We start from the raw sequence: 57,671 nt of genomic DNA on the forward strand, positions 1-57,671 counted from the left end.
AGCGGAAGGGGCTGCGGCCGGGCGCCCGGCCGCTCGCCCGGCACCACGGGTGGCGTCCCGGTCGGCGTGCTGCTGGTCGGCGGCACGGTGGCAGCGCCCTGCTCGCCCCGAGCGGCTGCACGCACGTCGGCCGCTGCCACGGCCCGGACGGCGCCGGTGGGCGGTCGTCCGCTGCGGCTCTGGAGCTCCCGGAGCTGTCGACGCGTCAGGACGGCGCCGGCCGCGACGGGCACCACCTCCGGAACCGCGCCCGTCTCCACCGAGGTCCAGCCGTCGTGCCCGGAGCGGGTCCGCCACCAGTCCCGAGCCAGCAGACCGGCGCCGGCGAGCACGAGCAGGCCCCCGAGCACCAGGCCGGGAACGAGCCACGGCGACGAGACGACCCGCGGCCACGACATCTCCAGCGTGGGGTTCACGGCGGAGCCGTCGGCGCCGATGCCGGCGACGAGGAGGCTCCATCGTCCGTCCTGGGCGTGCCACGTGAGCTGTGCCGACCCCGTCCCCGTCGCCTGCGCCACCCACATGTCCGAACCTGACGGGTCCGCAGCCGGCCTCGCGGCCGTGCCCGGTGCGGCGGAGGCGCTCGCGCTCGGGGCCGCCGACGCGTCGGCCGCCGTCGCCGACGGGCTCGAGCCAGCGGCGCTCCCCGACGGCAAGGCGGACGGCGACGTCGAGCCCGCAGGCGACGGCGCAGCGGACGACGCCGGGGCGGCGAGCCGCAGCGTCCGCCAGCCGGACAACCCCGACACCCGCTGGTGGGGGTCGCTGCCCACCCAGCCGGCGACGTCGGTGTCCCGACCGACGGCGAGCACGACGTGGGCCCCCGCCGGAACCTGCGCCCGCACCGTGACCGGGTCTCCGCCGAGCTCGAGCACACCGGGATCCGTGACGACGAGACCGGTGGTCGCCGTGGCCCGCGCGACCAGCACGTCGTCCGCGCGCCAGAGCGTCGCGGAGGCGACTGCCAGGGCGATGACGACGAGCCCCAGCAGGCCGATGCCGGACTCGATCAGTCGCTTGCGCACACACAGATCCTCTCGGACGGGACACCCAGGATAGGCGGGCCGCCCGGGACGGCCCGCTGAACGGGGTGTCCGCAGCCCGTTCGGCCCATGGGCTGCTTCACCCGTTCCGCGTATCCTGGCGCCGGGTCGCCGGCCTCGACACGTGGTCGACCGCGCCGTCGCGCGCCCATGCCCCCTGGAGGATCACGCCCGTGTCCGATGCCCGGCCCACCTTCCCCGTCGTCAACTTCCGCGGGTACGACCGCGACGCCGTCGACGCGCGGATCGCCGCTCTCGAGAAGGCCGTGGACGACGCCCGTTCGCAGGTCCAGGCTGCGGACGCCAAGGCGCTCCAGGTCGCCGGTGAGCTCTCCGAGGCGCACCGGCAGCTGCGGGAGGCGGAGCGGCCCACGTACTCCGGCCTCGGCTCGCGGATCGAGCAGCTGCTGCGCTCCGCCGAGGAGCAGTCGTCCGACGTCGTGACCCAGGCCAACGCCCAGGCGGCGGACTCGCTCGCGCGGGCCAAGCTCGCAGCCGGCCAGCTCCGCGCGCGCGCGGAGAACGAGGTCGCGGAGCTGCTGGCGACCGCGCGCCGCGAGGCCGAGGAGGTCCGGACGTCGGCGGCCACGGAGGCGGAGAGCCAGCTGACCGCCGCGCAGCGGAGGGCCGAGGAGCTGGTCGGCTCCGCCGAGCGCGAGGCGGCTCGGATCGCCAGTGCGATCGCCACCGAGGAGAGCGAGCGGCGCACCACCCTCGAGCGCGAGCTCGGCACGCTGCGGGCGACGGTCGAGCACGAGGCGACCCAGCTTCGGGTCGCGACGGAGCGCACCGCGAGCGAGCTGCGGGCACGCACGGAAGCGGAGACCGAGGCGCTGCGGGCCGAGGCCGAGCGCTACGACCAGGACCTGCGCCGCGCGGCCGACGTCGAGACGACGGAGCTGCGTCAGCGCGTGGAGTCCGAGCTGGCCGCCCGGACCTCCGAGGTGGACCGGTACGCGGCACGGGTGCGCGCCGAGGCGGACGACGAGGCCGCCGCCCTGCGCCAGCACGTGGCGGACGAGGTCACGACCCTGCGCGCGTCGGCCCAGGAGTACGCCGACCAGGTGCGTTCCGCGGCGGAGCGGGACGCGGCGGCGCTGCAGCAGCGGGTCGCCGCCGAGGTGGCGGCGCTGCGGACCGAGGCCGAGCAGTACGCGTCCTTCGTGCGGGCCAGCGCGGAGCGGGAGACCGGGGAGCTGCGGGCGACGACGGCGGACGAGCTGGCGGCCGCCCGCACCGAGGCGGAGCAGGCCGTCGCGGCGCTCCGTGCGGAGGCGGCGCAGTACGCGGCGGACCTGCGGGCCCGCGCCGAGCGAGAGACGACGGAGCTGCGGGAGCGGACGCAGGTCGAGACGGCGCACCTCACCCAGGTCACCGAGCGGGAGACCACCCAGCTGCGGGAGACCACCGAGAGGGAGGCCGCCGAGCTGCGGGCGACCGCCGCACGCGAGACCGCGGAGCTGCGCGAGACCACGCGCCTGGAGGTCGAGCGGCTGCAGACCGAGGCGCGGCGGTCGATCGCCGACCTGACCGCGAACGCCAAGGCGCACGCGGACACGCTGGTGCGGGACGCCGAGCAGCGGCTGGCGGACGCCGAGCTGGAGATCGCCTCGAAGCGGGAGGCGGCGGAGCGTGCGGACTCCGAGCGCCACGAGCGCGCTCGTGCCGAGACGGAGCGCCTGGTCGCGGACGCGGAGGCGCACGCCGCCGAGGCCGAGCAGCGGGTGGCCAAGGCTCTGGCGCAGGCCGAGAAGGTGCGGACCGACGCGGAGGCGCACGCCCGGGATCTCGTCTCGAACGCTCGCAAGAACGCCGACCGCGTCGTCTCCGAGGCCCGGGAGCACGCGGAGAAGCAGATCTCGGACGCGATGATCGAGTCCGAGCGCGAGCGCACGTCCGCCCAGCGCCAGGTGGAGGACCTGAACCGGCAGCGGGAGTCGATCACCGGCTACCTCGACGAGCTGCGCAACCTCCTCGGGAGCAACCCGGACCGGTCGGCGTTGGAGAAGGCCGGTCGCGTGGAGGCGGAGTTCGAGAAGAACCGTCAGGCCGCGGTGGAGCGTCCGGCTCGGAGCAGCCGGCCGGCGGCACGGGGCGCCAAGGGACGACCGGCACCGGTGTCCGCGGCTGCGACGGCGCCGGCGAGCCCGGCGGCCGACGACGAGGCCCCGGTGGCTGCCGAGGCGGCTGCCGACGGCATCCCGGAGGGCGCGACGCCGGCCCGCGAGGCCGAGGCCGAGGGGCAGCCCGAGCCGACCTCCGAGGCGGCCGGTGCCGAGTCCGTGGGTGACGAGGCGGTGCGCGACGAGTCGGAGGCGTCGGTGGAGTCGACCGACGCCGCATCCGCTCGCGGCTGAGCGCCGTGAACGCGCAGGGCCGGTCGCGCGACGCTCGGCACGCCGGGAGCGACGACCAGCCGCGGGGCGACGGCGCCGGTCGGACCTCCGAGGCATCGGCGTGGCGGGCGGAGCGTCGGGCCGCGGCCGCCGCCCACGCCGACGCGCTGCACCGACGTCAGAAGGCGGAGTCCGACCGCGCGCGGGCGATGCTCGCCGACCTCGTGGCACGCGCGACCGCGCACGGTCCGGCGCCGGTGCCGCTGCGGGCGCGCAGCTTCGACGGACGGCACCGGTACCGGACCCGGCTGGCGGGCTGGTACCTGCGGCAGGACGAGTCGCTCGCGGTCTCCACCGCAGGTGACTTCTACGTCCTGCGCGCGCCGGTGAGCCTCGCGTCCCTGTGGCGGGGCGTCGAGCTGACGCCGCAGGACCCCCCGCTGGTGCTCGGCGCCGGCGGCAAGGACGGTGAGTCGCTGGACCTCGACGTGGCGATCTCCCGCGTGCTCGGCGGCGCCTGACCGAACGCCTGACCGGGCCGGCTCAGCCGCGCTGCGCCCGTGCCACCAGCTCCCCCAGGGCCGTTGCGACGGCGGCCGGGTCCTCGACGGCAGACAGGTGCCCGACGCGCGGCACGACGACGAGCGCCGCGTCGCCGACCACCGCCATGGCACGCGCCTGCTCCACAGGCGACACCGTGTCCTCGTCGCCCACCACCACCGTGACGGGCCCGGAGAACGTCCGCAGCACCTCGGTCCGATCGGGCCGTACCGCCATCGCCCGCTGCGACCAGGCCAGCCCGCTCGGCGCCTGCTCACGCACCCAGCCGAGCACCTGCTCGCGAACCTGCGGCCGCGCGGTCCGGGTCGTCTCGCCCAGCAACCCGTCGACCGTGGGCAGCACGGTGTCGAGCGACCGGCTGGACTCGAGCTCGTCGGCCGCCGCGAGGCGCTTGGCCGCGGCCTCCGGGGTGTCGGCGACCGCCTTGGTGTCCACGAGGCCGAGCCCGGCCAGCAGGTCCGGGTGCCGCTCGGCCATCGCCAGAGCGACGTAGCCGCCCATCGACAGGCCCACGACGACCGCGCGGCCGACACCCGCGGCCGACAGCAGACGGGCCACCTCGTCGGCGGAGGCCTCGAGCGACGGCTCAGGCAGGTCGGCGACGTACCGCGGCGTGCCCGGCAGGTCGACCAGGTGCACGGCCGCGGGGCCGGCGACGAGCTGCGCGGCCGCGGTCCACATCCGCGAGTCGAGCGGCATCCCGTGCAGCAGGACGAGGGGCAGCGCCCCGGCGTCGGACCGAACTGTGGTCAGCCCTGCGATCGGTGTCACGAGTCCTCCCCCGTCAGGTCGACGGCCGACTCCGCCTGGCTGCTCGGCCCCGCCCACGTCCGCGGCAGCGGGACAGGGACCTCCGGCGCGACGTGCGCGACGATCTCGTCCAGCACGCGGCGCACCTGGGACTCCCCCACCCACAGGTGCTTCGCCCCGTCGACGGCCACCAGATCGGCCTGCGGCACCCGGGCGAAGCGCTCACGCGCCTCCGGCGGGCGCAGGTAGTCGTCGTGCTCGGGCACCAGCACGACGAGCGGCCGGCCGAAGGACGCCCAGGCGTCGAGGTCCTGGTCGCCCGCTCTGCTCAGGGGTGGCGACAGCAGGACGGCTCCCTCCACCACGGGGTCACGCCCGTACCGCAGCGCCAGCTCGGTGCCGAACGACCACCCCACCAGCCAGACGTGCGGCAGGTCCCGGAACTCGGCGAGCTCGAGTGCAGCCGCGACGTCGAAGCGTTCGGCCACGCCCCCGTCGAACGCGCCCTGGCTGGTGCCGCGGGGGCTCGACGTGCCGCGCGTGTTGAACCGCAGCACGGCGAAGCCGGCCAGGGCGGGCAGCCTCCACGCCGCCTTGCGCAGCACGTGCGAGTCCATGTAGCCGCCGTGCGTCGGCAACGGGTGCAGCGTGACCAGGGTGGCGCGAGGCGTCGTCGGACGGCCCTCGGCGTCCACCGGCAGGGCGAGCTCGCCCACCAGCGTCAGGCCGTCCGCCGTGTGCAGCTCGACGTCCTCCCGGTGCGCGGGCAGGACGGTCAGGGAGCGGATCGGGGCGCCGTGGGCGGTGGCGGCGGAGGTCTCGGACATCGTCTCGAGCCTAACCGGCGGCCGCGGCGGGCACGCAGGCACCCGTCGGCCTCGGCGTCGTCGGGTGCGGCGCCGTCAGGCCCGGCGGGTGGGACGACGGCGACCGCGCGCCTGCCAGCACGCCGTGTGCCAGTGCCGGCGGCCCTCCACACCGTCTCCGAGCAGGTCGTCCGTCCGCCACGCGACCACGTGCGGCGTGCCCGGGGCGACCACCTGGTCGCAGCCTGGGCACCGGTACTCGCGGGGCGAGCCGGCCACGGACTGGACCGTCCACTCACCGTCCGGCGCGCTCTCGGCCGTGCGCCCGCCCGTGGCGCGCATCAGGTCCAGCTCCGGGTGGGCGGTCCCGTACGGCCGTCTCGACGATCGACGGCTGCTCGGCATGCGCCCATCCTGTCCGATGCCGGCGGTTCCTCGCCCAGCGATCGGGTCCTCAGAGCGCGGCGGCGGCCTCCGCCGGGGGCACGGTGCCGGTGCGGACCAGCTCGGCGTACCAGCGTCCCGAGTCCTTGACCGTGCGCTCGAGCGTGTCGTAGTCGACGCGGACCACGCCGAAGCGGCGGTCGAAGCCGTACGCCCACTCGAAGTTGTCGAGCAGCGACCAGACGAAGTAGCCGCGCACGTCGGCACCGGCGTCCATCGCGGCACCCATCGCGTCGATGTGGTCGTGCAGGTACGCCACCCGGTCGGAGTCGTGCACCCGGCCGTCCGCCGAGACCTCGTCCACGAACGCCGCACCGTTCTCGGTGATGGCCAGCGGCTGGTCCGGGAACCGGTCACGGAGCTCGAGCAGCAGGTCGATCAGCCCCTGCGGGTCGATGTTCCAACCCATCGCGGTGTAGGGCCCGGGCACCGGCAGCCACTCGACCTGGTCGGCACCGACCCACGGGCTGTGCTCGGCGGCGCGGTGGCCGTCCGGTCCGGGCTCCCCCGGCGTGACGGCAGCCGGCGCCCCGGCACGCACGAGGCCGGTGGCGTAGTAGTTCACGCCGAGCAGCGTGAGCGGGACACGGATCAGGTCCAGGTCCCCGTCCTGCACGAAGGACCAGTCGCTGATCGAGGCGGTGTCGGCGAACACCTGCTGCGGGTACGCACCGAGCAGCATCGGGCCCAGGAACACCTCGTTGGCGACCGTGTCGATGCGGCGCTTGGCCGCGACGTCCGCCGGCTCGTGGGAGGCAGCCCGCGTGACGTGCAGGTTCAGCGTCACCGAGACCGGCGTGTCCTCACCGAGGACGGCGCGCACGGAACGGGCCGCGAGACCGTGGCCGAGGTTGAGGTGGTGGACGGCGGCCAGCGCCTTGGCGTCGTCCGTCACCCCGGGGGCGTGCGCGCCGGACGCGTACCCGAGGAAGGCGGAGCACCACGGCTCGTTCAACGTGGTCCACAGGCGCACCCGGTCCCCGAGCACCTCGGCCATCCGGCGGGCGTAGTCGGCGAACCGGTAGGCGGTCTGACGGTTCGCCCAGCCGCCCTCGTCCTCCAGCGCCTGCGGCAGGTCCCAGTGGTACAGGGTCGCGACGGGCTGGATCCCCGCCTCGACCAGCCGGTCCACCAGGTCGGAGTAGAAGTCGAGGCCCGCCTGGTTGAACTCGCCGGAACCGGTCGGCTGCACCCGGGACCACGCGATCGAGAAGCGGTACGCCTGGAGACCGAGCTCGCGCATGATGGCCACGTCCTGCGGCACCCGGTGGAAGTGGTCCACGGCGACGTCACCGGTGTCGCCGTTGAGCACCCGACCCGGTGTGTGGCTGAAGGTGTCCCAGATCGACGGGCCGCGCCCACCCTCGTGCACGCCCCCCTCGATCTGGTACGAGGCCGTCGCGGACCCCCAGAGGAAGTCGGTGGGGAACTGCCGGCCGGACGGGCGCGTGGTCGCCATGGGAATCCTCGGTCGATCGCGGGAGGGGAAGGGCCGGTCGTCGGCGACCGGGGTCGAATCGATACGATACACCGCTCTCCGCGAGCTGCGGGAGCGCTTCCAACCGAGAGTCAGGAGGCCGCGACCCCTGGGACCTCCCGACCGCGAGGGGTGCCGTGCGGCAGCAGCGCGACGGCGGTGTCGAGCAGCACCGCGACGCCGTCGTCCGCGTTGGACGGCAGCACCGCGTCGACGCTCCGCAGCACGGTCGGATGGGCGTTCGCGACCGCGAAGGAACGACCGGCCCACGCCAGCATCGGCAGGTCGTTCGGAGCGTCGCCCACCGCCCAGACGTCGCTCGCCCCGACCCCCTCCTCCGCCGCCCAGGTGGCCAGCGTGCTCGCCTTGGTCACGGCCGACGGCGACACCTCGGCCAGACCGGTCGCACCCGAGTGGGACACCACGCCCGCCTCGCCGACCGCCGCGGACAACGACCCGACGAAGGCGTCCAGGTCGACCGACGGCGCCGCGCGCACCAGCACCTTGATCGTCCGGCCGTCCAGCGCCTCGGTGATGTCCGTGACCAGCGGACTGCCCTCGGGCACCGGATGGCTCGAGCGGAACCCCACCTCCGCGGCGAAGCCCGTGGTGCGTTCCAGCGCGAAGCTCACCGCCGGGTCGGCACGGCGCACCCGGGCGACCACGTCGCGCACCACCTGGTCGTCGAACGTGTAGGCGTTCCGGATCGCCAACGTCGCCAGCTCGACGACAGCGGCACCGTTGGCGCAGATGGCGACGCCGCACGCACCGAGCGCGGGCGCCAGGTCCGCCAGCCACCGCGGCGGCCGCGCCGTGACGGCGACCACCCGGACACCGGCGCGGTCGCTGCGGGACAGGGCGTCCCGGGTCCTGGCCGACAGGCCGCCGTCGGGGCCGAGCAGCGTGCCGTCCAGATCGGTGGCGACCACCCGCGGCGCGCCCGTTCCGGGCGGGACGACGCCCCCGCTCGGCGCGCTGCCCAGGGGTGCGGCCATCAGAACAGCCGCGAGTCCACGTCGTCGACGCCCCGCAGGGCCGCGTAGTCCAGCACCAGGCAGCCGATGCCGCGGTCGGTGGCGAGCACCCGCGCCTGGGGGCGGATCTCCTGTGCCGCGAACACCCCGCGGACGGGGGCGAGCAGCGGGTCGCGGTTGAGCAGCTCGAGGTACCGCGTCAGCTGCTCGACACCGTCGATGTCGCCGCGACGCTTGATCTCCACGGCGACGGTCCCCCCGGCCGGGTCCCGCGCCAGGATGTCCACCGGTCCGATCGCGGTCGGGTACTCGCGCCGCACCAGCTGGTGCCCCGGCCCGAGCAGCGTGATCTGCTCCGCGAGCAGCTGCTGCAGGTGCGCCTCGACGCCGTCCTTCACCAGGCCCGGGTCCACACCCAGCTCGTGCGCCGAGTCGTGGTGCACCTCGAACAGCTCCACGACCAGGCGGTCGTCGGACTTCGCGTGCTGGACGGTCCACACCTCCTGGACGCCGAGCGCGGCGCGCTCGTCGTCGGGCACGGAGACCGTCAGCGTGCACGGCGGGCTCATCCAGTTCAGGGGCTTGTAGGACCCGCCGTCGGCGTGCACCAGCACCGACCCGTCCGCCTTCACCACCAGCAGGCGGGTCGCCTGCGGCAGGTGCGCGTCGAGCCGTCCGCTGTACGTGGCCGTGCACGAGGCCACCACCAACCGCACCAGGACCTCCGGGGCTTCTAGATGACCGAGGCGGAGCGCGTCGGCGTCGCCTCGATCCACGACGTCAGCCCGGCGTACGCCTCGGGCGACATCTGCAGGTACACCTCGATCGGCGACGAGGTCTCGCCGGCCACACGGCAGCGCAGCTCCACGATGCGCGTGTGCCCGTCAGGCGACGGGACCGTCGTCCGGGAGAGCACCGCGATCCGGGGGCGGCTCCAGACGTGCCGAGCCCTGGGCAGGATCGACGCGAGCCGCCACCAGTACAGGCGGTGCACGCCGTACTGCGCGATGCCACGCGCCCACGGCCCCTCCGGCCGGCGCGCGAGGGAGCAGGAGAAGGAGCCGAGCCGGTGCGAGAGCGTCCGTGTCCGGGACAGCCAGAGACCGGACACCAGCACGGCGAGCAGCAGGAGGGCGGCCAGCGCCAGGAGCGTGTCCGCCTCCAGCCCGCCCATCCCTGCTCGCCCTCAGTTCCCGGCGGTGGTGGGCTCGGCGTTGTCGACGACGAGCGTCACCTGGTCCGAGTCGACGGACAGGAAGCCCCCGTCGACGTGCCACGCGAGCGCAGCGCCGCCACGCTCCTCGCGCACCCGCACCTCACCGGCGCGCAGCAGCGACAGCACGGGCGTGTGACCCGGCAGGATGCCGATCTCGCCGTCCGCCGCCGGCGCGGTGACCTGGTGGGCCTGTCCGGACCACACCTTGCCCTCCGCGTCGACCAGGTCGACCTCGAGCTGTGCCACCGTGCCTCCCCTCAGACCCCGTAGTCCTTCTGGATCCGCGCCCAGTTCCGCTCGAGGTCCTCGAGGCCGCCGATGTTGAAGAAGGCCTGCTCGGCGATGTGGTCGAACTCGCCCTCGGCGATCTTCTTGAACGCCTCGACGGTCTCCGCCACCGGGACCGTCGAACCCGCCACGCCGGTGAACTTCTCCGCCATGTAGGTGTTCTGGGAGAGGAACTGCTGGATTCGCCGGGCACGCGCCACGACGGTCTTGTCCTCCTCGGACAGCTCGTCGACGCCGAGGATCGCGATGATGTCCTGGAGCTCCTTGTTGCGCTGCAGGATCGACTTGACCTGCGTGGCCACCGCGTAGTGCTCCTGGCCGACGTACCGCGGGTCGAGGATGCGGCTGGTCGAGGCCAGCGGGTCGACGGCGGGGTACAGACCGCGGCTGGCGATCTCGCGGGACAGCTCGGTGGTCGCGTCCAGGTGGGCGAACGTCGTGGCCGGCGCCGGGTCGGTGTAGTCGTCGGCGGGCACGTAGATCGCCTGCAGCGACGTGATCGAGTGGCCCCGGGTCGAGGTGATCCGCTCCTGGAGCAGGCCCATCTCGTCGGCCAGGTTGGGCTGGTACCCCACGGCGGACGGCATGCGGCCGAGCAGCGTGGACACCTCGGACCCGGCCTGCGTGAACCGGAAGATGTTGTCGATGAACAGCAGCACGTCCTGACGCTGCACGTCGCGGAAGTACTCCGCCATCGTCAGGGCGGACAGGGCGACGCGCAGACGCGTGCCCGGCGGCTCGTCCATCTGGCCGAAGACGAGCGCGGTCTTGTCGAAGACCCCGGCCTCTTCCATCTCGACGATCAGGTCGTTGCCCTCACGGGTGCGCTCGCCGACCCCGGCGAACACCGAGACGCCGCCGTGGTCCTGGGCGACGCGCTGGATCATCTCCTGGATCAGGACCGTCTTGCCGACGCCGGCGCCGCCGAAGAGGCCGATCTTGCCGCCCTGGACGTACGGGGTGAGCAGGTCGATGACCTTGATGCCGGTCTCGAACATCGTGGTCTTCGACTCGAGCTGGTCGAAGGCCGGCGGCTGGCGGTGGATGGGCCAGCGCTCGGTGATCTCGAGCTTCTCCCCCGGCTCCAGGTCGAGCACGTCGCCGGTCACGTTGAAGACGTGACCCAGCGTGACGTCGCCGACGGGGACCGAGATCGGCGCACCCGTGTCCGTCACCTCGGCGCCGCGGACCAGACCGTCGGTCGGCTTCAGCGCGATGGCGCGCACCAGGGAGTCGCCCAGGTGCTGCGCCACCTCGAGGGTGAGGCTGTGGGTGCTCTCGCCCTCGCCCTGGTGGGAGAGCTCGATCTGCACGGTCAGGGCGTTGTAGAGCTCGGGGATCTGGTCCGGCGGGAACTCGATGTCCACGACGGGGCCGATCACCCGCGCGACACGACCCACGCCCGAGCTGCCCGTGGGGGTCGCCGTCGCGTCGACGGTGGTGGCGGTCATGTTGCTGCCTCGCTTCGGTGTGGTCGGGTGGCTCAGGAGGCCGACGCGAGCGCGTCCGCGCCCGAGACGATCTCGCTGATCTCCTGCGTGATCTCGGCCTGGCGAGCCTGGTTCGCCAGCCGCGTGTACATGCGGATCAGGTCCTCCGCGTTGTCCGTCGCCGTCTTCATCGCACGCTGCCGCGCCGCGAGCTCGGAGGCTGCCGCCTGCAGCAGGCTGGCGTAGACGCGGCTGCGGACGTACCGCGGCAGCAGCGCGTCGAGCACCACGTCGGGGCTCGGCTCGAACTCGTAGAGGGGCAGCGCCTCGGCCTCGCCCGGTTCGACGACGCCCTCCACCACCTCGAGCGGCAGCAGCCGCAGCACCCGCGGGCGCTGGGTGACCATGTTGACGAACTGCGTGTAGACGATGTGGACCTCGGCGACGCCGCCCTCGTCCGCCGGGGCGCGGAACGCCCCGAGCAGCGTGCCGGCGATGTCGTCGGCGACCTCCACCGTCGGCGCGTCGGAGCTGCCGGTCCAGCTGCTCACGACCTCACGCTGCCGGAACGTGTAGAAGGACAGCGCCCGGCGGCCGGTGACGTACAGGGCCACCTCCTTGCGCTCGTCCGTCAGCCGGGTGATCAGCCGCTCCGCCTCGCGGATCACCGACGCCGAGTAGGCGCCGGCCATGCCGCGGTCCGAGGCGACGACGAGCACGGCGGCCCGGTTCGTGTCCGTCCGCTCGACGAGGAACGGGTGCGACTGGGTCGAGTGGGTGGCCACGGCCGACACGGCGCGGGTGATGGCACGCGAGTACGGGGTCGCCATGCTCACCCGGTCGCGCGCCCGGCCGATCCGGGACGCGGCGATGAGCTCCTGCGCCCGGAACATCTTCTTCAGCGACTGCGTGGACCGGATGCGCTGCCGGTAGACCCGCTGCGAACCCGCCATCCTCAGGCTCGCTTCTGCCGGACGATCTGCTCCTGGTCGACCTGGACCGGCTCGTCCTCCTCGGACTTCACCAGCGGGCTGCCGTCGAAGAGCATGAAGCCCTGACGGAACTCGTCCACCACCGCGGCCAGCGCCTGCTCCGTGGACTCCTCCAGCTTGCCCGTCGAGGCGATGGTGCTGAGCACGTCCGTCTTGCGGCGCAGGTGGTCCAGCAGCTCCGACTCGAAGCGGCGCACGTCCTCCAGCGGCACGTCGTCCAGCTTGCCCTTGGTGCCGGCCCAGATCGACGCGACCTGGTCCTCCACCGGGTACGGGCTGTACTGCCCCTGCTTGAGCAGCTCCATCAGGCGGGCGCCACGGGTCAGCTGGGCCCGGCTCGCCGCGTCGAGGTCGGACGCGAACATCGCGAACGCCTCGAGCGAGCGGTACTGGGCCAGGTCGAGCTTCAGCGTGCCGGACACCTGCTTCATCGCCTTGACCTGGGCGGCACCACCGACGCGGGACACCGAGATGCCGACGTCGACGGCGGGCCGCTGGTCCGCGTTGAACAGGTCGGACTGCAGGAAGATCTGCCCGTCCGTGATCGAGATGACGTTGGTCGGGATGTACGCCGACACGTCGTTCGCCTTGGTCTCGATCACCGGCAGGCCGGTCATCGAGCCGGCGCCCAGGTCGTCCGACAGCTTCGCGCAACGCTCCAGCAGGCGGGAGTGCAGGTAGAAGACGTCGCCCGGGTAGGCCTCGCGGCCCGGCGGGCGGCGCAGCAGCAGGGAGACGGCACGGTAGGCCTCGGCCTGCTTGGACAGGTCGTCGAAGACGATGAGCACGTGCTTGCCCTGGTACATCCAGTGCTGGCCGATGGCCGAGCCGGTGTACGGCGCGAGGTACTTGAAGCCCGCGGGGTCGGACGCCGGAGCCGCGACGATCGTCGTGTACTCCAGGGCACCGGCCTCCTCGAGCGCGGCGCGCACCGAGGCGATCGTCGAGCCCTTCTGGCCGATGGCGACGTAGATGCAGCGCACCTGCTGCTTCGGGTCGCCCGTCGCCCAGGCGGACTTCTGGTTGATGATCGTGTCGATCGCGATCGCCGTCTTGCCGGTCTGACGGTCGCCGATGATCAGCTGACGCTGGCCGCGGCCGATCGGGATCATCGAGTCGATGGCCTTCAGACCGGTCTGCAGCGGCTCGTGCACGCTCTTGCGCTGCATGACGCCGGGCGCCTGCAGCTCCAGGGCGCGACGCGTCTCCGTCTCCACGTCACCGAGGCCGTCGATCGGCTTGCCGAGCGGGTCGACCACGCGGCCGAGGTAGCCGTCGCCCACGGGCACGGACAGCACCTCGCCCGTGCGCCGCACCTCCTGGCCCTCCTCGATGCCGGCGAACTCGCCGAGCACGACGACGCCGATCTCGCGCACGTCGAGGTTCAGCGCCAGCCCGAGCGTGCCGTCCTCGAACCGCAGCAGCTCGTTCGCCATCGCGCCGGGCAGGCCCTCGACCTGCGCGATGCCGTCGGCGGTCAGCGTGACCCGCCCGACCTCCTCGGTCGCCGCCTGCTTCGGCTCGTACGACTTCACGAAGCTGTCCAGCGCGGCGCGGATGTCCTCCGGCCGGATCGTCAGCTCAGCCATGGTGTCTGTTCTCCTCGTGGGTCGCGCGCGTCGCGCGCGGGGTGCGTGGGCCCGGGACCGCCGGGCGGGGACGAAGGGTCATCCGGCGAGCTGTCGGCGGGCGTCGGCCAGGCGGGCGAGCACGGTCGAGTCGATCACGTCCGGGCCGGACTGGACGCGCAGGCCGCCGATCACGCGGGGGTCCACCACCACGTCCAGCTCGACCTGCCGTCCGAGGGCCGTCGCGAGCAGACCGGCGAGCCGGCCGCGCTGGGCGTCCGACAGCGGGGCCGCGACCGTCACGGTCGCGACGCGGTGGTGACGGCGCTCCGCGATGAGGTCGACGACGTCACCGAGCCAGGCGACGTACCGCCGACCCCGGGGGGCCGCCGCGGCACGGCGGGCGAGCAGCAGCGTCGTGGCGCTGACGTGCGACCCGAGCACGCGCTCGGCCAGGTCCGCACGAGCCTCGCCCGGCACCGACGGGTCGAACAGCGCCCGCCGCAGGTCCCGCTGCCCGGACAGGGCACCGATCACCGCGAACAGCTCCTGCTCCACCTGCTCCAGCGTGCCGGCCGACTGCGCCGCCGCCAGCACGGCCGAGGTGCCGAGCCGCTGCGCGGCGTCGGCCAGGTCGGCGTCAGCCGACCACCGCGAGCGGACCAGGTCCTGCGCGACGGCGACCGTCCGGGCGTCGGCGGCGGCCAGCAGCCGTGCCACGAGGGCGGCCTTGGCCTCCCCGGCCGCGGACGGGTCCGCCAGCACGCGGCGCAGCGACCCCGACGCGTCCAGCGCGTCGACCAGGGCGTAGAGCTCCTCGCCCAGCACGGTCGCCTGCTCCCCGGCCGCCTCGAGGACCGGCTCCCACCGGCCCTCGACCGCGTCCAGGGACGCCTGGCTCGTTCCCCGCATCAGGCCCCCTTGCCCTGGCCCGTCGCGACACCCGCGGCCTGGTCGGCCTCGAGGTCGTCGAGGAAGCGCTCCACGACACGGGACCGGCGGACCTCGTCGGCCAGGGACTCGCCGACGATCTTCTCCGCGAGCTGGGTGGCCAGCGCGCCGACGTCGGACCGGAGGGCGACCACGGCCTGCTGCCGCTCCGCCTCGACCTGGCGCTGCGCCGTCTCGAGGATGCGGGCGGCCTCGTCCTGCGCCTTGGTGCGCAGGTCGGCGACGATCTGGGCGCCCTCGGTGCGGGCGTCCTCACGGATGCGCGCCGCCTCGGCGCGGGCGTCGGCCAGGTGCTGCTGGTACTGGCCGAGGACGGCCGCGGCCTCCTCCTGCGCGGACTCCGCCTTGGCCAGGCCGCCCTCGATCTTCTCGGCCCGCTCGTCCAGCACCCGCTGGAACGCCGGCAGCACCCAGATGCGGAAGGGGACGGCGATGATGATGAGGACGACCAGCGACCACACGATGTCGAACGTGTGGGGGATCAGCAGGTTGACGCCGTCAGGCTCCTGCGTTGCGGCCGTCGCGACGGCCGCGGCGAGCGCGGCCGTGCTCACTTGAAGAGGAACCCGGTGATCAGGCCGAGGAGGCCGAGCACCTCGACGAACCCGATGCCGATGAACATGGTGGTGCGCAGCTGGCCGGAGACCTCGGGCTGACGGGCCATGCCCTCGATCGTCTTGCCGATGAGGATGCCGAGGCCGATGCCCGGGCCGATCACCGCGAGGCCGTAGCCGAGCGTGGCGAGGTTGCCCGAGACGGTGTCCGCCGCCGCCAGGATGGTGCTGGTGTCCACGGTTGGTCGTTCCTTCCTGTGGGTGCCGCGGGTGGCGGCACCGGGGTGGGCGGGGCCGAGGCCCCCGGGTGGTGCGTGTGGGTCAGTGCGTCGTCAGTGCTCCGCCTCGACCGACAGGCTGATGTAGACCGCCGTCAGCACGACGAAGATGTACGCCTGCAGCGCCGCGACGAAGACCTCGAAGGCCGTCAGCGCGAGGCTGGCCACCAGCGTCAGGGCGCCGAAGGCCTTCAGGGCGGGGGCCGCCTCGACGACGAAGTACTGGGTGGCGGCGAAGCAGAGCGCGAGCATCAGGTGCCCGGAGACCATGTTCGCCATCAACCGGATCGCCAGCGTCGCGGGCCTGATGACGAGGACCTGCAGCAGCTCGATCGGCGTCAGCAGGATGTACATGAACCATGGCACGCCGGGCGGGAACAGGCTCGACTTCACGAAGCCGCCCAAGCCCTGGGCCTTCACCCCCGCCGAGAGGTACGTCACGTACGCCCAGACCGCCAGCAGCACCGGCAGGCCGATCAGCGACGTGCCGGCGATGTTCAGGCCCGGGATGGCGCCGGTGATGTTGAAGGCGAGGATGCCGAAGAAGACGGTCGTCAGCATCGCCGCGTAGCGCTTGCCGCGCTCGGTGCCGAGGATCTCGTTCACGACGTTGACCCGGACGAAGTCGAGGATCATCTCGACCGCCGCCTGCGTGCGCCCCGGCACGAGCCGGGCGCGGCGGGCGACGACCACCATGAAGGTGACCAGCACCACTGCGGCGACGAGCCGCACGAGCATGATGCGGTTGAACTCGAGCCACGTGCCCTGGAACAGCACGGGCGCCGGGAAGAAGTCGGCGATCGAGGGCGGCTCGAAACCGCCGGTCCCGCTCTGATCGGCGGCGAACGGCAGCATGGTCGCGAGGCTGGTCAGAGCAAGCTCCTGGTGGTCGTGAGGTCGAACGGGCGCCTTCCGCAGCGGTGCGGGCAGGCCATCGGCACCCCGGCCGTCATGGATGTTGGCAAGCCTAACCCATGGTCGAAGGTCCGTTGCGCACGGTTGAGGGGGGTCACCGACGGCCCCCGTCACCCGGTTCGACGTACGGTACCCGCCCCGTCGAGACGGCTCGGTAGTCGAGCAGTGCGGAGCCGATGGCGCCGAGCGCCAGCACGCCCGCGAGCACCGGTGCCGAGTAGAAGTCGAGACCGCGGAGCAGCGCCAGCGCGACGATGACGACGAGCACCTTGGCCAGCCACGTGCCCATCACCACACCGGCCATCACCTGCGGCGCCGAGTGCGTGGTGCGCAGCATCGCGACGACCGTGGTGCCGGAGAACACGGCAGCGAGACCCACGCCGATCAGCGCGCCCCAGACGCCCGGCAGGCCGGAGACGAGGGCGCCGACCAGCACACCGAGCACGGTGAGCGCGACGAGGAGCAGCACGGTGTCGCGCAGCGCGCGGCGGAAGACCGCGTCCGCTGCCGTCGGCTCCGCGGTCGGGGCCGACGGGCCGGGGTCCGGCAGCGCGCCGTCGTCAGGTGCGGTCATCAGGGTGCCTCCGGGTGGGGGGTCGACCGGCCGCGCAGCGGGCCGAGGGTGAGGGCGACGGCGGCGAGCACGGCGATGCCGACGCCGATCAGGACGGTCGTCGTCGACCAGCGCACCAGGGCGGCGGCGCCGAACGCGAAGACACCGGTCCAGAGGTACATGATCGCGACCGCGCGGCGGTGCGAGTGCCCGAGCGCGAGCAGCCGGTGGTGCAGGTGGCGGCGGTCCGGGTGGAACGGCGACTTGCCCGCGCCCACCCGGCGGACCACGGCGAGCGCCATGTCCAGCAGCGGGAGCACGAGCACCGCGAGCGGCAGCAGCATCGGCAGGTAGGCCGGGAAGGACGCGCGCTGCGAGACGGACTGCGGGTCGATCTGCCCCGTGACGATGATCGCGGCGGCCGCCATGACGAAGCCGAGCAGCATCGAGCCGGAGTCGCCCATGAAGATCCGTGCCGGGTACAGGTTGTGCGGGAGGAAGCCGGCGCACATGCCGACCAGGACGGCCAGCACGAGCGTCGCCAGGCTCGCGTAGTCGCCGGGGTTGGAGCCCATCGTCAGCAGGTAGCTGTACAGCAGGAACGCGCTGCCGCCGATCGCGAGGACGCCCGCGGCCAGCCCGTCGAGGCCGTCGACGAAGTTGACCGCATTCATCGCGACGACCACCGAGAGCACCGTGACGAAGATGGAGATGCGGGTGGACCACGCCGTGACCCCGAACAGCGGCATCTGGTAGAGCAGCACGCCCTGCCACGCCATGAAGCCGGCCGCCAGCACCTGGCCCATCAGCTTGGTCAGCCAGTCGAGGTCCCACACGTCGTCGGCCGCCCCGAGCAGCACCACGACCGTCGCACCGCCGACGATGCCGATCAGCGGGCGGGGGTTGGCGTACACCGAGCCGAGGAAGGGCAGGCGGCTGGCGACCAGCACCGCGACGAGCAGCCCGAGGTACATCGCCGTCCCCCCCAGCCGGGGCGTGGGGACGGCGTGCACGTCCCGGTCGCGCACCGCGGTGATCGCGTGCCAGCGCAGCGCCAGCCACCGGGACAGCGGCGTCATCAGGTACGTCACTGCCGCCGTCAGCACGAGGACGAGCAGGTAGACCCTCACCGGGCGGGGTCCTCCCGCGCGGGCTCGTCGACGTCCGCCACCTCACGCAGCTGCTCGAGGCTGATCGAGCCGAGCCGGACGACCCGCAGGCGGTCCCCCGTCGCGTCCACGATGGTGGAGGGCACGGGGCCCGGTGTGGGGCCGCCGTCCAGGAACACCGGCACGGAGTCCCCGAGCTGCTCGGCGGCCTCCTGCGCGGTCACCGCCGACGGCTGCCCGGTCAGGTTGGCGCTCGAGACGGCGAGTGGGCCGGTGCGCCGCAGCAGCGCGAGCGCCAGCGGGTGGTCCGGCACGCGCAGGGCGACGGTCCCGTGGGTCTCCCCCAGGTCCCAGGCGAGCGACGGCTGCGCGTGCACGATGACCGTCAGCGCGCCGGGCCAGAAGGCCTCCGCCAGTGCCCGGGCCGCCTCCGGCACGTCCCGGGCGAGACCGTCCAGCGTGCGCACGTCCGGCATGAGGACCGGCGGCGGCATCTGCCGGCCCCTGCCCTTGGCGTCCAGCAGAGCCTGCACGGCGGCCGGTGTGAACGCGTCCGCCCCCACGCCGTACACCGTGTCCGTCGGCAGCACCACGAGACCACCGCGCGCCAGCGCGTTGACCGCCTCGTCGAGTGCCGGGCCCCACGCCGTGGGGTCTGTCGCGTCCAGGATCTGCTCGCCGGTCACGGCCGCGAGTCTCCCACGTCGGGCCGGCGCCGCTCGTCGGGATCCGCCACGCCGGGCGGCCCGGGCCGGCCGGTGCGGCGCGCGACGAGCATCCGCGGCCGGCCGGTCAGGTCGTCCTGCGTCCGTACGTCCTGGTACCACCCCGTCGCCGTCGCCGCGTCCCGAGCGGCCTCCGCCTGGACCTCGGCGTGCTCCATCACCAGCAGACCACCGGGGACCAGCAGGCGGCCGCCCGCGCGCAGCACGGCGCGCGGCACGTCCAGGCCGTCCGCACCGCCGCCGTACAGGGCCAGGTCGGGGTCGTGGTCGCGCACCTCCGGGTCCACCGGCTCGGCGTCCGGCGGGATGTACGGCGGGTTGGCCACCAGCACGTGCACGCGGCCGGCCAGCCCGGACAGCAGCGCGGGGTCCGCCACGTCGCCGTGCAGAGCGACCAGGTGCTCGGCGCGGGCTGCGGCGCCGTTGCGGGTGGTCAGTGCAACGGCCTGCTCGGAGAGGTCCACGCCGGTCACGCGGGCGGTCGGCACCTCGGTGGCCACCGCGACGGCGATCGCGCCCGATCCGCAGCACAGGTCGACGACGACCGGCTCCGTCCCGCCGGCCGCCACCCGGGCGGCCTCCTCGACCGCGACGCCGGCGACCACCTCCGTCTCCGGGCGCGGCACGAACACCCCGGGCTCCACCGCGAGCGTCAGGTACCGGAAGCCGGTGCTGCCGACCAGGTGCTGCAGCGGCTCGCGCCGCCTGCGACGCTCCACCAATTCGGCGAACCGCGACGCGAAGTCGGCCGGCAGCTCGGGCGGCAGGACGAGGTCGACGCGGTCCCGGCCGAGCACGTGCGCCGCGAGCGCGAGCGCGTCGTGCCGTGGGGAGGCGACCCCCGCCTCGAGCAGCAGCTGCGTCGCGGCGTCGACGAAGGGACGCAGCCCGGCGGCGCGGCCGGCGTCGGCTGCCCCGGCCGGACCGCCCTCGCGCGTCACGAGGTGGCGGCCGCGAGCCGGGCCGCCTCGTCCGCGTCGATCGCCGACTGCACGACGGGCCCCAGGTCGCCGTCGAGCACGGCGTCGAGGTTGTACGCCTTGTAGCCCGTGCGGTGGTCGGCGATCCGGTTCTCGGGGAAGTTGTAGGTGCGGATGCGTTCCGACCGGTCGACCGTCCGGACCTGGGACCGCCGCGCCTCCTGCGCGGCCGCCGCGACCTCCTCCTGACGGGCCGCCAGCAGGCGTGCGCGCAGCACGCGCATCCCCTGCTCGCGGTTCTGCAGCTGCGACTTCTCGTTCTGCATCGAGACGACGATGCCCGTGGGTAGGTGCGTGATCCGCACCGCCGAGTCGGTCGTGTTCACCGACTGGCCGCCCGGACCGGAGGACCGGAACACGTCGATGCGGAGGTCGCCGGGGTCGATGTCGACCTCGGACTCGTCGTCGGCCTCCGGCAGCACCAGCACGCCCACCGCCGACGTGTGGATGCGGCCCTGCGACTCGGTCACCGGCACCCGCTGCACGCGGTGCACGCCGCCCTCGTACTTCAGGTGCGCCCAGACGCCGTCCTCCGGTGCGACGGTGCCGCGCGCCTTCACGGCGAGGTGCACGTCCTTGTACCCGCCGAGGCCGGACTCGGTCGCGTCGAGCACCTGCGTCGCCCACCCCTGCCGCTCCGCGTACCGGGAGTACATCCGCAGCAGGTCGGCGGCGAACAGCGCCGACTCCTCGCCGCCCTCCCCCGCCTTGATCTCCAGGATGACGTCGCGTGCGTCGTCGGGATCGCGGGGCACGAGCACCCGCCGGAGACGCTCGGCGGCCTCCTCCGCGGCGGCCTGCAGCGCCGGCAGCTCCGCCGCGAGCTCCGCCGCCTCGCCACCCTCGGCGAGCTCCACCAGCTCAGCGGCCGCCCGCGCGTCGTCGTCGGCCGCCCGCCACGCCCGGTAGGCGCCGACCACGCGGCCCAGCTCGGCGTACCGGCGACCGAGCCTCCGCGCCTCCGCCGGGTCGCCGTGCACCGCCGGATCGGCCAGCCGGGCCTCGATGGCCGCGTGCTCGTCGAGCACCGGCTGCAGGGCGTCGAACGACGCGCTCATGCGTGACCTCCCGGTCGACCGTTCACGCGGGGTCGCGGCGCACGACCCCGGACAGCACGACAGCGCCGGCGCCCGGGGCGGACGGCCCCGGGAGGGGCGGGTCCGCGCCGAGGCGCCGGCGCTGTCGAGGTGCTAGCCCTGCTTCTTGCCGTAGCGGGCCTCGAACCGGGCCACGCGGCCACCGGTGTCGAGGATCTTCTGCTTGCCCGTGTAGAACGGGTGGCAGGCGCTGCAGACGTCGGCGTGGATCTCACCCTTGGTCACGGTGGACCGGGTGACGAAGGTGTTGCCGCACGTGCACGTCACCGTGGTGGGCACGTACTGCGGGTGGATACCAGACTTCACGGGGATCTCCTGTTCGGGGACGTCTCCGGGTCCGGACGCAGGTGCTGCGCCGGTGAACCGGCAGACCGACAGACAATGATGCCAGAACCACGGACCGGCCCGAAATCATCCCGCCGGACCGGCCGTCGGCCACCGGCGACCCCGCCTCCGTGCCCCACCTATCCTGGGCGGATGTCCGCCTCGCCCCCGTCCGACGAGGTGCGGCCGCTGACCATCGGCCTGCTGCTGGACGACGGGCTCGACCGTCCGGACGGTGTGCAGCAGTACGTGCTGGCGCTCGCCCGGCACCTGACGGCCCGGGGGCACACCGTCCACCTGGTCGCCTCGACCACCCGCCGCACGGACCTGGAGAACCTCCACGTGCTGGGCCGTCACCTCGGCGTGCGCGTCAACGGCAACGTGGTGCGGACGCCGCTGCCGGCCTCGGCCGCCTCGGTGCGCCGACTGCTCGCGCAGGTGCCGTTCGACGTGCTGCACGTGCAGCTGCCGCACTCCCCCCTGCTCACCGGGCGGGTGGTGCGGCGGGCCGCTGCCGACGTCGCCGTGGTCGGGACCTTCCTGATCCTGCCGGACTCCCGCCGCGTGGCCCTGGCCACGCGGGCGCTCGGGCTGGCGGAGCGGCGCACGCTGCGGCGGTTCCACGAGGTGATCGCCCTGTCCGAGCCGGCCGGCCAGTTCGCGCACCGGGCCTTCGGCGTGACGTCGACCGCGATCGGCATGCCGCTGGACCTGTCGGCCTTCCCGGCGGGACCCGTGCAGCCCACCGCCGGCCGGACCACCCAGATCGTCTTCCTCGGGCGGCTCGTGGAGCGCAAGGGGCCCCGGGAGCTGGTCGCGGCGCTGGCGCTGATGGAGCGCGAGCGGATGACGAGCCGGCCGTGGACCCTCACCCTGGCCGGCGGGGGGCCGCTGGTCGACGAGCTGCACCGTGCGGTGCGGACCGGTGGCCTGACGGAGAAGGTGCGCATGCCGGGGTTCGTGGCGGAGGAGGAGAAGGCGCAGCTGCTCGCCGGTGCCGGGCTCGTCGTCCTGCCCTCGACGGGCGGCGAGAGCTTTGGCATCTCGGTGGTCGAGGCGCTGGCCTGCGCCGGCGGTCCGGTGCTCGCCGGCGACAACGCCGGGTACCGCACCACGATGGCGGGCGTCGAGGAGCAGCTGGTGGACGCGCGGGACGTCCGTGCGCTCGCCCGCGCCCTGGCACGCTGGGTCGACGCGGACGACGAGGAGCGCGCCGCCGCGGTCCGGCGTCAGCGCGCGGCCGTGCACCGGTTCGACGCCGACCTGGTCATGGACCAGGTCGAGGCGGTGTACCGCCGGGCGGTGCGGGCGGCCGGTCGCTGACGCGGGGGCCGCCCGCACCGGCGGTCCGGTGCGGGCGGGACGGCCTCAGACCGTGCGGCCGATGGTGTCCTCGAGGATGGAGGGGCCACCCGGGGTGGTCTTCTGCACCTGCAGCAGGAACTCGACGTTCGACTTCGTCTCGCGCAGCTTGCCGAGCAGCAGCTCGATCGCCTGCTGCTGGTCGAGCGCACCGAGCACCCGGCGCAGCTTGTAGACGATCTTCAGCTCGTCGGTGGACATGAGGATCTCCTCGCGGCGGGTGCCGGACGCGTTGACGTCCACCGCCGGGAAGATCCGCTTGTCCGCCAGCGACCGGGACAGCCGCAGCTCCATGTTCCCGGTGCCCTTGAACTCCTCGAAGATGATGTCGTCCATCTTCGATCCCGTCTCCACGAGGGCCGAGGCGACGATCGTCAGCGAGCCGCCGTTCTCGATGTTGCGCGCGGCACCGAAGAACTTCTTCGGCGGGTACAGCGCCGCGGCGTCGACACCGCCGGACAGGATGCGCCCGGAGGCCGGTGCCGCGAGGTTGTACGCGCGCGACAGGCGGGTGATCGAGTCGAGCAGCACCACGACGTCCTGACCCAGCTCGACCAGGCGCTTGGCCCGCTCGATCGCGAGCTCGGCGACGATCGTGTGGTCCGACGCCGGCCGGTCGAAGGTCGAGGCGATCACCTCTCCCTTCACCGTCCGCTCCATGTCCGTGACCTCCTCGGGGCGCTCGTCGACGAGCACGACCATGAGGTGGACCTCGGGGTTGTTCGCGGTGATCGAGTTGGCGATCTGCTGCATGATGATCGTCTTGCCGGCCTTGGGCGGCGCGACGATGAGGCCGCGCTGGCCCTTGCCGATGGGCGCGACGATGTCGATCACGCGGGGCGTCAGCCGGGTCGGCTCGGTCTCCAGGCGCAGGCGCTCCTGGGGGTAGAGCGGCGTCAGCTTGCCGAACTCGGGCCGCTGACGCGCCTGCTCCGGCGTCAGGCCGTTGACGGTGTCGAGCCGCACCAGCGCGTTGAATTTGTTCGGCCGGTTCCCCGCCGGCGGCAGCTCGCCCTCACGGGGCTGGCGGACGGCACCGGTGATCGCGTCACCGCGGCGCAGCCCGGCCTTCTTCACCTGACCGAGGCTGACGTACACGTCGTGCGGGCCCGGCAGGTAGCCGCTGGTCCGCACGAAGGCGTAGGACTCGAGCACGTCGAGGATGCCCGCGACGGGCAGCAGCACGTCGTCCTCGGACAGCTCGACCTCGTTGTCCAGACCGAGGAGGTCCGGACCGTTGGGGCCCCGGCCGCGACCGCGCTTGCGGTCCCGGTCGCGGTAGCGGTCCCGGGACCGACGACGACGGCCGTTGCCCTCGCCCTCGTCGCCCGCGTCGGTGCGCTCGGCCTGCCCGGCCGGGCCCTGGGTGCGCTCGGTGCGCTGCTGGCGGTCGCCGCGGACGAAGCCCTCGCGCTCGTAGCGGAGGCGGTCCTGCGCCGGACGCTCGCCGCCCTGACGCTCCTGGTCGGGGCGGTCCGGACCCTCGGCTCCCGTGTCGCCCGTGGGCTCGGCTGCGCGGAGCTGCGCGCGGTCCGCCTCGTCGGCACGGACGGGCGCACCGGCGCCGCGACCGGCGCGGCGGCTGCGGCGCTCGGCGTTGACGCCGACGACGGCCTCGACCGCACGGGCCGCGCGGTCCTCGCGGTCGTCCTGGTGCGCCGTCGTCCGCGCGTCGAGCGCGGCCTCGAGGCCGGCAAGTGCGTCCTGCGCGCCACGGACCGGGCGAGCCTCCTCGTCCCCGGAGCCCAGTGGTGCGCGCGCGGGCCGCGCCGCGCGCCGGGGCGGCCGCTCCGCCCGCTCGGCCGGCCGGTCTGCGGGCTCGTCGGTGCGCTCGGGCAACGCGAGCGCTGCCGTGGTCTGGGGTGCGACGACCGGCTCGGCGGCCACCCGCCGCGCCTCCCGCGGGCGGCTCTCCTGCGATGCCGGGCCCGCCGTGCCGCGTGCGGCGCCGATCGCCTGCACCAGCTCGCCCTTGCGCATCTTCGAGGTGCCCTTCACGCCGAGCTGGGCCGCCATGGCCTGCAGCTCGGGGAGCCGGAGGGCGGACAGCCCCCCGGAACGGGCGGTACCGCCGGAACTCGTCACGGCGGTGTCGATGGTGTCTGTCACGAAGGACCCTTCCCCCTCGTCGGGCCTCCCGACGCTCGTCGGGACGGCCGTCGCCCGGTCCGGGACCGGGCGGTGGTGGAGCCGCACGGAAGACGTTCGACGACGTCAGCTCACGTGGGCGGGGCGTTCCCGTTCGTCGACTCGTGCCGAACGTGTGCGGGGTGCTGGTGCACCGGTCCAGGCGGTCCCGACCGTGCCGGGGCCGCGAAACCGTCGCTCCTGCGATGAGGACGAGGTCCGGGGAACGTCACGATGCTAGCACCGGCGGACGTCCCGACCGGCGCGCGTCGCGCGCTGTGGACGCCCCGCGTCGGTGCTGGCAGCGGCCGTGCCGGTCAGCTCAGGGGGGACCGCTCGGCGACCGCCCCGCGGGGGTCCACCGGCAGGGGCAGCACCAGCCAGCCGGCCATCACGCCGCCGAACGCCGCCGCGATCGCCGCGTCCGCATCCGTGCCGCCGTCCGCCGTGCGGCGGGCCAGCACCAGCACCGTGGGTCCGGCACCGGACACCACGGCGGCGATCCCCTGCCGGCGGAGCGCTCCGACCAGCGCGAGCGAGTCCGGCATCACGGCGCGGCGGTACTCCTGGTGCAGCCGGTCCTCGGTGGCGGGCAGCAGCAGGTCAGGCCGCCGGCCGAGCGCCTCGACCAGCAGCGCGGCACGGCCGGCCTCGAACGCGGCGTCCCCGTGCGGCACCTGGGCGGGCAGCACGCTGCGGGCCGTCCGCGTCGACAGGTGCTGCGGCGGGACCACGGCCACGGGGAGCACGTCGGGATGCACCGGCAGCCGCGCGGCGCGCACCCTCGAGTCGTCCGACCAGGCGACGGTCGCGCCCCCGAGCAGCGCGGGGGCGGCGTTGTCCGGGTGTCCCTCCATCTGCGTCGCCAGGGCGAGGCAGGTGTCGTCGTCCAGGGCACCGGGGTCGGCGATCAGGCCTCGTGCGGCCAGGATGCCGGCGACCACCGCGGCCGCGGACGAGCCCAGACCCCGCCCGTGCGGGATGCGGTTGTGGCACACCAGGTGCAGGCCCACCTGCGAGGCGCCCACGTGGTCCAGCGCGAGACGGACCGCCCGGACCACCAGGTGCTGCTCGTCGTCCGGCACCTGGCCGGCACCCTCCCCCGAGACCTCGACCGTGGCACCCGGGGAGCCGACGGCGCGCACCTCGAGCTCGTCGTGCAGGGACAGCGCGACGCCGAGCGCGTCGAAGCCAGGACCGAGGTTCGCGCTCGTCGCGGGCACGCGGACGTGCACCCGGTCGGCGGCCAGGCGCATCGCTCAGTCCAGGCCGAGGGCGTCGGCGATGGACACGACGTCCGCCGACACGCGAACGGGCTGCACGTCGCCGCCGTCGGCGGTGCGGAGCGCCCACTGCGGGTCCTTCAGGCCGTGCCCGGTCACCGTGACGGTGATCCGCAGGCCGGCCGGGATGCGGCCAGCCTCGGACAGCGCCAGGAGGCCGGCGACCCCGGTGGCAGACGCGGGCTCGACGAACACCCCCTCCTGCGCCGACAGGAACCGGTGCGCGGCCAGGATCTGCTCGTCCGTCACGGACTCGATGAGACCGCCGGAGGTGTCGCGCGCGTCCTCGGCCTGCGCCCACGACGCGGGGTTGCCGATGCGGATGGCTGTGGCGATCGTCTCCGGGGCGTCCACCGGGTGCCCCAGCACGATCGGCGCGGCACCGGCGGCCTGGAAGCCCCACATCGCCGGCGTGCGGCTCGCCACGGCCGGCAGGCCCGAGCCGCCGTCGAGGCCCGCGTACTCGCGGTAGCCCTTCCAGTACGCGGTGATGTTCCCCGCGTTGCCGACCGGCAGCACGTGCACGTCCGGGGCGTCGCCGAGCGAGTCGACGATCTCGAACGCCGCCGTCTTCTGGCCCTCGATGCGGTCGGGGTTGACCGAGTTCACCAGCTCGACCGGGTAGGCCTCGGCCAGCTTGCGGGCGGCGACCAGGCAGTCGTCGAAGTTGCCGTCCACCTGCAGCAGCCGGGCCCCGTGGGCGACGGCCTGGCTCAGCTTGCCCATCGCGATCTTGCCGTCCGGCACCAGCACGGCGCAGACCATGCCCGCGCGCGCGGCGTAGGCCGCGGCCGAGGCCGAGGTGTTGCCGGTCGACGCGCAGACGACGGCCTTCGCACCGCGTCCGGCCGCGGCCGAGATCGCGGTGGTCATGCCGCGGTCCTTGAACGAGCCGGTCGGGTTCATGCCCTCGACCTTGAGGTGCACCTCCGCACCGATCCGGGTGGACAGAACGGGGGCCGGAACCAGCGGCGTACCGCCCTCGGCGAGGGTGACCACCTTCTGCTGGACGTGGGCGGGCAGGCGGTCGGCGTACTCGGCGATCACGCCGCGCCACTGGTGGGCCATCAGGCTCCCTCGACTCGCAGGACGGACAGCACGGCGCGCACCACGGCGAGCTCCGCGATCGCGGCGACCGTGGCGCGGAGGTTCGCCTCGGACGCGACGTGCGTGGTGATCACCAGGTGCGCGGCGTCTCTGGCAGCGGGCGACTGGCGCACCGCCTCGATGGACACCTCGTGCTCGGCGAGCAGGGCGGCCACCTGGGCCAGCACGCCCGGACGGTCCTCCACGTCCAGACGCACCTGGTACCGGGCCCGGCCGGCACCGGCCGGCAGCACCGGGAGGTCCGCGTAGGACGACTCGACGGGACCCTTGCCACCGAGCACGCGGTGCCGCGCCACCGAGACGACGTCGCCGAGCACCGCGGAGGCGGTCGGGGCCCCGCCCGCGCCACGGCCGAGGAACATCAGCTCCCCGGCGGCGTCGGACTCGACGAACACGGCGTTGAACGAGCCGCCGACCTTGGCCAGCGGATGCCCCTCCGGCACCAGCGACGGGTGCACCTGCACCAGGACGCCGTCCCGGCCGGTCTCCTCGTCGGGCACCCGCTCGGCGATGGCGAGCAGCTTGAGCACGTGGCCGGTGCGCGCCGCCCACGCGACGTCGTCCGCGGTCAGGGCGGTGATGCCCTCGCGACCGACGTCGTCCAGCGAGACCCGGGTGTGGAACGCGAGCGAGGCCAGGATCGCGGCCTTCGCCGCGGCGTCGTACCCCTCGACGTCCGCCGTCGGGTCGGCCTCGGCGTAGCCCAGCGCCTGCGCCTCCTTGACGGCCATGTCGAGGTCGAGACCCTCGGCGGCCATCCGGTCGAGCACGTAGTTGGTGGTGCCGTTGACGATGCCGAGCACGCGCCGCACCCCGTCGCCCGCGAGGGACTCGCGCACCGCGCGCACCACCGGGACGGCACCGGCCACGGCCGCCTCGAAGTACAGGTCGACACCGGCGGCCTCCGCTGCCGCGTAGAGCGTCGGACCGTCCTGCGCGAGCAGCGCCTTGTTCGCGGTCACCACCGCGGCACCGTGGGCGATCGCCTCGAGGATCAGGCTGCGGGCGGGCTCGATGCCGCCCATCAGCTCGACCACCACGTCCGCCCGGCGGACCAGGGACTGCGCGTCGGTGGTGAGGAGGGCGGGGTCCACGACGGGGTCGCGCTCGGCGTCGAGGCTGCGGACGGCGACCCCGACGATCGTCAGCGGCGCCCCGACGCGTGCCGCCAGGTCGTCGGCCTGCTCGGTGAGCAGCCGGACCACCTGGGTGCCGACCACGCCGCAGCCGAGGACGGCCACGCGCAACGGTCCGGAGGTGGGCGCAGCGCTCACGGGTACCTCTCCTCGTGGGGGTGTCGGCGCATACGATACGGGCCCCCGTCGCGGCGGTGTCCGGGCCGATCAGGGGTCGGGCACACCGCTCCCGGCGCCGCACGGCGACGCCCGAGACCGCGCGGATCAGCCCTCGTCGAGCGCCAGCAGGTCCGCGACCGTCTCCCGGCGCAGCAGCACGCGGGCCGCACCGTCGCGCACACCGACCACCGGGGGCCGGGGCACGAGGTTGTAGGTCGAGGCCATCGACCTCCCGTAGGCCCCCGTCGCCGGCACCGCGAGCAGGTCGCCCGCGTGCACGTCCCCCGGCAGCTGCACCTCGTGGACCACGATGTCGCCGCTCTCGCAGTGCTTGCCCACCACGCGCGCCAGCACGGGCTCCGCCCCGGACGACCGTCCGACGACCTCCGCGTGGTACCGGGCGCCGTACAGAGCTGGACGGATGTTGTCGCTCATCCCGCCGTCCACCGACACGTAGGTGCGCACCCGGCCGTCGTCGAGGCGCACCGGCTTCACGGTGCCGACCGTGTAGAGCGTCAGACCCGCCGGCCCGACGATCGCCCGGCCGGGCTCCACCGAGAACCGCGGCAGCGCCGTCCGGGTGTCCCGCGCCGCGGCCGCCACCGCGGCTGCGACGCCGTCCGCCACCTCGTCGGTGTCCATCGGCTCCTCGCCGGGCAGGTACGCGATGCCGTACCCGCCACCGAGGTCCACCTCCTCGACCAGCACGCCGGCGCGCGCGGCGAGCTCGGCGCGCAGCTCGAGCACCCGCCGCGCGGCGACCTCGAACCCCGTCGGGTCGAGGATCTGCGAGCCGATGTGCGAGTGGATGCCGAGCAGCCGCAGCGACGGGCGGTCCAGCACCGCGAGCAGGGCGGTCATCGCCGGGCTGTCGCCGCCGGGGCCGGCCGCCATCGACAGCCCGAACTTCTGGTCCTCGTGCGCCGTGGAGATGTACTCGTGGCCACCCGCGTGGACGCCGGTGGTCACCCGCACCATCACCGGTGCGACCAGTCCCCGCGCCGCGGCCGCCGCGGCGAGGCGGTCGATCTCCACCAGCGAGTCGGCGACCAGCCGGCCGACGCCGGCGTCGAGGGCCGCCGCGATCTCCTCGTCGGATTTGTTGTTGCCGTGCATGCCGAGGTGCTCGCCCGGCACGCCGGCCGCGAGCGCGACGGCCAGCTCGCCGCCGGTCGCGACGTCGACGCGGAGACCCTCCTCGTGCACCCACCGCGCGACGGCACGGGACAGGAACGCCTTGCCGGCGTAGTAGACGTCCACCTCGCACCCGAGGGCGGCGAAGGCCCGCTCGAACGCGGAGCGGAAGCCCCGTGCCCGCGCGCGCAGGTCCGCCTCGTCCAGGACGTAGGCCGGTGTGCCGAACCGCGCGGCGAGCTCGTGCACGTCGACGCCCGCGACCGACAGCGACCCGTCCGCCGTCCTGGTGCTGCCGGACGACCACGGCTCCCCGAGCGGGCCGGTCACATCCGCTCCGGCGCGCTGACACCCAGCAGCGCCAGCCCGTTGGCCAGCACCTGGCGGGTCGCGTCGTTCAGCCACAGGCGCGTGCGGTGCACGTCGGACACGTCCTCGTCGCCGAACGGCGTGACGCGGCGCTGGTCGTACCACTTGTGGTAGGCGCCGGCGAGGTCCTCGAGGTAGCGGGCGACGCGGTGCGGCTCGCGCAGCTCCGCGGCGGCGGCGACGACGCGTGGCAGCTCCGCGAGCCGGCCGAGCAGCACCGCCTCGGACTCGTGGTCCAGGAGCGAGGCGTCGAAACCGTCCTCGATGCGCACCCCCGAGTCGGCGGCGTTGCGACCGACGTTGACCGTGCGCGCGTGGGCGTACTGCACGTAGTAGACGGGGTTCTCGTTGGTCGCCTTCGCCAGCAGGTCGAGGTCGAGGTCGATCGCCGAGTCGGTCGACGAGCGGGCGAGGGCGTACCGGGCGGCGTCGACGCCGACGGCGTCGACCAGGTCGTCGATGGTGACGACCGTGCCCGCGCGCTTGCTCATCCGCACCGGCTCGCCGTCCTTGACCAGGTTGACCAGCTGGCCGATCAGCAGCTCGAGGTTGACGTGCGGCGTGTCCCCGAAGGCGGCGCAGACGGCCATCATCCGGCCGATGTAGCCGTGGTGGTCGGCGCCGAGCATGATCACCACGCGGTCGGCGCCGCGCTCCCGCTTGTCCAGGTAGTAGGCGATGTCACCGGCGATGTACGCCGCCTCGCCGTCGGACTTGATCACCACGCGGTCCTTGTCGTCCCCGAACGTGGTGGTGCGCAGCCAGACGGCGCCGTCCTTCTCGTAGATGTGCCCGGCCTCGCGCAGCCGCTCCACGGCCCGGTCCACCGCACCCGACTCGTGCAGCGAGTCCTCGTGGAAGTAGACGTCGAACTCGACGCCGAAGTCGCGCAGCGACTGCTTGATCTCGGCGAACATCAGCTCGACGCCCCGCACGCGGAACGCCTCGGTCGCCTCGCGGTCCGGCAGCGTCCGCGGGTCCGGCTCGCCGGCCGCGAGCGCGTCGGCGACCACCTGCTCCGCGATGTCGGTGATGTACTGCCCGCCGTAGCCGTCCTCCGGGGCCTCCTCGCCCCGCGACCGCGCTACCAGCGACCGGGCGAACCGGTCGATCTGGGCGCCGTGGTCGTTGAAGTAGTACTCGCGCGTCACCGTGGCGCCCGACGCCTCGAGCACGCGCGCCAGGCTGTCCCCGACCGCCGCCCACCGCACCCCGCCGATGTGCAGCGGACCGGTCGGGTTGGCGGACACGAACTCGAGGTTGACCGCGATGCCGTCGAACGACGTGTTGCGGCCGTACCCGGGCCCCTGGTCGACGATCGTGCGGGCCAGCTCGCCGGCGGCGGCCGCGTCGAGCCGGATGTTGAGGAAGCCCGGGCCGGCCACCTCCACAGAGGCGACGCCCGGCGTCTGCTCGAGGCGGCCCGCCAGGTCGGCGGCCAGGGCGCGCGGCGTCGCGCCGGCCTTCTTCGCCAGCTGCATCGCGACGTTGGTCGACCAGTCGCCGTGCTCGCGCTGACGGGGTCGCTCGAGGTGCACCTCGGCCGGGATCGCGGCCGGGTCGAGGGCGAGGCTGCCGTCGTCCACGGCGGCCAGGAGAGCGGCGCGCACGGCCTGCGCGAGCTGATCGGGGGTCACCGCGTCAGCCTACCGAGCAGCACGTGGCCGCCCGGTCGGCGTCCGGGCGGCCCGCGAGCAGCGCCCGCGCAGGTGAGGCGTCGGCAGCACGAGGGGTGAGACGTCGGACGACCGGTCCCGGGCAGGCGTCCGATGCAGGCACACTGTCCCCATGGCGCGACGTACCGGTCTGATCGACAGCGCGGTCGAACAGCTGAGCTCCCGCATCGTCTCGGGCGAGTGGGGGGTGGGGACCCGGATCCCTCCCGAGCCCGCGCTGGTGGAGCTGCTCGGTGTGGGTCGCAACACCGTGCGGGAGGCGGTGCAGTCCCTGGTGCACGCCGGGCTGCTGGAGCGGCGGCAGGGCTCGGGCACGTACGTGCTGTCCAGCTCCGAGATGGCGGTGAGCATGAGCCGCCAGATCGCCGAGGCGCGCCAGCGCGACGTGATCGAGGTCCGTCGGGCGCTCGAGGTCGAGGCCGCCCGGCTCGCCGCGCGTCGCCGCACCGCCACCGACGCCGCCACGCTCGTCTCACGTCGCGACGCCCGCTCCGCCGCCTACCTGGCCGGCGACCTCGACCAGATGGTGGAGACGGACCTCGCGCTGCACCGCGCCATCGTGGAGACGGCCGCCAACCCCGTGCTGCTGTCCCTCTACGAGAACCTGATCGACGCGATCGGCGACAACATCCGGTTCAACTTCATCGGCGAGGACGCCCACGGGCACGACGCGCACGACGGGCTGATCGACGCGATCGTCGCCGGCAACGACGCGCGGGCGGTCGACGAGACGTCGACGTACCTGTCCGACCTGGTCCGTGAGCAGTGAGCGCCGGCTGGTAGTCTCGGTCTCCGCGTCGCGGCGCAGCCGGAGGAGTGATCGTCCGGTTGGCTGACGGCGACAGGCCCGCGTAGCTCAGTGGATAGAGCGTCTGCCTCCGGAGCAGAAGGCCGCTGGTTCGAGTCCAGTCGCGGGCACGTTGAAGCCCTGGTCACCGCAGCGGTGGCCGGGGCTTCGTCGTCCGGTCGGTGGATGGCCGCCGGACCGCCGGGAGTGCGTTCGCCCGGGTGATCCTGTCGATCCCGGTCCGCGAACCGGCCCCTTGAGCGCCACTACAGGACTAGCGTCCAGATTCGTTGCGGTCCCCGCCGGACCCCCTGCCGGCGGGGGCCGCGCCATGTCCGGCCCGAGTGCCGAGCGCGGCACCGCGACGCCGGCGAACACCCCGCCGACGTCAGCGGGCGCGAGGCCACGACCGAACCGAGGGTCGGAGGGAACCGACGGTTCGACCTGACCTCCCTCAGGACCTGACGCGGCGGAGGGTCAGGCCCGCGGGCCCGGCGTCAGGCCCGCACCAGCCGCTCGTCGGCGGCCGGTCCCGTCGCAGCGGCGCTGGCGGCGACATCCGCCGCGCAGGGCTCGAGCAGCTCCAGCAGCTGGGGCGCCAGCGACGCGGCCGCCGGCGTCGGGCTGCTCACCACCGAGACGATCCACTCCGGGGTCGTGTCCTGCGGCAGGCGGACCGTGACCAGCCCCGCGGCCTGCGGCTTGGCGGCGATGTGCTGCGGCACCAGGGCGATGCCGAGGCCGCGGTGCGCCAGGTCGAGCAGCGTGTGGATGTCGTTGACCGTGCAGCGCACCCGCCGTCGCACGCCGTGCGCGTGGCAGGCCGCGTCGTTCAGCGACCGCACGCCCCACGAGTCCTGGAAGTCGATGAAGTCCTCGCCGTCCAGCTGCCCCCAGTCGACTCGGCTGCTGCCCGCCAGCCGGTGCTCGGGCGGCACCAGCAGCACGATCGGGCGCCGGTCGATCACGGTGCGGGCGACGGTAGCCACGTGCTCCGTCGTCGCGACGAAGGCCAGGTCCAGCTCGCCGGCGCGCACCTGTCCCACGAGCTCGTGCGAGCCGGCCTGGGCGAAGTGAATGTCGACCAACGGGTACCGGCGGTGGAACCGCTCGAGGACCGCGGGCACGTCGACGACGCCGAGGCACTGCTCGGCGCCGACCCGCAGCGAGCCGGCCAGCTCCCGCGTCGACCGCACGACGGCGTCCCGGCCGGCGGCCGCCTGCTCGAGCATCGAGCGGGCGTACGGCAGCAGGGCCATGCCGGCGTCGGTCGGCTCGACGCGCCTGGTCGTCCGGGTGAACAACGAGGTGCCGAGCTCCTCCTCGAGCGCCTTGATCGATGCGGACAGCCCGGACTGCGAGACGCCGGAGATCGCGGCGGCGCGGGTGAACTGCTGCTCGTCGGCGAGGGCGACGAGGTGCTCCATCTGCCGCAGGTCCATCGGTGGCCTCTTTCATGAGTGATGCTCATAACTGGCATCACTCGTAGTCGTTGGACTTCTAGATTAGCCCTCCCTAGGGTCGAGGACGACGGTCCGGGACCATCGGCCGGGCCGACGACGACGAAGGGTTCTCCCTCATGCAGCAGCGCACCCTCGGCCCCCGCACGGTCAGCGCGATCGGCCTCGGCGGCATGCCGATGTCCATCGAGGGCCGGCCGGACGAGGCCCGGTCGATCGCCACGATCCACGCCGCCCTCGACGCGGGCGTGACCCTGATCGACACCGCCGACGCGTACCACCTGCACGCGGGCGAGGTCGGCCACAACGAGGAGCTGATCGCCAAGGCCCTGCGCAGCTACGGCGGGGACACCTCGGAGGTGCTGGTCGCCACGAAGGGCGGTCACCTGCGCCCGGGCGACGGCTCGTGGACCCAGGACGGCCGTCCGGAGCACCTGCTGGAGGCCGCCAAGGCCTCCGCCAAGCGGCTCGGCGTCGAGGCGATCGGGCTGTACCAGTTCCACCGGCCCGACCCGAAGGTGCCCTACGCCGACTCGATCGGCGCGATCGTGCAGCTGCTCGACGAGGGCGTGATCCAGCTCGCGGGGATCTCCAACGCGAACGTCGAGCAGATCGACCAGGCGAACGAGCTCCTGGGCGGCCGGCTGGTCTCGGTGCAGAACCAGTTCTCCCCTGCGTTCCGCTCGTCGCAGGGCGAGCTGGAGCACTGTGCGGAGCTCGGTATCGCGTTCCTGCCGTGGAGCCCGCTCGGTGGGATCACCCGCGCGGGCGAGGTGGGTTCCCGGCACGGCGCCTTCCAGCAGGTCGCGGACGCGCACGGCGTCAGCCCGCAGCAGGTCACCCTCGCCTGGGAGCTCGCGCTCGCGCCCGTCGTCATCCCGATCCCGGGGGCCTCGCGCCCGACGAGCATCCAGGACTCCGTCAAGGCCGCCGAGCTGCAGCTCTCGGCCGACGAGGTCGCGCTCCTCTCCGGCGCCGACGCCTGAGCCGGTCCGAACCCACGGGAGAGACGCTGACATGAAGACGTTCACCCTGCCCGGCACGGACCTGACCGTGCCCAACGTCGTGCTCGGCCTGATGCGGATCGCCGACAAGTCGGACGAGGAGATCCGCGCGCTGCTGGCCGCCGCCCGCGACGCCGGCATCACGTTTCTCGACCACGCCGACGTGTACGGCACCCGCCTGCACGAGTGCGAGGAGCGGTTCGCCCAGGCGATGCGGCTCACCCCCGCCGACCGGGACGAGCTGGTGATCCAGACCAAGGCGGGCATCGTCCGCGGTGCCGGTTTCGACTTCTCGTACCAGCACATCGTGGAGTCGGTGGACGGGTCCCTGGCGGCGCTGGGCACGGACCGCATCGACATCCTGCTGCTGCACCGGCCGGACGCGCTGGTGGAGCCCGCGGAGGTCGCGCGGGCGTTCGACGACCTCGAGGCGGCGGGCAAGGTGCGCCACTTCGGGGTGTCCAACCACACACCGGGCCAGATCGAGCTGCTGCGCCGGTACGTCGGCCAGCCGCTGGTGGCCAACCAGCTGCAGCTGTCGCTGACGCACGCCGACATCGTCGCCCAGGGCGTGGCGATGAACATGCGGGACGAGCAGCAGTCCGTGGACCGCAGCCTCGGCGTGCTGGACTACTGCCGCCTGCACGACATCACCGTGCAGGCGTGGTCCCCTTACCAGGCGGGCTTCTTCAAGGGTCCGTTCCTCGGTTCGGCGGAGTACCCCGAGCTCAACGAGGTGATCGACCGCCTCGCGGCGGAGCACGACGTGACGCCCACGGCGATCGCGACCGCGTGGATCACCCGGCACCCGGCGCAGATGCAGGTGGTGCTGGGCACCACCCGACCGGACCGGGTGGCGGACGCCGCCGCCGGCTCGGACCTGCAGCTGACCCGTGCGCAGTGGTACGAGCTGTTCACCGCGGCGGGGTACATCGTCCCCTGAGAGGCATGACCGGCGGAGCCGAGCCCGGTCGGGTCCGTCCCGGCCGGGCTCGGTCGCGCTCGGGCCGGCCGCGCACCGGTGCGCCGGGCGGCGGACGTCCGCCATGATGGCCGCGCGACGGTGCGCGCGCGCCGATGTCCCCTCGAGAGGTGCTCCGTGACCGTTCCCTCGCATCCCGCTCCCCCGGCGTGGACGGTGCTGCGCCGCGACGGCGTCTCCGTCGTGGTCGCCCACGAGGCGGCCGGGCTCCCCACCGTGCGGCACTGGGGCGCGGACCTCGGCGCGCTGTCCGACGAGGACCTGGCCGGCATCGACGCGGCCACGTCCCGCCAGACTCCGCCCGGTGCGCTCGACGGCGCGTGGGGCCTCACCGTCCTGCTGCAGGAGGGCGACGGCTGGCCCGGCCGCCCCGGCGTGCTGCTCACCCGAGACGGCGCACCGCTCTTCCCGCGGTGGACCGTCCGGACCGTCGACCGCCCCGTCGACCAGGACGTCGCCGGCGTCGAGGTGACCGCCGCCGCGGAGGGCCTGCTGCTGCGCACGCGCATCGAGGTGGGCGCGGGCGGCCTCGTGCTGGTCGAGCACGCGCTGACCAACGACGGACCCGGCACCGTGGAGGTCGCGTGGCTCGAGGCGACCCTGCCCGTGCCGCGGCGAGCCGACCACGTCACCACGTTCTCCGGCCGGTGGACCCGCGAGAAGGTGCCGCAGACGACGCCCATGCCGCGCGGCAGCACCACCCGCACCTCGCGACGCGGGCGTGCCGGTCACGACTCCCCGTGGGCCACGCTCGCCTCGACCGGCGCACCCCACGACCGCCACGGCGAGGTGTGGGCGGTGCACCTCGGCTGGAGCGCCGACGTCACGCACCGGCTCGACCGGCTGACCGACCACAGCACCCTGCTCGGCGCCGGCGAGCTGCTGCGTCCCGGCGAGGTCCGTCTCGGTCCCGGCGAGGAGTACCGCACGCCGGTCGCGTACTTCGCCTGGTCGGCCACGGGTCTGGACGGCGTCTCGTCCCGGTTCCACACCTGGCTGCGGGCCCGCCCGCAGCACCCCCGCACACCTCGCCCCCTCGTGCTCAACACCTGGGAGGCGGTGTACTTCGACCACGACCCGGAGCGGCTGGCAGCGCTGGCCCGCCGGGCCGCGGAGGTCGGCGTCGAGCGGTTCGTGCTGGACGACGGGTGGTTCCACGACCGTCGCGACGACACCCGCGGCCTCGGCGACTGGGTGGTGGACCCGGCGGTCTGGCCGCACGGGCTGGAGCCGCTCGCCGAGCTGGTGCACTCCCTCGGCATGCAGCTGGGCCTGTGGTTCGAGCCCGAGATGGTCAACCTCGACTCCGACCTGGCGCGCGCGCACCCGGAGTGGCTGCTGCACGCGCGGCCGCTCGCAGCGCCCGACGGCGTCTCGTGGCGCAACCAGCACGTGCTCGACCTCGCCGAGCCGGCGGCCTGGGAGCACGTCCACGGGCAGATCGACGCGCTGGTGAGCCGGCTCGGGATCGACTTCATCAAGTGGGACCACAACCGGGACCTCGTCGAGCCCGTGCACGCCGGCCGGCCGGGCACGCACGCCCAGACGCTCGCCACGTACGCCCTGATCGCCCGGCTCAAGGCCGACCACCCCGGCCTCGAGATCGAGTCGTGCTCGTCCGGCGGCGCCCGCACCGACCTGGGCGTCCTCGCCGTCACCGACCGGGTGTGGGCGTCGGACTCCAACGACCCCGTCGAGCGGCAGGACGTCCAGCGCTGGACGCAGCTGCTGCTGCCGCCGGAGCTGGTAGGCGGCCACGTCGGACCGCCGACCGCGCACAGCTCCGGTCGCACCATCGACCTGCCCTACCGGTTGGCCACCGCGCTGATGGGCTCGGCCGGCCTCGAGTGGGACATCGCGGGGTGCGACGAGGAGGAGACGGCAGCCCTTCGGCGGTTCGCCGCCCTGTACACGGAGCTGCGGCCGCTGCTGCACACCGGCACCGTGGTGCACGCCGACCCGGTGGACCCGGCGCTGCGGATCATCGGCGTCGTGGCGGCGGACCGGGACGCGGCGGTGTTCACGGTCGCCACCGTGGCCTCCCTCGAGGAGTCGCTGCCCGAGCCCGTACGGCTGCCGGGTCTCGACCCCGAGCGCCTGTACCGCGTGCGGGTGCGCGACGAGATCGGTGCTGCTCAGGCCGGCTGGGTCATCCCGCCGTGGCTGTCCGCCGGCCAGGTTCGGCTGCCCGGTCGGGTGCTGAGCGAGGTCGGCCTGCAGCTGCCGGTCCTGTGGCCGTTCCAGGCGCTGGTGCTGCACCTCACCGCCGAGGAGGTGCGGCCGGCCTGACGGGCCGTTCCAGGCCGTTCCGGGCCGTTCCACCGCATACATCCCAGGACCCAGGTCCCGGAACGGAGCCGTGACGGGTCCTCGTCACAACACCTGGGACGACCGTCAGGACCTTTGCCCCGCCGGCCGGACGGACGGGCGCCCCTAGCGTCGAGATGTCGCCAAGACAGACCTCCAGCGTCGCAGGTCGACACCCATCGATACGACTAGGGGAGAACCACCGGTGCCATCCACCGAGAGCAGCCCGACCCCGCGCACCTCCAGCGCGCGGGACAAGAAGGTCGTCGAGACGCCCAAGGCCGCGGCCACCGTCGCGCCCGCCACCGACGACTCCGCCATCGTGGCGACGGTCGACCAGCTCGTCGCGAACGCCACCAAGGCGCTGGCCGAGTACGCCACGTTCACCCAGGAGGACGTGGACCGCCTGGTGAAGAAGGGCGCGGTCGCCGCGCTCGACCAGCACGGCCAGCTCGCCAAGCTCGCGGTCGAGGAGACCGGGCGCGGCACCTTCGAGGACAAGGCCGTCAAGAACATCTTCGCGTGCGAGCACGTGACCAACTCGATGGCGTCGCTGAAGACGGTCGGCGTGGTCAACGTGGACGAGATCCGCGGCATCACGGAGATCGCCGAGCCCGTGGGCGTCGTCGCCGGTCTGACCCCGGTGACCAACCCGACCTCGACGGCCATCTTCAAGTCGCTCATCTCGCTGAAGACGCGCAACCCGATCATCTTCGCGTTCCACCCGAACGCGCAGAAGTCGTCGGTCGCCGCCGCCAAGATCGTGCGCGACGCCGCGATCGCCGCCGGCGCGCCCGAGCACTGCATCCAGTGGATCGAGACGCCGTCCCTGGCCGCGACCAACGCCCTGATGAACCACCCCGGGGTGGCCACCATCCTGGCGACCGGCGGCAACGCGATGGTCCGCGCCGCCTACTCGTGCGGCAAGCCGGCCCTCGGCGTCGGTGCGGGCAACGTCCCGGCCTACATCGAGAAGACGGCCAAGCTCAAGCGGGCCGTCAACGACGTCGTGCTGTCCAAGGCGTTCGACAACGGCATGATCTGCGCCTCCGAGCAGGCCGTGATCCTGGACGACGAGATCTACGACGCCGCTCTGGCCGAGTTCGCCGTGCTGCACGCCTACAAGGTGACGCCGGCCGAGAAGGCCAAGCTCGAGCAGTTCATCTTCGGCGTCGAGGCCGGCGGCGAGAACTGCGGCGGAGCGAAGCTGAACCCCGCCGTCGTGGGCAAGTCCCCGCAGTGGATCGCCGAGCAGGCCGGCTTCTCCGTGCCGCGGGACACCTCGATCATCCTGGCCGAGGTCTCCGGTGTCGGCCCGCACGAGCCGCTGACCCGCGAGAAGCTCGCCCCGGTCCTCGCGGTGCTGCGCGCCACCTCCACCGAGCAGGGCTTCCAGCTCGCCGAGCAGATGGTGGAGTTCGACGGCCTGGGCCACTCCGCCGCCATCCACACGCAGGACGAGGCGCTGACCGTCGCCTACGGGTCGCGCGTCAAGGCGATCCGCGTCATCTGCAACGCGCCGTCGTCGCTCGGCGGCATCGGTGACATCTACAACGCCTTCATCCCGTCGCTGACCCTGGGCTGCGGCTCGTACGGGCACAACTCCGTGTCCAACAACGTCTCGGCGATCAACCTGGTCAACATCAAGCGCGTCGGGCGGAGGAACAACAACTTGCAGTGGTTCAAGGTCCCCGCCAAGACGTACTTCGAGCCGAACGCCGTCCGGTACCTGAGCGACATGGCGGGCATCGAGCGCGTGACGATCGTCACCGACTCGACGATGACCCAGCTCGGGTTCGTCGACAAGGTGATCGACGTGCTGCGCCGCCGGCCGAACAACGTCGCGCTGCAGATCATCGACCAGGTCGAGCCGGAGCCCTCCGTCAAGACCGTCCAGGCCGGTGCCGCGCAGATGCGCCACTTCCGCCCCGACACGATCATCGCCCTCGGCGGTGGCTCGCCGATGGACGCCGCCAAGGTGATGTGGCTGCTGTACGAGCACCCGGAGATCGTCTTCTCCGACCTCAAGCAGAAGTTCTTCGACGTCCGCAAGCGCGCGTTCAAGTTCCCGGTGCTCGGCGACCTGGCCAAGCTGGTCTGCATCCCGACCACCTCCGGCACGGGCGCCGAGGTGACGCCGTTCGCGGTGATCACCGACACCGAGGCGAAGAAGAAGTACCCGCTCGCCGACTACGCGCTGACCCCGACGGTCGCGATCATCGACCCGGTGCTGACCTCGCGGATGCCCCGGTCCCTGGCCGCCGACTCCGGGTTCGACGCCCTGACGCACGCCACCGAGGCGTTCGTCGCGGTGTACGCCAACGACTTCACCGACGGCATGGCGCTGCAGGCGATCCGCCTGATCTTCGACAACCTGGCGCAGTCGGTGAACGGCGACCCGGCCGACCCGGCGACCAAGGACGCCCGGGAGAAGATGCACAACGCGGGCACCATCGCCGGCATGGCGTTCGGCAACGCATTCCTCGGCATCGTGCACGCGATGGCGCACGTCATCGGCTCGACGTACCACCTGGTGCACGGCCGGACCAACGCCACGCTGCTGCCGCACGTCATCCGGTACAACGGCACCGTCCCGACCAAGCTGACCAGCTGGCCGAAGTACGAGAGCTACGTCGCGCCGGAGCGGTTCCAGCAGATCGCGGCGATGCTCGGCCTGCCGGCCTCGACTCCCGCCGAGGGTGTCGAGTCCTACGCGCTGGCCGTCGAGGCGCTCCGCGCCAAGGTCGGCATCCCGGCGTCCTTCCAGGCGCAGGGGGTGGACGAGCAGGAGTTCATGTCCCGGCTCGACGAGGTGGCGATGGGTGCGTACGAGGACCAGTGCGCGCCGGCCAACCCGCGCATGCCGATGATCGAGGACATGAAGGACCTGATGACCGCGGCCTTCTACGGCACGTCGCTGGAGGACGTCCGGGGCCGCCGCGAGCAGGCCAGCGCCTGACCGACTCCCCGACGGTCGCCTGACCGCGCTCGCACCGACGCCCCGCCCGGCACCGTCCGGACGGGGCGTCGGCCGTCTGCCGGCCGGTGCGACCTTCCCGCGCAGCGGGCGCGACGGCCACCGCGCGGGCAGACTGGATGGTCCGACTGCTGACCACGCACACCTGGAGGGACCGTGAGACCCGTCGGCACCGCCCACCGCCGCACCCGCGCAGAAGCCCTGACGGGTTTGGCGCTGGCCGGCACCCTGCTGCTCGGCACCGCCGCCTGCAGCACGGGCGACCTGAACAAGGCAGCCGCCTCCGCGACGTCGGCCGTCGCCGGGGCCAAGTCGGCGCTCGCGAGCGCCAAGCAGGCCGCCGACGACGCGGCCGCGAAGATCCAGCAGGCGAAGGACAGCCTGTCGGCCAGCGACTCGGCCGCACGGACCCAGGCCCAGACGGCGCTGGCGGCAGCCCAGAAGGCCGTCGACGAGGCCACCACGGCGCTGCAGCAGGCCGGGACGCAGGGCTCGGCGTCCGCGAAGGACGCGCTGGCCAAGGCGAAGACCGACCTGGCCGACGCGAAGACCCAGCTCGACGCCGCCACGGCGCAGGCGGGCGACAAGGGCAGCGCGGCCCTCGACGCGGTCCGCACCACGCTCGACGAGCTCAGCTCGAAGATCGACCAGGCGACCAAGGGCTGACGCCGTGCCCGTCCGGGCCCCGGCTCGACCCCGTGCCGCTCGGCGCGCCCGGGTGGAATCGCGCGTTCACCCGCGTGGCCCCTGGAAGTGTCACGGGCACCTGCCGATGGTGAAGGTATGACCATCCGCACCGACCCGAGCGGCCTCCCGCACCGCCGCGTGGCGTGGTGGGTCGTGTCCGCGTGGGGCTCGCTGGGCCTGCTGGTCGCGGGCGGTCTGATGGCGGCCGCCGGGGTCCGCTGACCGTCCGGACCGTCCGTCGGCCTATCCTCGCGGGCGTGCACCCGCTGCCGCCCCGCTGGCGTTCCGTCGCCGCCGCCACCGGCCTGCTGGACCCGTCCGGGACCGTCCGCTCGACGGTGTTCGCGGAGATGTCGGCGCTGGCCGCACGCACCGGCGCGATCAACCTGGGTCAGGGCTTCCCGGACGTCGACGGACCGGCCTCCGTGGCGCGGGCTGCCGCGGAGGCGATCGCGGCCGGTGCCAACCAGTACCCGCCCGGCACCGGGATCCCGGAGCTGCGCGCCGCCGTGGTGGACCACCAGCGCCGGCACTACGGGCTGCTGCCGGACGTGGACACCGAGGTGCTGGTCACCACGGGCGCCACGGAGGCGTTGACGGCGGCGGTGCTCGCCCTGACCGGACCGGGCGACGAGGTGGTGACGCTCGACCCCTTCTACGACTCGTACGCGGCAGCGATCGCCCTGGCCGGCGCCACGCACGTGACGGTGCCGCTGGTCCCGGGTCCGGACGGCTTCCGGCTCGACGTCGCGGCCCTGGGCGCGGCGGTCAACGACCGCACCCGGCTGATCCTGCTGAACACGCCGCACAACCCGACCGGCACGGTGCTGACGCGTGACGAGCTCACGGCGGTGGCCGACGCGGCGGTCCGGCACGACGTGGTGGTCCTCACCGACGAGGTGTACGAGCACCTGGTGTACGACGGCGCCGTGCACGTCCCCGTCGCCACGCTGCCGGGGATGGCCGAGCGCACGCTCACGGTGTCGTCGGCCGGCAAGACGTTGTCGTTCACCGGCTGGAAGATCGGCTGGGTGACGGGTCCGGCGGACCTGGTGACGGCCGTGCGCACCGTCAAGCAGTTCCTCACGTACGTGTCCGGCGCACCCTTCCAGCCGGCGGTGGCGTTCGCCCTGACCGACCCCGGCGTCGAGGCGTGGGTGCGGGAGCTGGCGACGTCGCTGGCACGGCGGCGGGACCTGCTCTGCGACGGCCTGCGCGCCGCCGGGTTCGACGTGGTGGTGCCGCGCGGCACCTACTTCGTGCTGGCGGATGCCGGACCGCTCGGGTACGACGACGGCACGAGGCTGTGCCGGGAGCTGCCCGCCCTGACGGGAGTGGTGGCCGTGCCGGTCGGCGCGTTCACCCACGCCGGGTCGGCCACCGAGCGCCAGCTGCGCTCCTGGGTGCGGTTCACCTACGTCAAACGGACCGAGGTGCTCGAGCAGGCTGCCGGGCGGCTCGCACGGCTCGCGCGGGGCTGACGGTCAGCCGGGGACGACGGTCCAGGCCGACCCGCGCCGGTACGCCGGCGTCGCGATGGCCAGCACCAGCACCCCGAGCACCGCGGCGCTCGCCATCACCAGCGCCATCGCGCGGGCGTCTCCTCCCAGCAGGCCGGACAAGGGGCTGACCAGGCCGCCCCCGGCGGCCTGCACGGCACCGAGCACCGCCGCGGCCGTGCCGGCCATGCGCCCGTAACGCGTCAGCGCCAGAGCAGAGGCGTTGGGTGGGGCGAGGTTGATCATCGACAGCGCGAGAGCCTGCACCACGAGCAGGCCCCAGAGCCCACCAGCCCCGGTGACCGCGAGCCCCAGCAGCACCAGGGTGAGGCCGGCGAGCACCGGCTGGGCCACCCGCAGGATCCGGATCGGCGCCACCCGGCGCACCAGGGCCGCGTTCACCTGCGCACCGCCCACGAGCCCCAGGCCGTTGACCGCGAACATCAGCGCGAACTGCTGGTTGCTCAGCCCGAACCCGACCCGGTACACGAACGGCGACGCCACCACGTAGCTCATCAGCACGGCTGAGGTCAGCCCCGGGATCAGCGCCAGGCCGACGAACTCCCGGTCCCGCACCAGCCGGCCGTACCCGGCGACCGCCACCCGCACGCCGCCGGACCGCCGCACGCTCGGCGGCAGCGTCTCGGGCAGCCGCCACCACACCGCCACCCAGAGCACCACCCCGAACACGGCCAGCGCCACGAACACCGAGCGCCAGCCCCACTGCCCGGCGATGAACCCGCCGACCGACGGCGCGAACAGCGGGGCCACGCCGATCACCAGCATCAGGCGGGAGATCAGCCGGGAGGCGTCGGCACCGACGAACCTGTCCCGGATGAACGCCATGGCCACCACGGTCGCCGCGGCGTTGAAGAAGCCCTGGACCGCGCGCAGACCGACGAGCACGCCGATCAGCGGCGCGACCGCGCAGGTCAGCGAGGTGAGCACGTGCAGCGCGACACCGACCAGCGCCGGGCGGCGGCGCCCGAACCGGTCGGACAGCGGGCCGATCACCAGCTGCCCCACGGCGCCGCCGAGCATCATCGCCGTCATGGTCAGCTGGGCGCCGGCGGCGGTGGTGTGCAAATCGCGCGCGACGTCCGGCAACGACGGCAGGTACATGTCCGTCGAGATGGCCGGCAGCGCGGTCATGAAGCCGAGCATCAGCACGTAGCGCGCGTCCGGACGGTAGACCGGCGCTGCGGGCGTGACAGCGTGCTCGGGCGGTGCGACCGTCCCGCCACCGGTGTCCGCCTCCGCCGCCGGCGCGTCCGCCGGTCGCGGCGCCGGCGGCCCGGACGGCCGTGCGGGGTTCGGGCGCGTCGAGCTCATGGGCCCCCATCGTCACACGCATCCGACGGCCGCCGCGAATCGATTCGATCGGCGCGTCCCGGGGCACGGCGCGCCCGTGTGGGAGGCGGGTGGCAGGGTGGGCGGCGTGTGCGGACGGTATGCGTCGTTCCGGGAGGACCAGGCGATCGAGGACGAGTTCGCCATCGCCACGGTGGCCGACGACGCACGGTTGCTCCCGCCGTCGTGGAACGTCGCACCGACCGACGGCGTCCGCGTGGTGGTGGAGCGGGCCGACCGCGACACCGGCGAGGTGACCCGCCAGCTCCGGGTGGCGCACTGGGGACTCGTGCCGTCGTGGGCCAAGGACCCGTCGATCGGCAACCGGATGATCAACGCCCGACGCGAGTCGTTGGCCGACAAGCCGGCGTTCGTGCGACCCTTCGGGCTGCGCCGGGCCATCCTGCCGGCCGACGGCTACTTCGAGTGGCAGGCGCTCCCGCCGGTGCCGGGGCAGCCGAAGGCCCGCCGGCGCAAGCAGCCGTTCTACCTGCACCCGGCCGACGGCGGCGTGCTGGCGCTCGCCGGTCTCTACGAGTTCTGGAAGGACCCGTCCAAGGCCGACGACGACCCGTCCCGGTGGCTCGTCAGCGTCACGATCGTCACCCGTCCCGCGGACCCCCGCTTCGCGGCGATCCACGACCGGCAGCCGCTGCTGCTGCGACCCGAGGACTGGGACGCCTGGCTCGACCCCGCGGTGGACGGTGAGGCGGCACGCCCCCTGCTCGATGCCCCGGGGCCGGAGCTGGTGGCCACCCCGGTGTCGACGGCGGTCAACGCGGTCCAGAACAACGGGCCGGAGCTGGTGCAGCCGGTGGACCCGGACTCCGACCCGGCCGGGGACGTCGACGACAGCCAGGTGCGGGACTCCGCCTGACGCCTGACTGCGCCCCGACGCTGCCGTCAGGCCCGCCCCAGCGCCACCGGTTCGACCGTCCCCAGCCCCTCGACGTCGCGTGGCGGCAGCGCGGTCAGGACGTACCGGGGGTCGTCGGCCAGCAGCGCCGCCGTGGTCGCGTCGACCCACACGCTGCTCGGATCCGTGATGTCCGTCAGCCGGGCGGCCAGGTTGACCGAGGCGCCGAACACGTCGCCGAACCGGGACAGCACCCGGCCCCACACCATCCCGACGCGCACCGGGGTCACGCCGCGCGCACCCTGCGTCAGGTCGTCGGGAACGGCGCCCGCGCCGTCGCCGAACCGCGCCGCGAGGCCGAGCGCGACCTCCGCACCCGTCACGACGTCGTCGGCGACGAACAGCACGGCGTCCCCGATCGTCTTGACCACGCGTCCGCCGGCCGCCGCGACGACGTCCCGCGCGGCCGCCTCGAAGCGCTGCACGAAGGCCGACAGGTCGGTCGACCCGAGCCCCGCGGTGCGCCGCGTGAACTGCACCATGTCGGCAAAGCCGACCGCGCGCGCCAGCGGCAGGTCGGACGGGCCCGTGCCGACCTGCCGCGCCTGCCCCAGCTCGGCCCCGAAGCGCCCGCCGATCGTCGCCAGCTGGCGACGGAACGCCAGCACCAGCTCCTGCTCGAGGACGGGGGCGATGGCGGCGAGCCGGTCGAGCACCAGCAGGCGTGCGCTCGCGTCGTCGAGCCGGTACCGGGTCGCTGCGTCCTCGACCAGGGCCTCCACCTGCCACAGGGCGAGGCGGTCGGTGGTATGCCCCAGGCCGCGCACGAGGGTGCGGACGGTCGACAGCTGCAGACCCTCGCGCCGCACCAGGTCGACGAGGGCCCGCACCGCCTCGGCGTCGCGCTCGGTGTACGCCCGCTCGTCCGGTTCGGCGGCCGCCAGCCCGAAGGTGCGCCAGAACGTGCGGACGGACTCCTCGTCCACGCCGGCGCGCAGCGCGAGGTCACCGGCGGTCAACGTGCGCGGACCGCCGAGCAGCACCTCGTCCAGCTTGGCGACCGTCGAGTCGGCAGGAGCGGGCTCGGCCGCCACCCCGGTCGCACCGGCGGTCCGGTCGCCAGGCCCGTCCGCGACGGTCGCGGCGGGGCTCGCGGCAACCCGGCCCACCTGTCCGCGCACGTGCAGCACGTCGCCGGCTGCCACCACGTGCTCGCCGTCCGGCCCGCCGACCACCAGGGCGCCGGTCGCGTCCAGCCGCAGCGCCGCCCCGTCGAGAACGCCGCCGCCCGGAAGCTCCACGTGCACGCGCCGGCCGAGCGTCTCGCACACGGCCGCGACCTCCGCCGCGACACCGGCGAGCGCGGCGTCCCCGTCCGCCGCCGCCCACCGGTCCACCACCTCGAGCACCGCGCTGACGACCGCGGTCAGCACGGTCTCCCGGTCGGTGTGCTGGGCGCCCGCCAGGGCGAGCGACGTCGCACTCTCCACGGGCAGCTCCGGGACCGTCTGGGAGACGTTGACGCCGATGCCGATCAGCACGGCCGCACCGGCACCGTCCGTCGCCCCGCCGGCCGTCGAGCCGCCGGGCAGCGCCACCACCTCCGTGAGGATGCCGCCGACCTTGCGGGCGGTCCCCCACCCGCCGAGCTCCGGGACGTGACCGTCCAGGTCCACCAGCACGTCGTTGGGCCACTTGAGCACCGCCGGCACGCCGGCGGTCGCCCGGAGGGCCGTCACGGCACCGAGCCCGGCCAGCAGCGGCAACCAGCCCCACCGCTCCGGCGGCACCCCGGGCCGGAGCACGAGGGTGGCGGTCAGCGCCGCCCGCGCGGGGGTGACCCAGCTGCGTCCCGCTCGCCCGCGGCCGGCCACCTGCTGGTCCGCCACCAGGAGCGAGCGGTCCGGCCACGACTCGGGGTCGACCCGCAGCTCGTCGGCCACGGCGCTGCTGGTCGACCCGACCGCGTCCACCACCTCGACCTTCGCCAGCGGTCCCCCTGGCGTGAGCAGCAGCTCACGGAGCTCACCCCGGCGCAGCGGGGGACGGTCGGCGGTCACCCGGCCATCATCGTGCAGTTGTGGGGTCCCCACGAGGTGCCGCGACGAACGCCGTGACGCGCCTGCACGGCACCGCGGGGACGCGACAACTAGCCTTCGTCGGGTGACTCAGACCGACCCCTCCGGCGCCCCACCGGCCGACCCGTCCTCGCAGGCGGACGCGCCCGATGCCGCCGCCGAGGCCTCCGGCACCGCCGCGAAGCTCGCCGACCTCGCCGCGCGTCAGCAGACCGCGATCGACGAGGCCGAGCGCACCGCCGCCGAGAAGCAGCATGCCCGCGGCAAGAAGACCGCCCGCGAGCGCATCGAGGCGCTCCTCGACCCGGGCACGTTCACCGAGATCGACGCCTTCGTCCGGCACCGGTCCACCAACTTCGGCCTGGACCGCAAGCGGGTGCCGGGCGACGGCGTGGTGGTGGGGCACGGCACGGTGGACGGCCGCGAGGTGTGCGTCTACTCGCAGGACTTCACCGTGTTCGGCGGCAGCCTCGGCGAGGTGCACGGCCAGAAGATCACCAAGGTGATGGACCTCGCCCTGCGTACCGGCGTCCCGCTGGTCGGCATCCTCGACGGCGGCGGCGCCCGCATCCAGGAGGGCGTCGCGGGCCTCACCCAGTTCGCCGAGATCTTCCGCCGCAACGTGGCGGCCTCCGGCGTGATCCCGCAGATCAGCCTGATCCTCGGCCCGTCGGCCGGCGGCGCGGTGTACTCCCCCGCGCTGACCGACTTCATCGTCATGGCGGACGGCACGTCGAACATGTTCATCACCGGTCCGGACGTGATCCGCGCCGTCACCGGCGAGGACGTCGGCTTCGAGGAGCTGGGTGGCGCGACCACGCACAACACCCGCTCGGGCGTGGCGCACTACCTCGCCTCCGACGAGGACGACGCGATCGACTACGTCCGCGCCCTGCTGTCCTACCTGCCGCCGAACAACCTGACCGACCCGCCGTCGTTCGCCCACGAGGCCGACCTCGAGCCGACCGACGAGGACCTGGCCCTCGACTCCCTGGTCCCGGACTCCGACTCCCAGCCGTACGACATGCGGACGGTCGTCGAGGCGGTGCTCGACGCCGGCGAGCTGCTCGAGGTCCAGTCGCTGTACGCCCCCAACGTGCTGATCGGGTTCGGGCACGTCGAGGGTCAGCCGGTCGGCATCGTCGCCAACCAGCCGATGTCGATGGCGGGCACCCTCGACATCAACGCCGCCGAGAAGGCCGCCCGGTTCGTGCGGACGTGCGACGCGTTCAACGTCCCGGTGCTGACGTTCGTCGACGTCCCGGGCTTCCTGCCGGGCACCGACCAGGAGTGGAACGGCATCATCCGCCGCGGCGCGAAGCTGATCTTCGCCTACGCCGAGGCGACGGTCCCGCTGGTCACCGTCATCACCCGCAAGGCGTACGGCGGCGCCTACATCGTCATGGGCTCCAAGCAGCTGGGCGCCGACGTGAACCTCGCCTGGCCCACGGCGCAGATCGCCGTGATGGGCGCCAGCGGGGCCGTGAACATCCTGCAGCGCGGGGCCCTCAAGGCCGTCGAGCAGGCCGGCGGCGACGTCGACGCCGAGCGCCGGCGCCTCACCGCCGAGTACGAGGAGGCGATCGTCAACCCGTGGGACGCCGCCGACCGCGGCTACGTCGACGCCGTGATCCACCCCTCGGCCACCCGCGCCGAGATCACCAAGGCGCTGCGTCTGCTGCGCACCAAACGAGCCACCCTTCCGGCCAAGAAGCACGGGAACATCCCCCTATGAGCGAGCACGAGCACGACGAGCACGACCACGACGCCGCGTCCCACGGCAGCGACCCGCTGCGGGACGTCGACCCGACGGCGCTGCACGCGGTCGTGGACAAGATGGCCGCCGCCCTGCACTCCTACGTCGAGACGGCGGTGGGCGTGCGGGCGGAGTTCGGCGCGCACGAGGCCGACGAGGACCCGCGGGTGCTCGCCCTCGAGTCGCAGGTCGGGACGCTGAACGCCCAGCTGTACGACCTGCTGCACGAGACGCTCGGCGTGCACGCCGACCTGACCGGCATGACGTGGGACGACGACGAGCACGACGAGGAGCCGTCCGACCAGGACGTCGACACGTTCCACCTCGGCTTCGTCGTCGGGCCGCCGACCGGCGCCAGCGACCTGACGCTCGACTCGGTGCTCGACCTGGTCGACGCGGGCGGCTCCGAGCTCGCGCACAAGCTGCAGGACGCGGGCTTCCAGGTGATCGAGTGGGGCGCGTCCCGGGGTGCGCCGATGAGCTTCGGGGACGACGACGAGGACGACGAGGGGTGACCGACACGCCTCACGTCCACGTGGTCCGCGGGACGCCGGACGACGACGAGCTGGCGGCGCTGGTCGCCGGGCTCGTCGCGACCGCACGGTCCGACGACGCGGCCCACGAGGGCGAGCACCCGGCCGCGTGGACGGACCGCCGGCGCACGGTGCGTCCCACTCCCGCGCCGACCCCGGGACCGGCCGCCTGGCGCTGGAGCCTGCACCCCTGACTGCCCTGCCGGTCGACGGATTCCGCGGGTGCCCGCGCAGGGCCCGTCGGTAGGGTCGGCCTGTGACCGCCGAGCAGCCCACGCGCCCGCACACCCCCGTCGACGAGGTGGCCGACTCCTACGTCGACCGCTACGCCGCGCTGGACCCGCTGCTCGCCACCGAGCTCGGTGTCACCGGGCACGACGCGGAGATGACCGACCTGTCCCCCGCCGGGCACGCCGCCCGCTCCGACCTGACCCGCGAGACGCTGCAGCTGCTCGACGGCGTCGACCCGGTGGACTCCGAGGACGTGACCACCCTCGAGGCGATGTCCTACCTGCTGGGCACGGACCTGGAGCTGGACGCCGCCGGCGAGACGCTGGCCACGCTGAACAACATCGCCTCGCCCGTCCAGGGTCTGCGGGACGTGTTCGACCTGATGGCGACCGACACCCCGGACGACTGGGCCGCCGTCGCCGCGCGGCTCGTCGAGCTCCCCGCCGCCGTCGCCGGCTACACCGAGTCGCTGCGCGCTGCCGCGGCCCAGGGACACGTCGCCGCCGCGCGGCAGGTGGCCGAGGCGGTGCGGCAGGCGCAGGAGCAGGCCGACCCGTCGTCGTCGTTCTTCCCCGGGTTCGTCGCCTCCGCGCCCGACCGGCTGGCCGGCTCGCTGCGGATCGAGCTGGAGCGCGGGGCGGCTCTGGCCGGGCAGGCCTACGCCGACCTGGCCGAGTTCCTCCGCGACCAGCTGGCACCGCTCGCCGGCGACCAGGACGCCGTCGGCCGCGACCGCTACGGCCTGCTCTCCCGGGCCTTCCTGGGCGCGACGGTCGACCTCGACGAGACCTACGCGTGGGGCCTGGACCAGCTCGCGGCCATCACCGCCGAGCAGGAGCAGGTCGCCGCGCGGATCGCCGGACCCGGCGCGAGCGTCGACGCCGCGGTAGCCGCGCTCGACACGGACCCTGCCCGGACCCTGCACGGCACCGAGGCACTGCAGGGGTGGATGCAGCGCACCGCCGACGCCGCGATCGCGGCGCTCGACGGCGTGCACTTCGACATCCCGGCACCGCTGCGTCATCTCGAGTGCCGCATCGCGCCGACGCAGACCGGCGGCATCTACTACACCGGCCCCTCCGACGACCTGTCCCGGCCGGGTCGCATGTGGTGGTCGGTGCCGCCGGACGTCACCGAGTTCAACACGTGGCGGGAGCGGACCACCGTCTACCACGAGGGCGTGCCGGGCCATCACCTGCAGGTCGGCGTCTCGGTGGTGAACCGCGAGCGGCTCAACCGCTGGCGCCGGCTGATGGCCTGGACCTCCGGGCACGGCGAGGGCTGGGCGCTGTACGCCGAGCGGCTGATGGCCGACCTGGGCTTCCTGGAGGACGACGGCGACCGCCTCGGCATGCTCGACGGTCAGCGGATGCGCGCCGCCCGCGTCGTGTTCGACATCGGCGTGCACCTGGGCCTGCCGGCACCGGAGCAGTACGGCGGCGGGACGTGGGACGCCGACAAGGGGTGGGCGCTGCTGCGGGACAACATCCACATGCCGGAGTCGTTCATCCGGTTCGAGTGGATGCGCTACCTCGGCTGGCCGGGCCAGGCGCCGTCCTACCTGGTGGGCCAGCGGCTGTGGCAGCAGACGCGGGACCACGCCGCGCTGGCGGCCACAGCCCGCGGCGAGGTGTTCGACCTGCGCGCGTTCCACGACCACGCGCTGTCGCTCGGCTCGCTGCCCCTGCAGGTGCTGCCGGCGGCGCTCACCAGGCGCTGACCGCCGTCCGCTGACCCGGGCTGCGCGGCGGCGCCCGCCGCAGCCCGGGTGCCGGCGTACCCGTCAGCCGAGCAGACCGGCGCCGTACCGGATGACGATCATCGCGAGCAGCACCACGCAGAAGGCGCCGGTGACGAACCAGTCGTTGCCGGACGCGACGAACCGGCGCGCACCCGCACCAGCCGAACCCGGCAGCGCCAGGTTGCCCTCGCGGACGTTGAACCGGGTCAGACCTGCCCACACCAGCGTCGTGGTGAACGTGATCAGCAGGCACCACGGGCACAGCGCGTGGATGACGAAGTACGACTGGGTGAACAGCCACAGCGCGAACAGCAGGCCGATCGTGTAGAGCGCCTGGGCGCCGAGCATGAACCACCGGGGGAACCGGACGCCGGCCAGCAGCGCGACGGAGATGGTCAGCACCACCGACTCGAACAGGATGCCGAGGAACGCGTTCGGGAAGCCGAGCAGCTGCGCCTGCCAGGTCCGGGCGACCGTGCCGCAGCTGATCGCGCTGCTGATGTCGCACGAGAACACTGCGCTGGGGTTCGCGGCCAGGTGCCAGGCCTCGATGGACAGCACGAAGGACGTGTAGAGCCCGAGCAGCCCGGACACGATCATCTCGATCGCGGTGCGGCGCACCCACCGCGTCGGGGCGGGAGCGAGGAGCTGCGGGTCGTCGGTCCCGTCGAGACCGACCTCGTCGTCGAGCACGTCGTCCACCTCGACGGCGTCGCCGCCGGACCCTGCGCGCGTGTGTGCCACGGCCCCTCCCCGTCTCGTCGTGCGTCATTGTGCCCGACGAACCCAGGCGCGACGGCCCGCCTGGGCCCCGCACCGGGGACGAACCGCCGGCACGGCCGCCGGGCCGCCCCGAGTCCGCGCGGCTACTGTTCCCCAGCGTGACGCGCCTGCTGCTGGCCTCCGCCTCCCCCGCCCGCCGTGCCACCCTGCGGGCGGCCGGGATCGAGCCGCTGGTGCTCGTCTCCGAGGTGGACGAGGACGCCGTGCTCACCGCCGCCGGTCCGGTTCCGCCCGCCGAGGCGGTGCTGCTGCTCGCCCGCGCCAAGGCTGAGGCCGTGCACACCGTCCTGCCGGACCGGCACCCGCGCACGCACGACCTGCTGCTGCTCGGCTGCGACTCGATGCTCGAGCTGGACGGCCAGGTGCTCGGCAAGCCGACGGACGCCGCCGACGCGGTGTCCCGCTGGGACGCGATGCGCGGCCGCAGCGGCGTGCTGCACACCGGTCACTGGCTGGTGGACGCCCGGGCGACGACGGCCGGCGGCGCCGGCCGGGCGTTCGGCGAGACCGCGTCGACCGTGGTGCACTTCGCCGACCTGTCGGACGCCGAGGTCGCGGCGTACGTCGCCACCGGCGAGCCGCTGCTGGTCGCCGGCGCGTTCACCGTCGACGGTCGCGGGGGGCCGTTCGTCGAGCGCATCGAGGGCGACCACCACAACGTCGTCGGCCTCTCGCTGCCGCTGCTGCGCCACCTGCTGGCGCGGGTCGACGTGCCGCTGACCGACCTCTGGGCCTGACCGACCCTGCTGCTCCCGCCCCACGTGTGGGACCTGCACAACCCGGACGGCACGCGCCTTGGTGGTTCGCCCAAACCTGTCCGGCACCGCCCAGCCGCACACGTCGCCGCCGTGGACCGGGCGTTACGGTGAGCCGTGCCCGCCATCACCAAGGTCCTGGTCGCGAACCGGGGCGAGATCGCCGTGCGCATCGCACGTGCCTGCCGCGATGCCGGTATCGCCTCGGTCGCCGTCTACGCCGAGCCCGACCGCGAGGCGCTGCACGTGCGGCTGGCCGACGAGGCGTTCTCGCTCGGCGGCGCCCGTGCCGCGGACACCTACCTCGACTCCGCCAAGCTGCTCGACGTCGCCCGGCGCGCCGGCGCCGACGCCGTGCACCCCGGCTACGGGTTCCTCTCCGAGAACGCCGCGTTCGCGCAGGCCGTGATCGACGCGGGTCTGGTGTGGATCGGTCCGCCGCCCGCGGCGATCGAGTCGCTCGGCGACAAGGTGAGCGCGCGGCACATCGCGCAGCGCGCCGGAGCCCCGCTGGTGGCCGGCACGCCGGACCCCGTGTCCGGTCCGGCCGAGGTGCACGCGTTCGCCGCCGAGCACGGGCTGCCGGTGGCGATCAAGGCGGCGTTCGGCGGCGGCGGGCGCGGCCTGAAGGTCGCCCGGACCGACGACGAGATCGACGAGCTCTACGAGTCGGCGGTGCGCGAGGCGGTCGCCGCCTTCGGCCGTGGCGAGTGCTTCGTCGAGCGGTACCTGGACCGGCCCCGGCACGTGGAGACGCAGTGCCTGGCCGACCAGCACGGGACGGTCGTCGTCGTCTCCACCCGCGACTGCTCGCTGCAGCGTCGCCACCAGAAGCTGGTGGAGGAGGCACCCGCACCGTTCGTCACGGCCGAGCAGCACGACGAGCTGGTCCGCGCGTCGATCGCCATCATGCGCGAGGCGGGCTACGTCGGCGCCGGCACCTGCGAGTTCCTGCTCGCGGCGGACGGCACCATCTCCTTCCTCGAGGTGAACACCCGCCTGCAGGTGGAGCACCCGGTCAGCGAGGAGGTCAGCGGCATCGACCTCGTCCGCGAGCAGCTGCGGGTCGCTGCCGGCGAACCGCTCGGCTACGACTCGGTCCCGACCCGCGGACACTCGATCGAGTTCCGCCTCAACGGCGAGGACCCGGCGGCCGGCTTCCTGCCCGCCCCGGGCCGGATCAGCACGCTGCGGTTCCCGTCCGGCCCGGGGGTGCGCGTCGACTCGGGAGTGGTCGAGGGCGACACCGTCTCCGGCGCCTTCGACTCGATGATCGCCAAGCTGATCGTCACCGGCGCCGACCGCCGGCAGGCGATCGAGCGGGCGCGCCGCGCGCTGTCCGAGCTCGAGGTGGTCGGCATCCCGACGGTGGTGCCGTTCCACCGGGCCGTGCTGCAGACCGAGGAGTTCGCGCCGACCGACCCGACGCAGCCGTTCACGGTGCACACCCGCTGGATCGAGACCGAGTTCGCGGACCGCCTCGCGGCCCTCGTACCGGCGGCCCCGAGGACGACGGCCGACGACGAGGACGACGAGCCGGACGCGCTGGAGCGCGTGGTGGTCGAGGTCGGCGGCAAGCGCCTCGAGGTCGTCCTCCCGGCCGCACTGGCCGGTGGCCGCACCGGCACCCGGGGCCGCGCGGCGCTGCCGACGGCACGCCGGCCGGTGCGTCGCGCTGCGGCGGCCAAGCCGGGCGGCACCACGCTGACGTCGCCGATGCAGGGAACCATCGTCAAGGTCGCCGTCGCGGAGGGCACCCAGGTGGCCGAGGGCGACCTGGTGGTGGTCCTCGAGGCGATGAAGATGGAGCAGCCCCTGCTGGCGCACCGCGCGGGCACCGTGACGGCGCTCAGCGCCGGGGTGGGGTCCAGCGTCTCCGCCGGCACCGCCATCTGCGAGATCGTCGGCTGACCGCGTGACGGACGCCGCGGTGCCGCCCCGTGACCGGCTGCACCGCCAGCCCGGCGACGGGTGGGTGGACTGCCGCTGCGGGCGCCGGCACTGGGGCCTGTTCGGTGCCGCCGGCCTGCTGCTGGTGCGGCGCGGGGCCGACGGGCGCCCGACGCACGTCGTGCTCCAGCACCGCGCCACCTGGAGCGACCAGGGCGGGACGTGGGCGCTGCCGGGCGGAGCGGTCGCACCCGGGGAGTCCGCCGTGGCGGGTGCCCTGCGGGAGGCGCACGAGGAGGCCGGCATCGACCCGTCGGCTGTGGCCGTCCGAGGTGAGCACGTGCTGGCGCACCCGGACTGGTCGTACACGACGGTGTTGGCCGACGAGGCGGGGCACGTGGTGCCCGCGGTGACGGACGCCGAGAGCACGGCCGTCGAGTGGGTACCCGTCGACCGGGTGACGCAGCGGCCGCTGCTGACGGCGTTCGCGGACGCGTGGCCCGAGCTGCTGCGGCGCATCGGCGGCTGAGCCCGCACGGCCTCTCGCGGTCACGCCGCCAGGTCGCCAGGCTTGTCAGCACATAGGCGGTTCCAGGTTAGGGTAGGCATACCTAACCACCTGACGTGACCTCGCCACGTCCTCGACGAGGAGCACCATGCCCCGCCGCCCCCGTGACCTGGCCCCGCTCGCCCTGACCGCCGCCGCGGCGCTGACGCTCACCGCCTGCGTGCCCCACCAGGTCGCCGCAGGCGGCCCGACGACCGCCGGGACGAGCACCGTGTCCGTCACGTCCACCTCCGACGCGTGCCGGATCTCCGCCACCGAGGCGACAGCGGGGCCCGTCACGTTCCGCGTGCGCAACGACGGTGCGGACGTGACCGAGTTCTACCTGCTCGGCTCGGACGGCCTGCGCGTGGTGGCGGAGGCCGAGAACATCGGTCCGGGGCTGTCCCGCGACCTCGTCGTGCGGCTCGAGCCGGGCACGTACCGCACGGCGTGCAAGCCCGGGATGGTCGGGGACGGGATCCAGGCCCCCTTCACGGTGGTCGGTTCGGCGGCGACGGTCGATGCGAGCCGTGCGGAGGTGCTGTCGACGGCGCAGACGTCGTACGTCGCCTACGTCCGCGACCAGACAGAGCAGCTGCTGGCGGGCACGCGCCGGTTCGCGGACGCGTACACGAGCGGCGACGACGCGGCGGCCCGCACCCTGTACGCCGCGACCCGGGTGCACTGGGAGCGCGTCGAACCGGTCGCAGAGTCGTTCGGCGACCTCGACCCGCTGCTCGACCTGCGGCAGGCCGACCTGGCCGCGGGGCAGACGTGGACCGGCTGGCACCTGCTGGAGAAGGACCTGTGGGCGCCGAGCGCCGAGGCGAACGGCGGGGCGGCATACGTGCCACTGACCCCCGCGCAGCGTCGGTCGGCCACCGACCAGCTGGTGGGCACCACGCAGCAGCTGCTCGACCGGGTGACCGCGACGGGCTTCACGGTCGAGGCGTCCCAGATCGCGAACGGTGCCAAGGAGCTGCTCGACGAGGTGGCCACCGGCAAGGTCACCGGCGAGGAGGAGGCGTGGTCCCACACCGACCTGTGGGACCTGCAGGCGAACCTGGACGGCGCGTACGTGGCGTACCAGGTGCTCGCCGACCTGGTGCGCGCCACCGACCCCGACCTGGCCAGCGACCTCGACGAGCGCTTCCGGGCCGTCTCCGCGCTGATGGCGACGCACGGGTCCTACGACGCCGGGTTCGCCGCCTACGACTCCCTCGGCGCCGACCAGGTCAAGCAGCTGTCCGGCGCGGTGGACGCGCTGTCCGAGCCGCTGTCCCGGCTCGCGGCGACCGTGGTCGCCGCGTGACCCGACGACCGCCGCCCGGCCGTCCCGGCGACACCACCGCGACGGCGCCCCACGCCCTGTCCCGCCGCGCGTTCCTCGGCCTCGGGTCCGGCGTCGTCGCCGCGGGAGCGGCCGGGGTCGCCGGCTTCGGGCTCGGTCGGCGCACCGTGGTCGACCGGCCCGCAGGCTCCTCCGCAGGCGTCCACCCGTTCACCGGGACGCACCAGGCAGGGATCGTCACACCGGCTCAGGACCGCCTGTACCTGGCCGCGTTCGACGTGACGACGACGTCCCGCGACGAGCTGGTGGGGCTGCTGCGCCGCTGGACGACGATCGCCGCGCGGCTCACGCAGGGCCTTCCGGCCGGTCCGCTCGGTCCGGTGTCGGGCGTGTACGACGCACCGCCGGACGACACCGGTGAGGCGCTCGGCCT

At 73.9% G+C, this 57,671-nt stretch carries 52 protein-coding genes, 1 tRNA gene and 1 pseudogene (1 of these 54 running past the window's edge); 22 read left to right on the top strand and 32 right to left on the bottom strand.

What is annotated here, in order from left to right; genetic code table 11:
- A pseudogene (locus tag N0B34_RS11880) lies at positions 1–1,025 on the bottom strand (hypothetical protein); the annotation flags it as partial.
- Positions 1,026–1,216: 191 nt separating this feature from the next.
- Here N0B34_RS11880 and N0B34_RS11885 point away from each other — a divergent pair.
- Together N0B34_RS11885 and N0B34_RS11890 are read left to right on the top strand one after the other, a co-directional pair.
- Positions 1,217–3,400 carry a hypothetical protein gene (locus tag N0B34_RS11885; RefSeq protein ID WP_263731615.1) on the top strand — a complete coding sequence of 728 codons (2,184 nt, stop codon included), beginning with the start codon at positions 1,217–1,219 and terminating at the stop codon, positions 3,398–3,400.
- Positions 3,401–3,405: 5 nt separating this feature from the next.
- The gene (locus N0B34_RS11890) at positions 3,406–3,900 is read left to right on the top strand and encodes a hypothetical protein (RefSeq protein WP_263731616.1); all 495 of its coding nucleotides are present in this window, start codon (positions 3,406–3,408) and stop codon (positions 3,898–3,900) included.
- 22 nt (positions 3,901–3,922) lie between these two features.
- Here N0B34_RS11890 and N0B34_RS11895 read toward each other — a convergent pair whose 3' ends face one another.
- From N0B34_RS11895 to rpmE, 21 genes are all read right to left on the bottom strand, one after another.
- A complete protein-coding gene (locus N0B34_RS11895; protein WP_263731617.1) occupies positions 3,923–4,711 on the bottom strand; it encodes an alpha/beta fold hydrolase in 789 nt (262 codons plus the stop codon).
- Positions 4,708–5,517 carry an alpha/beta hydrolase gene (locus tag N0B34_RS11900; protein ID WP_263731618.1) on the bottom strand — a complete coding sequence of 270 codons (810 nt, stop codon included), beginning with the start codon at positions 5,515–5,517 and terminating at the stop codon, positions 4,708–4,710. The genes N0B34_RS11895 and N0B34_RS11900 overlap by 4 nt, the downstream gene beginning before the upstream one ends.
- A 75-nt stretch (positions 5,518–5,592) precedes the next feature.
- Positions 5,593–5,901, bottom strand: a complete 309-nt coding sequence (locus N0B34_RS11905) for a hypothetical protein (protein WP_263731619.1) — start codon at positions 5,899–5,901, stop codon at positions 5,593–5,595.
- A 49-nt stretch (positions 5,902–5,950) separates the two neighbouring features.
- The gene (locus N0B34_RS11910; RefSeq protein WP_263731620.1) at positions 5,951–7,399 is read right to left on the bottom strand and encodes a GH1 family beta-glucosidase; all 1,449 of its coding nucleotides are present in this window, start codon (positions 7,397–7,399) and stop codon (positions 5,951–5,953) included.
- Between the two features lie 110 nt (positions 7,400–7,509).
- Positions 7,510–8,412 (bottom strand): HAD family hydrolase, encoded by a 903-nt coding sequence (locus N0B34_RS11915; RefSeq protein WP_263731621.1) that lies wholly within the window; start codon positions 8,410–8,412, stop codon positions 7,510–7,512.
- Positions 8,412–9,107: an endonuclease NucS gene (gene nucS, locus N0B34_RS11920; RefSeq protein ID WP_263731841.1), complete on the bottom strand. Its 696-nt coding sequence runs from the start codon at positions 9,105–9,107 to the stop codon at positions 8,412–8,414. Before nucS ends, N0B34_RS11915 begins: the two co-directional genes overlap by 1 nt.
- 17 nt (positions 9,108–9,124) lie before the next feature.
- The gene (locus N0B34_RS11925) at positions 9,125–9,565 is read right to left on the bottom strand and encodes a DUF2550 domain-containing protein (RefSeq protein ID WP_263731622.1); all 441 of its coding nucleotides are present in this window, start codon (positions 9,563–9,565) and stop codon (positions 9,125–9,127) included.
- A 12-nt stretch (positions 9,566–9,577) separates the two neighbouring features.
- Entirely contained in the window at positions 9,578–9,853 is a 276-nt protein-coding gene (locus N0B34_RS11930) for a F0F1 ATP synthase subunit epsilon (RefSeq protein ID WP_263731623.1), read from the bottom strand.
- Between the two features lie 11 nt (positions 9,854–9,864).
- Entirely contained in the window at positions 9,865–11,346 is a 1,482-nt protein-coding gene (gene atpD / locus N0B34_RS11935; protein ID WP_263731624.1) for a F0F1 ATP synthase subunit beta, read from the bottom strand.
- A gap of 32 nt (positions 11,347–11,378) precedes the next feature.
- Positions 11,379–12,278 carry a F0F1 ATP synthase subunit gamma gene (locus N0B34_RS11940; protein ID WP_263731625.1) on the bottom strand — a complete coding sequence of 300 codons (900 nt, stop codon included), beginning with the start codon at positions 12,276–12,278 and terminating at the stop codon, positions 11,379–11,381.
- A 2-nt stretch (positions 12,279–12,280) separates the two neighbouring features.
- Positions 12,281–13,906 carry a F0F1 ATP synthase subunit alpha gene (gene atpA / locus N0B34_RS11945; RefSeq protein ID WP_263731626.1) on the bottom strand — a complete coding sequence of 542 codons (1,626 nt, stop codon included), beginning with the start codon at positions 13,904–13,906 and terminating at the stop codon, positions 12,281–12,283.
- A gap of 78 nt (positions 13,907–13,984) precedes the next feature.
- The gene (locus N0B34_RS11950; RefSeq protein ID WP_263731627.1) at positions 13,985–14,797 is read right to left on the bottom strand and encodes a F0F1 ATP synthase subunit delta; all 813 of its coding nucleotides are present in this window, start codon (positions 14,795–14,797) and stop codon (positions 13,985–13,987) included.
- Positions 14,797–15,390: a F0F1 ATP synthase subunit B gene (locus tag N0B34_RS11955; RefSeq protein ID WP_263731628.1), complete on the bottom strand. Its 594-nt coding sequence runs from the start codon at positions 15,388–15,390 to the stop codon at positions 14,797–14,799. The genes N0B34_RS11950 and N0B34_RS11955 overlap by 1 nt, the downstream gene beginning before the upstream one ends.
- The gene (gene atpE, locus N0B34_RS11960; protein ID WP_291763071.1) at positions 15,387–15,629 is read right to left on the bottom strand and encodes an ATP synthase F0 subunit C; all 243 of its coding nucleotides are present in this window, start codon (positions 15,627–15,629) and stop codon (positions 15,387–15,389) included. The genes N0B34_RS11955 and atpE overlap by 4 nt, the downstream gene beginning before the upstream one ends.
- Before the next feature lie 93 nt (positions 15,630–15,722).
- A complete protein-coding gene (gene atpB, locus N0B34_RS11965) occupies positions 15,723–16,523 on the bottom strand; it encodes a F0F1 ATP synthase subunit A (protein WP_263731629.1) in 801 nt (266 codons plus the stop codon).
- Between the two features lie 154 nt (positions 16,524–16,677).
- Complete coding sequence (locus N0B34_RS11970; RefSeq protein WP_263731630.1) at positions 16,678–17,157, bottom strand: hypothetical protein; 480 nt, start codon at positions 17,155–17,157, stop codon at positions 16,678–16,680.
- The gene (locus N0B34_RS11975; RefSeq protein WP_263731631.1) at positions 17,157–18,266 is read right to left on the bottom strand and encodes an MraY family glycosyltransferase; all 1,110 of its coding nucleotides are present in this window, start codon (positions 18,264–18,266) and stop codon (positions 17,157–17,159) included. Before N0B34_RS11975 ends, N0B34_RS11970 begins: the two co-directional genes overlap by 1 nt.
- On the bottom strand, positions 18,263–18,931 hold the full coding sequence (locus N0B34_RS11980; RefSeq protein WP_263731632.1) for an L-threonylcarbamoyladenylate synthase: 669 nt from the start codon (positions 18,929–18,931) through the stop codon (positions 18,263–18,265). The genes N0B34_RS11975 and N0B34_RS11980 overlap by 4 nt, the downstream gene beginning before the upstream one ends.
- Positions 18,928–19,911: a peptide chain release factor N(5)-glutamine methyltransferase gene (prmC, locus tag N0B34_RS11985; protein ID WP_263731633.1), complete on the bottom strand. Its 984-nt coding sequence runs from the start codon at positions 19,909–19,911 to the stop codon at positions 18,928–18,930. The genes N0B34_RS11980 and prmC overlap by 4 nt, the downstream gene beginning before the upstream one ends.
- Positions 19,908–21,008: a peptide chain release factor 1 gene (prfA, locus tag N0B34_RS11990; RefSeq protein ID WP_263731634.1), complete on the bottom strand. Its 1,101-nt coding sequence runs from the start codon at positions 21,006–21,008 to the stop codon at positions 19,908–19,910. The genes prmC and prfA overlap by 4 nt, the downstream gene beginning before the upstream one ends.
- Positions 21,009–21,140: 132 nt before the next feature.
- A complete protein-coding gene (gene rpmE / locus N0B34_RS11995; RefSeq protein WP_263731635.1) occupies positions 21,141–21,353 on the bottom strand; it encodes a 50S ribosomal protein L31 in 213 nt (70 codons plus the stop codon).
- A gap of 171 nt (positions 21,354–21,524) precedes the next feature.
- Between rpmE and N0B34_RS12000 the strand changes: the two genes are divergently transcribed.
- Positions 21,525–22,694, top strand: coding sequence for a glycosyltransferase family 4 protein (locus N0B34_RS12000; protein WP_263731636.1), 1,170 nt, complete (start codon positions 21,525–21,527; stop codon positions 22,692–22,694).
- 45 nt (positions 22,695–22,739) lie between these two features.
- Here N0B34_RS12000 and rho read toward each other — a convergent pair whose 3' ends face one another.
- From rho to argS, 6 genes are all read right to left on the bottom strand, one after another.
- Positions 22,740–24,842 carry a transcription termination factor Rho gene (gene rho, locus N0B34_RS12005; RefSeq protein WP_263731637.1) on the bottom strand — a complete coding sequence of 701 codons (2,103 nt, stop codon included), beginning with the start codon at positions 24,840–24,842 and terminating at the stop codon, positions 22,740–22,742.
- 335 nt (positions 24,843–25,177) lie between these two features.
- Positions 25,178–26,116 (bottom strand): homoserine kinase, encoded by a 939-nt coding sequence (gene thrB, locus N0B34_RS12010; protein ID WP_263731638.1) that lies wholly within the window; start codon positions 26,114–26,116, stop codon positions 25,178–25,180.
- 3 nt (positions 26,117–26,119) lie between these two features.
- On the bottom strand, positions 26,120–27,211 hold the full coding sequence (gene thrC, locus N0B34_RS12015; protein WP_263731639.1) for a threonine synthase: 1,092 nt from the start codon (positions 27,209–27,211) through the stop codon (positions 26,120–26,122).
- Positions 27,211–28,524 carry a homoserine dehydrogenase gene (locus N0B34_RS12020; protein ID WP_263731640.1) on the bottom strand — a complete coding sequence of 438 codons (1,314 nt, stop codon included), beginning with the start codon at positions 28,522–28,524 and terminating at the stop codon, positions 27,211–27,213. The genes thrC and N0B34_RS12020 overlap by 1 nt, the downstream gene beginning before the upstream one ends.
- A gap of 126 nt (positions 28,525–28,650) precedes the next feature.
- Positions 28,651–30,009, bottom strand: coding sequence for a diaminopimelate decarboxylase (gene lysA / locus N0B34_RS12025; protein ID WP_263731641.1), 1,359 nt, complete (start codon positions 30,007–30,009; stop codon positions 28,651–28,653).
- Positions 30,006–31,685, bottom strand: coding sequence for an arginine--tRNA ligase (argS, locus tag N0B34_RS12030; protein WP_263731642.1), 1,680 nt, complete (start codon positions 31,683–31,685; stop codon positions 30,006–30,008). The genes lysA and argS overlap by 4 nt, the downstream gene beginning before the upstream one ends.
- 151 nt (positions 31,686–31,836) lie before the next feature.
- Between argS and N0B34_RS12035 the strand changes: the two genes are divergently transcribed.
- Both N0B34_RS12035 and N0B34_RS12040 read left to right on the top strand, forming a co-directional pair.
- Positions 31,837–32,493 (top strand): FadR/GntR family transcriptional regulator, encoded by a 657-nt coding sequence (locus tag N0B34_RS12035; protein ID WP_263731643.1) that lies wholly within the window; start codon positions 31,837–31,839, stop codon positions 32,491–32,493.
- Positions 32,494–32,569: 76 nt separating this feature from the next.
- Positions 32,570–32,642, top strand: a tRNA-Arg gene (locus N0B34_RS12040).
- 366 nt (positions 32,643–33,008) lie between these two features.
- Here N0B34_RS12040 and N0B34_RS12045 read toward each other — a convergent pair.
- A complete protein-coding gene (locus N0B34_RS12045; protein ID WP_263731644.1) occupies positions 33,009–33,953 on the bottom strand; it encodes a LysR family transcriptional regulator in 945 nt (314 codons plus the stop codon).
- 137 nt (positions 33,954–34,090) lie between these two features.
- Between N0B34_RS12045 and N0B34_RS12050 the strand changes: the two genes are divergently transcribed.
- The 7 genes from N0B34_RS12050 (at position 34,091) to N0B34_RS12080 (ending at position 43,409) form a co-directional block, all read left to right on the top strand.
- The gene (locus tag N0B34_RS12050) at positions 34,091–34,957 is read left to right on the top strand and encodes an aldo/keto reductase (RefSeq protein ID WP_263731645.1); all 867 of its coding nucleotides are present in this window, start codon (positions 34,091–34,093) and stop codon (positions 34,955–34,957) included.
- 31 nt (positions 34,958–34,988) lie between these two features.
- On the top strand, positions 34,989–35,918 hold the full coding sequence (locus N0B34_RS12055; RefSeq protein WP_263731646.1) for an aldo/keto reductase: 930 nt from the start codon (positions 34,989–34,991) through the stop codon (positions 35,916–35,918).
- A 156-nt stretch (positions 35,919–36,074) separates the two neighbouring features.
- On the top strand, positions 36,075–38,246 hold the full coding sequence (locus N0B34_RS12060) for an alpha-galactosidase (RefSeq protein ID WP_263731647.1): 2,172 nt from the start codon (positions 36,075–36,077) through the stop codon (positions 38,244–38,246).
- A gap of 340 nt (positions 38,247–38,586) precedes the next feature.
- Positions 38,587–41,223 (top strand): bifunctional acetaldehyde-CoA/alcohol dehydrogenase, encoded by a 2,637-nt coding sequence (gene adhE, locus N0B34_RS12065; RefSeq protein ID WP_412175747.1) that lies wholly within the window; start codon positions 38,587–38,589, stop codon positions 41,221–41,223.
- Positions 41,224–41,397: 174 nt separating this feature from the next.
- Positions 41,398–41,907, top strand: a complete 510-nt coding sequence (locus N0B34_RS12070; protein ID WP_263731648.1) for a hypothetical protein — start codon at positions 41,398–41,400, stop codon at positions 41,905–41,907.
- A 117-nt stretch (positions 41,908–42,024) separates the two neighbouring features.
- Positions 42,025–42,150 carry a molybdopterin oxidoreductase gene (locus N0B34_RS12075; RefSeq protein ID WP_263731649.1) on the top strand — a complete coding sequence of 42 codons (126 nt, stop codon included), beginning with the start codon at positions 42,025–42,027 and terminating at the stop codon, positions 42,148–42,150.
- A 35-nt stretch (positions 42,151–42,185) separates the two neighbouring features.
- On the top strand, positions 42,186–43,409 hold the full coding sequence (locus N0B34_RS12080; RefSeq protein WP_412175738.1) for a pyridoxal phosphate-dependent aminotransferase: 1,224 nt from the start codon (positions 42,186–42,188) through the stop codon (positions 43,407–43,409).
- Between the two features lie 3 nt (positions 43,410–43,412).
- On the opposite strand, the gene N0B34_RS12085 is transcribed toward N0B34_RS12080, so the two are convergent.
- Positions 43,413–44,759 (bottom strand): multidrug effflux MFS transporter, encoded by a 1,347-nt coding sequence (locus N0B34_RS12085; protein ID WP_263731650.1) that lies wholly within the window; start codon positions 44,757–44,759, stop codon positions 43,413–43,415.
- 106 nt (positions 44,760–44,865) lie between these two features.
- Here N0B34_RS12085 and N0B34_RS12090 point away from each other — a divergent pair, with 106 nt between their 5' ends.
- Positions 44,866–45,654: an SOS response-associated peptidase gene (locus N0B34_RS12090; protein WP_263731651.1), complete on the top strand. Its 789-nt coding sequence runs from the start codon at positions 44,866–44,868 to the stop codon at positions 45,652–45,654.
- Between the two features lie 26 nt (positions 45,655–45,680).
- On the opposite strand, the gene N0B34_RS18050 is transcribed toward N0B34_RS12090, so the two are convergent.
- Positions 45,681–47,693: a biotin--[acetyl-CoA-carboxylase] ligase gene (locus N0B34_RS18050; protein WP_318529987.1), complete on the bottom strand. Its 2,013-nt coding sequence runs from the start codon at positions 47,691–47,693 to the stop codon at positions 45,681–45,683.
- 103 nt (positions 47,694–47,796) lie between these two features.
- Between N0B34_RS18050 and N0B34_RS12105 the strand changes: the two genes are divergently transcribed.
- The 4 genes from N0B34_RS12105 to N0B34_RS12120 all read left to right on the top strand — a co-directional run bounded on the left by N0B34_RS12105 (position 47,797) and on the right by N0B34_RS12120 (position 51,951).
- Positions 47,797–49,446 (top strand): acyl-CoA carboxylase subunit beta, encoded by a 1,650-nt coding sequence (locus N0B34_RS12105; RefSeq protein WP_263731652.1) that lies wholly within the window; start codon positions 47,797–47,799, stop codon positions 49,444–49,446.
- Positions 49,443–49,982, top strand: a complete 540-nt coding sequence (locus N0B34_RS12110) for a hypothetical protein (RefSeq protein ID WP_263731653.1) — start codon at positions 49,443–49,445, stop codon at positions 49,980–49,982. The genes N0B34_RS12105 and N0B34_RS12110 overlap by 4 nt, the downstream gene beginning before the upstream one ends.
- Positions 49,979–50,194 carry an acyl-CoA carboxylase subunit epsilon gene (locus N0B34_RS12115; RefSeq protein WP_263731654.1) on the top strand — a complete coding sequence of 72 codons (216 nt, stop codon included), beginning with the start codon at positions 49,979–49,981 and terminating at the stop codon, positions 50,192–50,194. Before N0B34_RS12110 ends, N0B34_RS12115 begins: the two co-directional genes overlap by 4 nt.
- A 62-nt stretch (positions 50,195–50,256) precedes the next feature.
- Positions 50,257–51,951, top strand: coding sequence for a DUF885 domain-containing protein (locus tag N0B34_RS12120; protein WP_263731655.1), 1,695 nt, complete (start codon positions 50,257–50,259; stop codon positions 51,949–51,951).
- Between the two features lie 63 nt (positions 51,952–52,014).
- Here the strand turns inward: N0B34_RS12120 and N0B34_RS12125 are convergent, their stop codons facing one another.
- Positions 52,015–52,572: a vitamin K epoxide reductase family protein gene (locus N0B34_RS12125; RefSeq protein ID WP_412175748.1), complete on the bottom strand. Its 558-nt coding sequence runs from the start codon at positions 52,570–52,572 to the stop codon at positions 52,015–52,017.
- A gap of 281 nt (positions 52,573–52,853) precedes the next feature.
- On the opposite strand from N0B34_RS12125, the gene N0B34_RS12130 reads away from it, so the two are divergent.
- The 5 genes from N0B34_RS12130 to efeB form a co-directional block, all read left to right on the top strand.
- Entirely contained in the window at positions 52,854–53,492 is a 639-nt protein-coding gene (locus N0B34_RS12130) for a Maf family protein (RefSeq protein WP_263731657.1), read from the top strand.
- Positions 53,493–53,627: 135 nt separating this feature from the next.
- The gene (locus N0B34_RS12135) at positions 53,628–55,421 is read left to right on the top strand and encodes an acetyl/propionyl/methylcrotonyl-CoA carboxylase subunit alpha (RefSeq protein WP_263731658.1); all 1,794 of its coding nucleotides are present in this window, start codon (positions 53,628–53,630) and stop codon (positions 55,419–55,421) included.
- A gap of 4 nt (positions 55,422–55,425) precedes the next feature.
- A complete protein-coding gene (locus N0B34_RS12140; RefSeq protein WP_263731659.1) occupies positions 55,426–55,929 on the top strand; it encodes an NUDIX domain-containing protein in 504 nt (167 codons plus the stop codon).
- Positions 55,930–56,056: 127 nt separating this feature from the next.
- A complete protein-coding gene (gene efeO, locus N0B34_RS12145; RefSeq protein ID WP_263731660.1) occupies positions 56,057–57,259 on the top strand; it encodes an iron uptake system protein EfeO in 1,203 nt (400 codons plus the stop codon).
- Positions 57,256–57,671, top strand: partial view of an iron uptake transporter deferrochelatase/peroxidase subunit gene (gene efeB, locus N0B34_RS12150; RefSeq protein ID WP_263731661.1) — the beginning only. The gene runs 946 nt beyond the window's last position; the window shows 416 of its 1,362 coding nt (coding positions 1–416); its start codon is at positions 57,256–57,258; its stop codon lies off the right edge, out of view. The genes efeO and efeB overlap by 4 nt, the downstream gene beginning before the upstream one ends.

The sequence above is a fragment of the Cellulomonas sp. SG140 genome (assembly GCF_025770785.1).
Lineage (GTDB): Bacteria > Actinomycetota > Actinomycetes > Actinomycetales > Cellulomonadaceae > Cellulomonas.

Bases quoted from the DNA above. Each gene is read 5' to 3' on its own strand.
- N0B34_RS11900 (WP_263731618.1), bottom strand. From the start codon at position 5,517: ATGTCCGAGACCTCCGCCGCCACCGCCCACGGCGCCCCGATCCGCTCC.
- N0B34_RS11905 (WP_263731619.1), bottom strand. From the start codon at position 5,901: ATGCCGAGCAGCCGTCGATCGTCGAGACGGCCGTACGGGACCGCCCAC.
- N0B34_RS11910 (WP_263731620.1), bottom strand. From the start codon at position 7,399: ATGGCGACCACGCGCCCGTCCGGCCGGCAGTTCCCCACCGACTTCCTC.
- N0B34_RS11915 (WP_263731621.1), bottom strand. From the start codon at position 8,412: ATGGCCGCACCCCTGGGCAGCGCGCCGAGCGGGGGCGTCGTCCCGCCC.
- N0B34_RS11925 (WP_263731622.1), bottom strand. From the start codon at position 9,565: ATGGGCGGGCTGGAGGCGGACACGCTCCTGGCGCTGGCCGCCCTCCTG.
- atpD (WP_263731624.1), bottom strand. From the start codon at position 11,346: ATGACCGCCACCACCGTCGACGCGACGGCGACCCCCACGGGCAGCTCG.
- N0B34_RS11940 (WP_263731625.1), bottom strand. From the start codon at position 12,278: ATGGCGGGTTCGCAGCGGGTCTACCGGCAGCGCATCCGGTCCACGCAG.
- atpA (WP_263731626.1), bottom strand. From the start codon at position 13,906: ATGGCTGAGCTGACGATCCGGCCGGAGGACATCCGCGCCGCGCTGGAC.
- N0B34_RS11950 (WP_263731627.1), bottom strand. From the start codon at position 14,797: ATGCGGGGAACGAGCCAGGCGTCCCTGGACGCGGTCGAGGGCCGGTGG.
- atpB (WP_263731629.1), bottom strand. From the start codon at position 16,523: ATGCTGCCGTTCGCCGCCGATCAGAGCGGGACCGGCGGTTTCGAGCCG.
- N0B34_RS11970 (WP_263731630.1), bottom strand. From the start codon at position 17,157: ATGACCGCACCTGACGACGGCGCGCTGCCGGACCCCGGCCCGTCGGCC.
- prfA (WP_263731634.1), bottom strand. From the start codon at position 21,008: ATGAGCGCGTCGTTCGACGCCCTGCAGCCGGTGCTCGACGAGCACGCG.
- N0B34_RS12000 (WP_263731636.1), top strand. From the start codon at position 21,525: ATGTCCGCCTCGCCCCCGTCCGACGAGGTGCGGCCGCTGACCATCGGC.
- thrB (WP_263731638.1), bottom strand. From the start codon at position 26,116: ATGCGCCTGGCCGCCGACCGGGTGCACGTCCGCGTGCCCGCGACGAGC.
- thrC (WP_263731639.1), bottom strand. From the start codon at position 27,211: ATGGCCCACCAGTGGCGCGGCGTGATCGCCGAGTACGCCGACCGCCTG.
- N0B34_RS12035 (WP_263731643.1), top strand. From the start codon at position 31,837: ATGGCGCGACGTACCGGTCTGATCGACAGCGCGGTCGAACAGCTGAGC.
- N0B34_RS12045 (WP_263731644.1), bottom strand. From the start codon at position 33,953: ATGGACCTGCGGCAGATGGAGCACCTCGTCGCCCTCGCCGACGAGCAG.
- N0B34_RS12050 (WP_263731645.1), top strand. From the start codon at position 34,091: ATGCAGCAGCGCACCCTCGGCCCCCGCACGGTCAGCGCGATCGGCCTC.
- N0B34_RS12055 (WP_263731646.1), top strand. From the start codon at position 34,989: ATGAAGACGTTCACCCTGCCCGGCACGGACCTGACCGTGCCCAACGTC.
- N0B34_RS12075 (WP_263731649.1), top strand. From the start codon at position 42,025: ATGACCATCCGCACCGACCCGAGCGGCCTCCCGCACCGCCGCGTGGCG.
- N0B34_RS12085 (WP_263731650.1), bottom strand. From the start codon at position 44,759: ATGAGCTCGACGCGCCCGAACCCCGCACGGCCGTCCGGGCCGCCGGCG.
- N0B34_RS12110 (WP_263731653.1), top strand. From the start codon at position 49,443: ATGAGCGAGCACGAGCACGACGAGCACGACCACGACGCCGCGTCCCAC.
- N0B34_RS12125 (WP_412175748.1), bottom strand. From the start codon at position 52,572: ATGATCGTGTCCGGGCTGCTCGGGCTCTACACGTCCTTCGTGCTGTCC.
- efeO (WP_263731660.1), top strand. From the start codon at position 56,057: ATGCCCCGCCGCCCCCGTGACCTGGCCCCGCTCGCCCTGACCGCCGCC.